The organism is bacterium, assembly GCA_035380285.1.
GTDB lineage: Bacteria > Auribacterota > Erginobacteria > Erginobacterales > DAOSXE01 > DAOSXE01.
On sequence record DAOSXE010000010.1, the window covers coordinates 1 to 57,671 of the forward strand.

Annotated in this window: 49 protein-coding genes (1 of these 49 running past the window's edge); 29 read left to right on the forward strand and 20 right to left on the reverse strand. The window is 66.0% G+C overall.

The annotated features are described in order from the left end of the window. Nucleotides 1–333: 333 nt before the first annotated feature. Nucleotides 334–1,353 carry a right-handed parallel beta-helix repeat-containing protein gene (locus tag PLZ73_05040; protein ID HOO77236.1) on the reverse strand — a complete coding sequence of 340 codons (1,020 nt, stop codon included), beginning with the start codon at nt 1,351–1,353 and terminating at the stop codon, nt 334–336. Nucleotides 1,354–1,656: 303 nt separating this feature from the next. On the opposite strand from PLZ73_05040, the gene PLZ73_05045 reads away from it, so the two are divergent. Further along, nucleotides 1,657–2,331 (forward strand): ankyrin repeat domain-containing protein, encoded by a 675-nt coding sequence (locus tag PLZ73_05045; protein ID HOO77237.1) that lies wholly within the window; start codon nt 1,657–1,659, stop codon nt 2,329–2,331. Nucleotides 2,332–2,387: 56 nt separating this feature from the next. Here the strand turns inward: PLZ73_05045 and PLZ73_05050 are convergent, their stop codons facing one another. Next, complete coding sequence (locus PLZ73_05050) at nt 2,388–2,693, reverse strand: hypothetical protein (GenBank protein HOO77238.1); 306 nt, start codon at nt 2,691–2,693, stop codon at nt 2,388–2,390. A gap of 196 nt (nt 2,694–2,889) precedes the next feature. Between PLZ73_05050 and PLZ73_05055 the strand changes: the two genes are divergently transcribed. The 7 genes from PLZ73_05055 (at nt 2,890) to PLZ73_05085 (ending at nt 10,683) form a co-directional block, all read left to right on the forward strand. Continuing rightward, nucleotides 2,890–4,893, forward strand: coding sequence for a sulfatase-like hydrolase/transferase (locus PLZ73_05055; protein ID HOO77239.1), 2,004 nt, complete (start codon nt 2,890–2,892; stop codon nt 4,891–4,893). Beyond that, nucleotides 4,890–5,264, forward strand: a complete 375-nt coding sequence (locus tag PLZ73_05060) for a ferredoxin (GenBank protein HOO77240.1) — start codon at nt 4,890–4,892, stop codon at nt 5,262–5,264. The genes PLZ73_05055 and PLZ73_05060 overlap by 4 nt, the downstream gene beginning before the upstream one ends. Nucleotides 5,265–5,649: 385 nt before the next feature. Beyond that, nucleotides 5,650–6,261 carry an ankyrin repeat domain-containing protein gene (locus PLZ73_05065; GenBank protein HOO77241.1) on the forward strand — a complete coding sequence of 204 codons (612 nt, stop codon included), beginning with the start codon at nt 5,650–5,652 and terminating at the stop codon, nt 6,259–6,261. A gap of 87 nt (nt 6,262–6,348) precedes the next feature. Continuing rightward, a complete protein-coding gene (locus PLZ73_05070) occupies nt 6,349–6,687 on the forward strand; it encodes a hypothetical protein (GenBank protein HOO77242.1) in 339 nt (112 codons plus the stop codon). Between the two features lie 114 nt (nt 6,688–6,801). Beyond that, nucleotides 6,802–8,670 carry a cation:proton antiporter gene (locus PLZ73_05075; protein ID HOO77243.1) on the forward strand — a complete coding sequence of 623 codons (1,869 nt, stop codon included), beginning with the start codon at nt 6,802–6,804 and terminating at the stop codon, nt 8,668–8,670. A gap of 134 nt (nt 8,671–8,804) precedes the next feature. Further along, nucleotides 8,805–9,341 (forward strand): DUF302 domain-containing protein, encoded by a 537-nt coding sequence (locus tag PLZ73_05080; GenBank protein ID HOO77244.1) that lies wholly within the window; start codon nt 8,805–8,807, stop codon nt 9,339–9,341. Between the two features lie 13 nt (nt 9,342–9,354). Next, the gene (locus tag PLZ73_05085; GenBank protein HOO77245.1) at nt 9,355–10,683 is read left to right on the forward strand and encodes an FAD-dependent oxidoreductase; all 1,329 of its coding nucleotides are present in this window, start codon (nt 9,355–9,357) and stop codon (nt 10,681–10,683) included. A gap of 19 nt (nt 10,684–10,702) precedes the next feature. Here PLZ73_05085 and PLZ73_05090 read toward each other — a convergent pair whose 3' ends face one another. From PLZ73_05090 to PLZ73_05100, 3 genes are read right to left on the reverse strand one after another with little or no spacing between them, the layout of a single operon-like run. Next, nucleotides 10,703–11,368: a class I SAM-dependent methyltransferase gene (locus PLZ73_05090; GenBank protein ID HOO77246.1), complete on the reverse strand. Its 666-nt coding sequence runs from the start codon at nt 11,366–11,368 to the stop codon at nt 10,703–10,705. Then, nucleotides 11,365–11,721, reverse strand: a complete 357-nt coding sequence (locus PLZ73_05095) for a J domain-containing protein (protein ID HOO77247.1) — start codon at nt 11,719–11,721, stop codon at nt 11,365–11,367. Before PLZ73_05095 ends, PLZ73_05090 begins: the two co-directional genes overlap by 4 nt. Beyond that, on the reverse strand, nt 11,718–12,014 hold the full coding sequence (locus PLZ73_05100) for a metalloregulator ArsR/SmtB family transcription factor (GenBank protein HOO77248.1): 297 nt from the start codon (nt 12,012–12,014) through the stop codon (nt 11,718–11,720). Before PLZ73_05100 ends, PLZ73_05095 begins: the two co-directional genes overlap by 4 nt. Before the next feature lie 234 nt (nt 12,015–12,248). On the opposite strand from PLZ73_05100, the gene PLZ73_05105 reads away from it, so the two are divergent. Further along, nucleotides 12,249–15,500, forward strand: coding sequence for a PAS domain S-box protein (locus PLZ73_05105; GenBank protein HOO77249.1), 3,252 nt, complete (start codon nt 12,249–12,251; stop codon nt 15,498–15,500). Nucleotides 15,501–15,504: 4 nt separating this feature from the next. Here PLZ73_05105 and PLZ73_05110 read toward each other — a convergent pair whose 3' ends face one another. The 4 genes from PLZ73_05110 to PLZ73_05125 all read right to left on the reverse strand — a co-directional run bounded on the left by PLZ73_05110 (nt 15,505) and on the right by PLZ73_05125 (nt 19,383). Next, nucleotides 15,505–16,716 carry an aromatic amino acid transport family protein gene (locus tag PLZ73_05110; GenBank protein ID HOO77250.1) on the reverse strand — a complete coding sequence of 404 codons (1,212 nt, stop codon included), beginning with the start codon at nt 16,714–16,716 and terminating at the stop codon, nt 15,505–15,507. A gap of 34 nt (nt 16,717–16,750) precedes the next feature. Then, on the reverse strand, nt 16,751–17,062 hold the full coding sequence (locus tag PLZ73_05115) for an STAS domain-containing protein (GenBank protein ID HOO77251.1): 312 nt from the start codon (nt 17,060–17,062) through the stop codon (nt 16,751–16,753). After that, nucleotides 17,055–18,500: an aldehyde dehydrogenase family protein gene (locus PLZ73_05120; protein ID HOO77252.1), complete on the reverse strand. Its 1,446-nt coding sequence runs from the start codon at nt 18,498–18,500 to the stop codon at nt 17,055–17,057. The genes PLZ73_05115 and PLZ73_05120 overlap by 8 nt, the downstream gene beginning before the upstream one ends. Nucleotides 18,501–18,603: 103 nt before the next feature. Then, nucleotides 18,604–19,383: a transporter substrate-binding domain-containing protein gene (locus PLZ73_05125; GenBank protein HOO77253.1), complete on the reverse strand. Its 780-nt coding sequence runs from the start codon at nt 19,381–19,383 to the stop codon at nt 18,604–18,606. 346 nt (nt 19,384–19,729) lie between these two features. On the opposite strand from PLZ73_05125, the gene PLZ73_05130 reads away from it, so the two are divergent. The 9 genes from PLZ73_05130 (at nt 19,730) to PLZ73_05170 (ending at nt 31,948) form a co-directional block, all read left to right on the forward strand. Then, nucleotides 19,730–23,023 carry a right-handed parallel beta-helix repeat-containing protein gene (locus PLZ73_05130; GenBank protein HOO77254.1) on the forward strand — a complete coding sequence of 1,098 codons (3,294 nt, stop codon included), beginning with the start codon at nt 19,730–19,732 and terminating at the stop codon, nt 23,021–23,023. Nucleotides 23,024–23,113: 90 nt separating this feature from the next. Next, nucleotides 23,114–24,049: a prenyltransferase gene (locus PLZ73_05135; GenBank protein HOO77255.1), complete on the forward strand. Its 936-nt coding sequence runs from the start codon at nt 23,114–23,116 to the stop codon at nt 24,047–24,049. Continuing rightward, nucleotides 24,046–25,002: a polyprenyl synthetase family protein gene (locus tag PLZ73_05140; GenBank protein ID HOO77256.1), complete on the forward strand. Its 957-nt coding sequence runs from the start codon at nt 24,046–24,048 to the stop codon at nt 25,000–25,002. Before PLZ73_05135 ends, PLZ73_05140 begins: the two co-directional genes overlap by 4 nt. Beyond that, on the forward strand, nt 24,999–26,210 hold the full coding sequence (locus PLZ73_05145) for an FAD-dependent oxidoreductase (protein ID HOO77257.1): 1,212 nt from the start codon (nt 24,999–25,001) through the stop codon (nt 26,208–26,210). The genes PLZ73_05140 and PLZ73_05145 overlap by 4 nt, the downstream gene beginning before the upstream one ends. Before the next feature lie 40 nt (nt 26,211–26,250). Continuing rightward, the gene (corA, locus tag PLZ73_05150) at nt 26,251–27,234 is read left to right on the forward strand and encodes a magnesium/cobalt transporter CorA (GenBank protein ID HOO77258.1); all 984 of its coding nucleotides are present in this window, start codon (nt 26,251–26,253) and stop codon (nt 27,232–27,234) included. 104 nt (nt 27,235–27,338) lie between these two features. Next, nucleotides 27,339–28,298 carry a cache domain-containing protein gene (locus PLZ73_05155; protein ID HOO77259.1) on the forward strand — a complete coding sequence of 320 codons (960 nt, stop codon included), beginning with the start codon at nt 27,339–27,341 and terminating at the stop codon, nt 28,296–28,298. A 31-nt stretch (nt 28,299–28,329) separates the two neighbouring features. Continuing rightward, nucleotides 28,330–29,676: a solute carrier family 23 protein gene (locus tag PLZ73_05160; GenBank protein ID HOO77260.1), complete on the forward strand. Its 1,347-nt coding sequence runs from the start codon at nt 28,330–28,332 to the stop codon at nt 29,674–29,676. Beyond that, nucleotides 29,673–30,500: an A/G-specific adenine glycosylase gene (locus PLZ73_05165; protein ID HOO77261.1), complete on the forward strand. Its 828-nt coding sequence runs from the start codon at nt 29,673–29,675 to the stop codon at nt 30,498–30,500. Before PLZ73_05160 ends, PLZ73_05165 begins: the two co-directional genes overlap by 4 nt. 62 nt (nt 30,501–30,562) lie before the next feature. Continuing rightward, complete coding sequence (locus PLZ73_05170; GenBank protein ID HOO77262.1) at nt 30,563–31,948, forward strand: mechanosensitive ion channel; 1,386 nt, start codon at nt 30,563–30,565, stop codon at nt 31,946–31,948. A gap of 6 nt (nt 31,949–31,954) precedes the next feature. Here the strand turns inward: PLZ73_05170 and PLZ73_05175 are convergent, their stop codons facing one another. Beyond that, on the reverse strand, nt 31,955–32,356 hold the full coding sequence (locus PLZ73_05175) for a DoxX family protein (GenBank protein HOO77263.1): 402 nt from the start codon (nt 32,354–32,356) through the stop codon (nt 31,955–31,957). A 153-nt stretch (nt 32,357–32,509) separates the two neighbouring features. Here PLZ73_05175 and PLZ73_05180 point away from each other — a divergent pair, with 153 nt between their 5' ends. The 3 genes from PLZ73_05180 (at nt 32,510) to PLZ73_05190 (ending at nt 39,673) form a co-directional block, all read left to right on the forward strand. Further along, complete coding sequence (locus tag PLZ73_05180; GenBank protein HOO77264.1) at nt 32,510–34,903, forward strand: M28 family peptidase; 2,394 nt, start codon at nt 32,510–32,512, stop codon at nt 34,901–34,903. A 512-nt stretch (nt 34,904–35,415) separates the two neighbouring features. Then, nucleotides 35,416–39,117 carry a PAS domain S-box protein gene (locus tag PLZ73_05185; protein ID HOO77265.1) on the forward strand — a complete coding sequence of 1,234 codons (3,702 nt, stop codon included), beginning with the start codon at nt 35,416–35,418 and terminating at the stop codon, nt 39,115–39,117. A 31-nt stretch (nt 39,118–39,148) separates the two neighbouring features. Beyond that, complete coding sequence (locus tag PLZ73_05190) at nt 39,149–39,673, forward strand: hypothetical protein (protein HOO77266.1); 525 nt, start codon at nt 39,149–39,151, stop codon at nt 39,671–39,673. A 119-nt stretch (nt 39,674–39,792) separates the two neighbouring features. Here the strand turns inward: PLZ73_05190 and PLZ73_05195 are convergent, their stop codons facing one another. The 7 genes from PLZ73_05195 to PLZ73_05225 form a co-directional block, all read right to left on the reverse strand. Beyond that, complete coding sequence (locus PLZ73_05195; protein ID HOO77267.1) at nt 39,793–40,698, reverse strand: class I SAM-dependent methyltransferase; 906 nt, start codon at nt 40,696–40,698, stop codon at nt 39,793–39,795. Between the two features lie 24 nt (nt 40,699–40,722). Next, complete coding sequence (locus PLZ73_05200) at nt 40,723–41,523, reverse strand: outer membrane protein OmpK (GenBank protein ID HOO77268.1); 801 nt, start codon at nt 41,521–41,523, stop codon at nt 40,723–40,725. A gap of 100 nt (nt 41,524–41,623) precedes the next feature. Continuing rightward, nucleotides 41,624–42,061: a hypothetical protein gene (locus PLZ73_05205; GenBank protein HOO77269.1), complete on the reverse strand. Its 438-nt coding sequence runs from the start codon at nt 42,059–42,061 to the stop codon at nt 41,624–41,626. A gap of 41 nt (nt 42,062–42,102) precedes the next feature. After that, nucleotides 42,103–42,654 carry a hypothetical protein gene (locus PLZ73_05210; GenBank protein HOO77270.1) on the reverse strand — a complete coding sequence of 184 codons (552 nt, stop codon included), beginning with the start codon at nt 42,652–42,654 and terminating at the stop codon, nt 42,103–42,105. After that, a complete protein-coding gene (gene gloB / locus PLZ73_05215; GenBank protein HOO77271.1) occupies nt 42,654–43,442 on the reverse strand; it encodes a hydroxyacylglutathione hydrolase in 789 nt (262 codons plus the stop codon). Before gloB ends, PLZ73_05210 begins: the two co-directional genes overlap by 1 nt. 6 nt (nt 43,443–43,448) lie before the next feature. After that, entirely contained in the window at nt 43,449–44,246 is a 798-nt protein-coding gene (locus tag PLZ73_05220; protein ID HOO77272.1) for a DNA polymerase ligase N-terminal domain-containing protein, read from the reverse strand. A 245-nt stretch (nt 44,247–44,491) separates the two neighbouring features. Further along, a complete protein-coding gene (locus PLZ73_05225) occupies nt 44,492–45,526 on the reverse strand; it encodes a permease (protein ID HOO77273.1) in 1,035 nt (344 codons plus the stop codon). A gap of 122 nt (nt 45,527–45,648) precedes the next feature. Between PLZ73_05225 and PLZ73_05230 the strand changes: the two genes are divergently transcribed. The 8 genes from PLZ73_05230 (at nt 45,649) to gltA (ending at nt 53,991) form a co-directional block, all read left to right on the forward strand. Beyond that, nucleotides 45,649–46,389 carry a Sir2 family NAD-dependent protein deacetylase gene (locus PLZ73_05230; protein HOO77274.1) on the forward strand — a complete coding sequence of 247 codons (741 nt, stop codon included), beginning with the start codon at nt 45,649–45,651 and terminating at the stop codon, nt 46,387–46,389. A 10-nt stretch (nt 46,390–46,399) separates the two neighbouring features. Then, nucleotides 46,400–48,730, forward strand: coding sequence for a ComEC/Rec2 family competence protein (locus PLZ73_05235; GenBank protein HOO77275.1), 2,331 nt, complete (start codon nt 46,400–46,402; stop codon nt 48,728–48,730). Next, nucleotides 48,727–49,734 (forward strand): phospholipase D-like domain-containing protein, encoded by a 1,008-nt coding sequence (locus PLZ73_05240; protein HOO77276.1) that lies wholly within the window; start codon nt 48,727–48,729, stop codon nt 49,732–49,734. The genes PLZ73_05235 and PLZ73_05240 overlap by 4 nt, the downstream gene beginning before the upstream one ends. Before the next feature lie 67 nt (nt 49,735–49,801). Then, nucleotides 49,802–50,674 (forward strand): hypothetical protein, encoded by an 873-nt coding sequence (locus tag PLZ73_05245; GenBank protein ID HOO77277.1) that lies wholly within the window; start codon nt 49,802–49,804, stop codon nt 50,672–50,674. An 86-nt stretch (nt 50,675–50,760) separates the two neighbouring features. Then, nucleotides 50,761–51,360: a MotA/TolQ/ExbB proton channel family protein gene (locus PLZ73_05250; GenBank protein ID HOO77278.1), complete on the forward strand. Its 600-nt coding sequence runs from the start codon at nt 50,761–50,763 to the stop codon at nt 51,358–51,360. Further along, a complete protein-coding gene (locus PLZ73_05255; protein HOO77279.1) occupies nt 51,357–51,776 on the forward strand; it encodes a biopolymer transporter ExbD in 420 nt (139 codons plus the stop codon). The genes PLZ73_05250 and PLZ73_05255 overlap by 4 nt, the downstream gene beginning before the upstream one ends. Continuing rightward, nucleotides 51,773–52,603 (forward strand): sulfide/dihydroorotate dehydrogenase-like FAD/NAD-binding protein, encoded by an 831-nt coding sequence (locus PLZ73_05260; GenBank protein HOO77280.1) that lies wholly within the window; start codon nt 51,773–51,775, stop codon nt 52,601–52,603. Before PLZ73_05255 ends, PLZ73_05260 begins: the two co-directional genes overlap by 4 nt. Before the next feature lie 23 nt (nt 52,604–52,626). Continuing rightward, nucleotides 52,627–53,991, forward strand: a complete 1,365-nt coding sequence (gene gltA / locus PLZ73_05265) for an NADPH-dependent glutamate synthase (protein HOO77281.1) — start codon at nt 52,627–52,629, stop codon at nt 53,989–53,991. A 27-nt stretch (nt 53,992–54,018) separates the two neighbouring features. Here the strand turns inward: gltA and PLZ73_05270 are convergent, their stop codons facing one another. The 3 genes from PLZ73_05270 to gyrA form a co-directional block, all read right to left on the reverse strand. After that, on the reverse strand, nt 54,019–54,447 hold the full coding sequence (locus PLZ73_05270; protein ID HOO77282.1) for a YbjQ family protein: 429 nt from the start codon (nt 54,445–54,447) through the stop codon (nt 54,019–54,021). 107 nt (nt 54,448–54,554) lie between these two features. Continuing rightward, complete coding sequence (gene serS, locus PLZ73_05275) at nt 54,555–55,826, reverse strand: serine--tRNA ligase (GenBank protein HOO77283.1); 1,272 nt, start codon at nt 55,824–55,826, stop codon at nt 54,555–54,557. Nucleotides 55,827–55,828: 2 nt separating this feature from the next. Beyond that, nucleotides 55,829–57,671 carry the 3' portion of a DNA gyrase subunit A gene (gene gyrA, locus PLZ73_05280; GenBank protein ID HOO77284.1) on the reverse strand. The gene runs 725 nt beyond the window's last position, so 1,843 of the gene's 2,568 nt are visible here — the last part of the coding sequence; the start codon falls outside the window, past its right edge; it ends in the stop codon at nt 55,829–55,831.

Here is a 57,671-nt window from a genome sequence, read left to right on the forward strand (position 1 = left end):
CCCCTACTACGGCGCCTCCACCGACCTGCCCGTCACCAACCCCTGAGGGGGAGGGGGGCAGAGAGCAGAGTGCAGAGAGCATGGAGAGAAGCCCCTCCGCCACGGACCCTTTAGGGTTCAGGGTTCAGGGGGGGAGGCATGGAGCATAGAGACAGAATTCAGAATACAGAATTCAGTATTCAGTAGCCCTTCCCCCCTTCATGAACTTCATGTCCTTCATGGTAAGGAAAGCATAGGGCATAGAGCATGGAGCAGAGGGACGCTCAGCTCCTGAACCCTCTCATTCCCCCTCCGTGACCTCTGTGGTTCAACTCCCCTTCTGGCCCTTTTCCCTCAGGGGTTGTTGCAGGAATCGGGGTCGATCTTCGACCCGCCGTCCCAGGCAAAGGTGCAGCCGGTGACCAGGGTGGAGGAGACGTAGTAACAGCCCTGCACCCCGTAGTCCCCGGTGCTTTCGCCGTCCACGTAGCAGGCGCTCATCCGCCAGCAGTCGTAAAATCCGCTGACAGCGCAGGCGATCGCGGCACAGGAAGCGAGGTTGCAGCACCCCCGGAACCCGGCGCTGCCGCAGTCCCGGGCCTTGCAGCCGGTCAGGCTCGAAGTGCCCACGGAGGCATCGCCGTAGAACCCGGAGCCGGCCGCGTTCCGAGCCACGCAGCCGCTGAACACGACACTGTCGGCGGAAGCGGAATAGCGGAACCCGTGTCCGGTGCTTTCGACCGAGCGGCAGTCCCGGACGGTGACGTAGGCGGCGTTGACGGAAAAGTTGCCCTCGCCCGCCGGGGCCCCGTAACGGACCCGCAGACCTTCCACGGTGCAGTTGGGCGAATTGATTTCGAGTTTGTAGCTCCCGCTGAAGTCGATCGAGGTGAAATCGGCTTCGGCGCTGACGCGCCGGACGTTGTCGACGTCGATGTTCTGACCAACGGAATAGGTTCCGGCGGGTACGAAGACGCTGGCATAGACATCGCTTTCCAGGGCCGCGACCAGGTCGTTACCGTCGCCGGGCCGAACGACGTAGTCATAGAGCTTTTGCCCCCCGCCGGCGCCCCGGAGAGGGCTATCGCCCGCCTGCCCGAAGTATATCCGGGTGAAGCCCCGAACCGCCCAGAGGTTGGCGGAAGCACGGAAGACGGCGAAATCGGCGATCCCGTCGCCGGTATAGTCCCCGGGACTGGGTTCGTCGGCCGAAGCCCCGAAATAGATCTTGGTGTATCCCCGTACGGCCCACAGCCCCGAAGACGGCCGAAAGACGGCGACATCGTCGCGCGAGTCACCGTCGAAATCCGCCGCCGCCGCGGATGCCGGAATCGAAATCAATAACGCTGCCGAAACCGTCGCCAACCATCGCATCGTTCCCTCCCTTTGCTGCCGTTCGTTTCGCTCCGGCCGGATCGACCGCCGGAGAATACCCTGACATTACCCGTCTCAGCCGCGGCAACCGACCCGCCGGAAGCCGCCGAACCGATAATACCCGAACTCGATCCTTTGCGACAGTCCGGTCATGGAATTTCCGGGCGGCAACCCGACATCGATACAAAACCGGCGGGGACGATTTTTCGCTGACACCGCCGTCCGGTTATATTTTCCTTGCACTTCACCGCATCGTTTCTGAAACTCTGGAAATTCCGCGGACACGGGTCGCGGAACCTCGAAATGGGAATCGAAGCGATGGGCTTGAACATCCATGAAGCCGCCAAAATGGGCCGCGCGGACCTGGTCGCCCGGTTCCTGGACGCGGGAGTGAACGTGGAAGCGTTCGACGGGTTCGGGGAGGCCCCTCTGCACGCCGCCTGCCGCCGGGGACAGAGGGCGGCGGCGGCCCTGCTCCTGGACCGGGGGGCCGAAATCAACGCCCGGGACGAGATCGGCTCCAGCCCTCTGCGCGCCGCCAGCCGGATGGGCCACCGGGGGGTGGTCGAACTCCTGCTCGGCCGGGGAGCCCAGGTGGACATCCGCACCCGGGAAGGAGACACGCCCCTTCACGCCGCCGTCTGGTGGAACCATCGGGAAGCCGCCGAACTGCTGCTGGGCGCGGGAGCGGACGTCAACGCCCGCTGCCGGGACGGGATGACGCCCCTGCATCTGGCCGTCCTGGGAGGGCATACGGCGATGGCCGAACTTTTACTCGCTCACGGCGCTCAATTGAAAGCCAAGGGCAAGGAGGGGATGACCGCCCTCGAAATCGCCCGGTCTAAAAATCTCACCGAGATGATCGCGCTGTTGGAAAATCCGGCCGGGTCCCGAAAAGATCAGGAACCGCGCAAAGGCTTTCTGCGCCGGTTCCGACTCTCCCGCTTACTTTCGCCCGGAAGCCCGCAACCGCGGTGAAATTCCCCGAAAGTCGCAGCCGGAACCGCCGGAAACCGGCGTCTTCCCCTTCTCTTTTATTCCCGCCCGTCGCCGGACCCGCGGAACTCCCTCTGTTTCCGGTTCCAATAGGGGATAAGAAAGGGCACAGCGAACCAGACGGGGACGAACGCGAGCACCTTGAACGGGGCCGGGATCACCCACGCCGCCGCCCCCAGAACGGCCATGGCCGCCCAAAACCCGGCGGCGAGTCTCACCATCAACGCCCGTTCCCGCTTCCCGGCGGTGTTGCGGATACTGCACCAGGTGCCGACGATCCCGCCGATCAGGCCGAGCACCGCTCCGGCGATGCCGCCGACCAGTCCCCAGTCGGATGGACTCATGGCTTCATCTCCTCCCCGGGCGCCCCGGACGTTTTCGGTGACCGACGATCTCCGTTCCCCTCCCGGAGCGCCGGTTGCTTTCTTATTAGCACATCCGCGCCCGCGAACGCGAATTCTTTCCCGCGGACGGAGCCGGACCGGGTTCGGGTTTATCGGAGCAGGTGACCGGGGCACGCAAACGCGCTACCCTGACATCATGGCCACGACGCCGACTCCGCCACGGAAAACCCGTTTCGGGAAACAACGCCTCGCGGCCGGGGGAAGCCTCCTGGTCCTGGCGCTGCTCGCGCTTATCCTCCGCACCGCCGTCACGAACCCGCCGGGAGATTCGCTTAACGTCCTTTTGATCACCCTCGACACCACCCGGGCCGACCGCCTGGGCTGCTACGGCTGCCGTTGGGCCCATACCCCGGCCCTGGACGGCCTGGCCCGAGCCGGCTGGAAGTTCGAAAACGCCTTCACCCAGGTCCCCTTCACCCTTCCGGCCCACGCCACCATCCTGACCGGCCGCTACCCCGCCGGACACGGACTGCGGGACAATGAAAGCGGCGGTCTGCCCGGCGGCATCGGCACCCTTCCCGAAATCTTCCGGGAACACGGGTACGCCACCGCCGCCTTCGTCGCCAGCTTCACCCTGGATAAGCGCTTCGGCCTGGGACGCGGGTTCGACCTCTACGACGACCGCCCCGACGAATCCTCCCGGGGCCGGGAACTGCCCGCGAACACCGTAGCCGGTCGGGCGCTGGCCTGGATGGAGAAAAACGCCGGGCGTCCGTTTTTCTGCTGGATTCACTTCTTCGACCCGCATTTCCCCTACGACCCTCCGTCCGCATATCTCGGAGCGGGGATCGATCCCTACGACGGGGAAATCGCCTTCATGGACGCCCAGATCGGGCGCATCCTCGATTTCCTGGACCGGCGCGGTTTGAGCGGGAGAACCCTGGTCGTCGCCGCCGGAGACCACGGCGAAGCCCTGGGCGAACACGGCGAGAACGAACACGGCCTGCTGGTCTACGAAGGTTCGATGCGCGTCCCCCTGATCCTGCGGATCCCGGGCCGGACCGGGGGCATCGACGTCGGCCGGGCCGCCGGCCTGGTCGACCTGGCCCCCTCGGTTCTCGACGCCCTGGGGTGGCCCCTCCCCGCGGGCATGGCCGGGCAAAGCCTGCTGGACGACGGGAGCGGCCCCGGCGAGTGTTACGGGGAATCGCTCTTCGGCTTCTACAGCCACCGCTGGGCGCCGCTCTACAGCCTGACCACTTCCCGGTGGCGCTACATCCAGGGCTCCGAAGCCGAACTTTACGACCGCCGGAGCGATCACGCCGAGCGGATCAACCTGGTTTCCCGGCGGCCGGAGACGGCGGCGGCGATGGCGCGGCGTTTACACGAAATCAGAGGCGCGGCGGCCCCCCCGGCCCCGGCCGAGCCCGGCGGGGAGATCGAAACGGTCCGGCGGCTGCGGGCGCTGGGCTACCTGGGCGCGGGAACGCGGGCGCCGGACGCGCCGGCGGCGGACCGGCCGGCGCCCGCACCGCGGGAGATGGTGGCCGTGCACAACGACTGCCGGCGCGCGCGCCGGCTTCTCGATCTCGGCCGCTCCCGGGAAGCCGTCGATCTCCTGGCCCCCCGGTCGAAGCTCGATCCCGCTTCGCCGACGGTCCTGGAACTGCTGGCCGAAGGCTGCCTGGCCCTGGGCGATATCGACCGGGCCCGTAACTACTTCGAAGGCGCCCTGACGGGCGGCGCCGGAGACCGGGCGATCCTGGCCGACCTGGGAACGGTGGCCCTCTACGCGGGAAGGTTCTCCGAAGCGGCGGAGATTCTCGGGAAGGCCCTGGATCTTCCCGGCGACGACCGCGAACCCCGGACGCCCTCCGGCGTCTCCCGCGTCGAAATCAAGATACGGGTAAACCTGAGCGCCGCCCTGATCGAGACGGGGCAGCTGGACGAAGCGGAGTTTCACTGCCTGCGGGCGCTGGGGGACGCTCCCGAGCTCCCCCAGGCCGGCAACTGCCTGGCGCGCATCCGGGCGCTGCGAAAGGAAGCCGGCCCAAAGCCGCCGGCTACGGCTGGACCCGCCCCCGGCCGAGAAGCTCCCCGTCCTCTTGGCGGGAAAAGAAAAAACGGGCAAGCTGGAATCCAGCCGCCGGAAAACTCAAAACCCCGGGTCGGAACGCGGCCGGGAGGAGGCGAACAATGAAACGCACGATCGTGAAGATAGACCGGGAACTCTGCAACGGGTGCGGGAAGTGCGTCACTCCCTGCGCCGAGGGGGCCATCGCCCTGGTCGACGGAAAAGCGCGGGTGGTGAAGGAAGCACTGTGCGACGGGGCCGGCTTCTGCCTGGGGATCTGCCCCACCGGGGCCCTGACCCTGGAGGAACGGGAAGCTCCCGCCTTCGACCCCGGACTGGCGCGGAGGGAGGAAGAGCGCCGAGGCAAGCGGGTGTTGGCCGAAACCTGCCATCTCTGCGGGAACAACGAGGAGGAGACCCCGCTCCTCCCCCTGCGCAGCGGCGGCCGTAGCCTCTGGGTCTGCGTCCGCTGCCTCCCTTCCCTCATCCACGGCTGAAAAGGAAGCGGAAACGGTCTTGACGACTCCGGGAGGGGCGCCTGCTTTTTCGGAACGCGGTTCCGTGCCCCTTGCCCAGCTCCTCGCTAAACTTAATTTCGGTTATTTAAGATCGTTAAATATTAATTATTGCACAATACTTATGGATTTTATTATATTGAGGCATAAGAACGTTTCGCTGCCGGCCCGGCATGCAAGGGAAAACTATCGAAGCCCGGAGATATTGATCTTTCATATTTTCGATAGTATATTTTAATTGTCGGACGCGACTACAACACATCGACGATATTTGTGAGTCGATTGTTTGTATCTGGCAACGACGGCGAGGGGGGCGAGGCTGGGGCCAACTCCGCTCCGGACGGCAGGGGCGGAAAGGAGGCGGACCATGACGCTGCACGAAGCGGTCAAAGCCGGACTGACGCCCACGGTCAAAAAACTCATCGAGCAGGGCGCGGACGTCAACTCCCGCGACTGGAACAAGGAGACCCCGCTCCACGCCGGGTGCCGGGTGGGCCACAAGGAAGTGGTGGAGGTTCTGCTGGACAGCGGGGCCGATATCAACCACCGCGACGAGATCGGATCCTCGGCGCTGCGAGCCGCGGCCCGCAACGGGCACGTGGACCTGGTGCGCCTCCTCCTGGGCCGGGGGGCCAAGGTCGACATCCGGACCGAGGACGGGGCCACTCCGCTCCACGTCGCCTGCTGGCTGGGTTGGAAACAGGTGGCGGAGGCGCTGATCGAGGCGGGGGCGGATCTCGACGCCCGTTGCGACGACGGCGCCAGGCCCCTGCATCTCACGGTCCTGGGGAACCGGAAGGAAGTGGCCGAACTCCTTGTCCGCCGGGGGGCGGCGGTGAACGCCAAGGGCCTGGACAATTCCACCCCCCTGGAAGTCGCGGAAAACCGCGGCATAAAGGACATGGCGGAATTCCTGAAGGAGATCGTGGGACCGCCCCGGAAACGTCCCTTTTTCCGCCGCATCCTGGCCCGGGCCTGAAAGATTCGCTCCCCGGGCGAGCCGGTTTTTGAATAAAATCAACCCGGCCCCGTCAAAAAGGGTGAACGCGATACCAAGGAGTGGTCCATGAAGCACCTGGGAGCGATCGCGGCGGCCGCCTTCCTGCTGGCGGCGGGGACGGGACGGGCCGACCCGCCTCCTCCCCCCGGCGGAGGGGGAGGCTACCACTGCGGGCATTACGGACAATGCGGCCCGGTGCCGCCGCCGCCCTGTCCGCCCGTCTGGGGACCGAACCCCGGTTGGAACCGGCATTGGTACCAACGCTATCCGGTCCCCTGCCCCGTCTACGTCTACCCGGGCCCGCAGCCGCCCGGGCCCCGGCCGTGGCCGGCCGCCTGGAACTGGGGCCCCTACCCCTGGGTTTGCGTCGGGACCGGGCCGGCCGGGGCCTGCTGGGGCCGGTAAACGGGCCGACCGCGACGCGCGGGGCCGAGAATTCATTTCCCGAAAGCCGCATTCCCGGCTAGAATCCGGGCGGTGAACGTTTCCTCAAGTTCAGCCGACGGAGTTCGACCGTTTATGCCCGGGATCCCCGATTCGCCCGCCGGTATCCTCATCGGCCAGGGGGCGGCGGTTCAGATGATGGCCCTCGGCCTCCTGGTGCTGGCCGCCCACCTCGGCGGCAAGCTCTTCAACCGCCTGCGGTTGTCGGAAGTGACCGGCCAGCTGATCGGGGGCGCCCTGGTCGGGCCCTACGCCCTCCACCTGGCCGGGGTCCTCCCCGGAGCTTCCGGCGGCCTCTACGACGACGCCCTGCACGCCTTTCACTTTTTCATCTTCGTTTTTCTAAGCGTGGTCGCCTTCGGGATCGGCGAGGAACTCCACGTCACGCGTATCCGCAAGGTCGGCCGGGCAGCGCTGGTCATCTGCCTGATCCAGGCGGCCCTGACCTGGTTCGCGATCAGCGCCGCCTTTTTCCTCCTGGCCGGCTTCGATATGGTGGACGCCCTTCTGATCGGATCGATCGGCATCGCCACCGCCCCGGCGGTGACCTTCGTGCTCATGAATCAACTGAGGATCGAAGGACGCCTCCGCCACGTCCTGGGGAGCATGGTCGTTCTCGACGACTTGATCGAGGTGGTGATTTTTTCCCTGTTGCTGCAGATTTCCCTGCGCCGGCTCCACCCCGAAGCCGGGACCGGCCTGAGCGCCCTGTTTCCGGTGGCGCGGGAAGTGGCCCTGGCCGCTCTGGTGGGATTCGCCATCTACCTGGTTCTCCGGCTGCTGGTCCGGCGGCGGGCCATCATTCTCGAAACCGAATCCGACCATCGCCCCCGCGACGAGGGCTTTCTCCAGCGCATCCTGGCCGAACACCCCTCGCCGTCGGCGGAAATCTTCCTGGTGGTCATGGGGGTCGTAGCCCTGGGGGCGGGCTGGGTCTACTATCAGCATTGGCCGTTTCTGATCACCGCCACCTTCGCCGGGTTCCTGGTCGCCAATTTCCACTCCCACGCCATCTTCGATTCTCTCAAAATCGACCACATCACCCCCGTCCTCAACCTCGGCTTCTTCGCGCTGATCGGATCCGGAATCGACCTTTCCTCTCTCGGGGGGGGCCTGGCCTGGATGGCGGGGATGTACGTCCTCACCCGGATGACCGGAAAAATCGCCGGAACCTGGATCGGATGCCGGATCATGGGGGAGGAACGCAAGATAACCGCCTGCCTGCCCAGCTTGATGCTCCCCCAGGCGGGCGTGGCGGCAGTGGAAGCGGTCTACGCCGGCGCCGTGCTCGGCCGGCCCGAGTTCGCCGCCATCATCCTCCCGGCGATCGTCTTCTTCGAGGTGGTCGGGGTTTTCCTGGTCGATCGGGGGCTGCGAAGGTGGCGGAGCTGGGTAACGGGGGAAGAAGAGGAGATGCGCCGTCTGTCTCCCCGGGTGGGGCTGGCCGAATCCGCCCGACGGCTCCTCGACCTCCTGCCCGAGGAGTTCGTGCGGCTCGATCTCGGGGGAGAAACCAAGCAGGACGTGATCAAGGAACTGGTCCACCACGCCCGCTCAGTCTCCGACCAGCATATCGACCTGGCTCAGGCCCTGCAGGTGCTGGGAGAACGGGAGCGCCTCAACACCACCGGCATGGGCCACGGCATCGCCATCCCCCATTGCCGCCTGATGGGGCTGGACCGTCCGGTGCTGGTCTTCGGCCGTCGCAGTCCGGGCGTGGACTTCGGCGCTCCGGACTACCTGCCCTGCGACCTCTTTCTGCTGGTCCTTACCTGCGCCCGGGACCCGGCCGCCCACCTGCAGATCCTCTCCATCGCCGCCCATATCCTGGGCAATGCCCACGTCCGCGAAGAGCTGCGGGCGGCCCCCCAACCCCGCGATTTCATCGCGGTGCTGCGCGACCTGGCCGACCAGACCGAGCGCGCCGGCTTTCCGGAACCGTAATCCCGCCGTCATGACCGCCTTGAGGCGAAAAAAACACTTGATTTCCCCAATTATCGTAATATATAGATATTTGGATGATAGAACAACCGGGGCCGGACGTCCCGGACAACCGTCAACCGGAAGGGAGGAACGATATGTACGCTTTACCCGCTTTCGCGGCCGGCGCCGTCGCGGCCGCCGCCGTCTTCGTCTACGTTATGCGCAACTTCATGATCAAGACGGTCAGGATCGAGGCGACCTTCGAGGACGTCTGCCGCCGGCTGGGGGATGCCGTCACCTCGGTACCGGGCTGGGGCCTTCCCCTGCCCGACTGGGATTTCTACTCGGTGGTCTCCAGCAAACACGCTTTCTCCAACGTGGTCAAGAAACGGCTCTTTTTCGTCTGCAAGTCCCTTTACGCCAACCGCATCGTCGATAGACACCCGTGGATGGGAGCGATGATGCCCTGCACCTGGGCGGTCTACGAAACCGGGAACGGCGACGTCTTCATCTCCAAAATGAACATCGGGCTGATGAGCAAAATGTTCATGGGCTCCATCATCGGCTCCACCATGACCAAGGTGGCCGAGGAAGAACACCGGATCCTGACCGCCCTGAACCGCCTGCTGGAGGCTCCCGCGGAAGAAGCGGTTAAACCGAAAACCGAAGAACGGCCCGGCGCCGCCGCTTGATCCGGAGGAGTTCATGAAAACCAGGGACGTCGTCATCATCGGAGGAGGCCCGGCGGGGCGGATCGCCTGCCGGAAGCTGCGCGCCGCGGACCGGAACCTCTCGGTAACCCTGATCAAGGACGAGGAGATCAACGTCAACCGCTGCGCGCTCCCCTACGGTCTGACCGCGGAAAAACCGATCGCGGCTTTCCAGATCCCCAACACCCTGATCACCGAGGTCGGCGCCGAACTCCTGGTGGATACGGTGGTTTCGCTCGATCCCGCCGCCGGGCGCGTGACGACCGCCTGCGGCGAAACCGTCGCCTACGGGTCGCTGCTCCTGGCCGCCGGCTCCCGGCCGCTGATCCCATCGATCCCGGGGGCGGGAGCGGACAACGTCACCGGAGTCCGGACGCTCCGCGATCTGACCGCCCTGCGCGAATTGACGGCGGCGGGGACCCGCGCCGCGGTCGTCGGCGGCGGGTACATAGGAATCGAACTGGCCGCGGCCCTGCGCGCGGCCGGGTTGGAGGTTACCCTGATCGAACGGGAAGATCGGTTGCTCCCGGCGACGTCGGAACCGGAACTGGCGGCCGTGGTCGAGGAAGTCCTGGTCGGAAAGGGCGTGCGCGTGAAGACCGGGGGCGCGGTCACCGGGTTCCCGGAAACCGCCGGGCGGGCGGCGGGGGCGGACACCTCCGACGGCGAAACGGTCGAAGCCGATTTCGTGGTGCTGGCCCTGGGGGTCGTCCCCAATTCCGAACTGGCGGCCGCGGCCGGGATTCCGGTATCGGCCGCGGGCATCGTCGTGGACGAACGCCTGCGGACCGGCGCCGAGAACGTGTACGCGGCCGGAGACTGCGCGACCAAACGCTCCCTGGCGGGCAATTTCCCGGTCAGGGGAGAATTCGGAACCAACGCCGTCTTCATGGGCCAAGCGGCCGCGGAGAACATCCTGGGCCGAACGACCGTCTTTCCCGGCGTTACCAACGCCAGCGCCTCGGCGGTCTTCGGCTGGTCGATCGGGTCGGCCGGACTGACCGAATCCCAGGCACGGGAAGCGGGGATGGACGTCGTTACCGGCTACTCCGAAGTCCCCGACCGGTATCCGATGATGGCGGGCGGAGCCCCGGTGCGCACCAAGCTGGTCTTCGATCGCCGAACCCTGGCCCTGGCGGGGGGAAGCGTTCTCCGGAGCGGTCCGAGGGCGGCGGACGATGCGGATTTCCTCTCCTTCGCCATCCAGACGAGAGCGACCCTGCACGACCTGGAGCGCTTCCAATACGCCACTCATCCCGAACTGGCGGCCAAGCCTTCCGACAATTCCATCGTCTTCGCCTGCCGGAACGCGCTGAGGAAGTGATCGGGCGCGACGGACCGGCTCAGCCTCCGGGGGCGAAAGCAGCCGCGACGAAGCCGGCGCCATCGTCCATGCCGGGGCGCAGCGAACGGTCGGTCACCTTCCCTCCCGGTGGATCGAAGAGACAGCTGACCGATTCGGCGGGGACAAACCCGGCGGCGGCGGCCAGGCCGCGGACCGCCGCGGCGCCGTACAGCCGGGCCGAGGAATAGAACCGGTGTCCGGCGCGGGCCTTGCTCTCGTAGAGACGGCCCCAGGGGCCGGCGGCGGGGACGAAGCCCAGGACCAATTTCCCTTCCTTTTTTACGACCCGCCGGCATTCCCGAAGGGACCGGGCCGGGTCGTCGAGAAAGCAGATGGTGACCACCATCAGAACTCCGTCGAAAGCGCCGGCCGCGAACGGGAGTTCCTCGCCGCCCCCCCGGACCGCGCGGATTCCCCGGGCCGCAGCCCGGACCAACATGGAAGCGGCGGGGTCGAGGCCATCGGCCACGGAAAGCGCGGAGGCGAAACGGCCCGTTCCCACCCCCACTTCCAGCCAGCGCCCCTCCCGGGCCCCCATGACCCTGTGCAGCGCCGCCACCTCGAGGTCGAATATGGCCCGGCCCCGGGCGGAATCGAACCAACGGTCGTATTCCCGGAAAAAACGCTGGAACGGGCCCGCGGGCGCAGAGGGCGACGCACTCACTTCTTTTCCCCCCTTCCCAGAAAATCATCCATATACGCTTCCCGCCAATGGCAGAAATACCCCCATTCGTTGTCGGCGTATTTCCCCACTCGCGGCTGTTCCTCTCCATCTTTCCCCGGCGGCAGCGGCGCTTTCCCCTTCAGGCATTCGTAGGCTCGCAGGACGTTGCGGAAGGCGCGCAGAGCCTCTTCGTCGCCCGGATTTTTGTCGGGATGGAAGCGCAGGGCCTGCGTCCAGAACGCCCTCTTGACTTCGGCCGGCCCCGCCCCGGGGCCGACCCCCAGGATCCGGCGGGCGCGTCGTTCGTTCTCCCGGATCCGGCCGAGCTCTTCGCGGAAGGAAGGTTCGTTCACGGAGCTCCCTCCTTCCGCAACCGGGCTCCGGAAATAAAACCCAGCAAGTCGCGAACCAGGGCGGGGCGCGTCAAGCAATAGCAGCGCTGCTTGCCCTTCTCCTCGAAATCGACCAGTCCCTCCTTCCTCAAGACCGACAGGTGCTGCGAGAGGTTGGGTTGGGAAACCTCGAGCAGGTCGCGGATGGCGCCGACGCAGCTCGGCCCCTCGGCCAGCCGGGCCAGGATCTCCAGTCGGGTCGGGTGCGCCAAGGCCCGGAGCAACTGAGCGTGGCGGCGGCGGTCCGTCTTCATGGTCGCAGTGCTTCGCTTAATATCATCATATTAGAATATTAGCATGTATCGCCGCCGTCTCCACGGATTTTTCGCGACAATCGCAGCGGACCCGGAAACCGAAAAGCGATGGAACCGCTGAGACCAGGGCTTTCTTCAAGATATCGCGGGTGGAATTTGTCATTTAATACCTTGCCGGAGTCTCCCGGAGCGTTTAAACTTTAAAAAGGCGGGCTTAAACGGCCGATGCCGCCCATGCGCAGGAAACCCGACAACAAAGACCGGAGCCGCCCGGCGGCGGCGGAACTAGGGGACGGTCTCGACGTCCCGGCGGCGCTCGCGCTCGCCGGGGTGGGGGCGTGGGAAGCCGACCCCGCGACCGGGATGCTGGGCTGCTCGCCGGAAACCGCCGCCCTCTTCGGCGGTTTCTCCTCCGCCGCGGCGGTTCCCCTCGCTCAGGTCCTGGCCCGCGTCCACCCCGACGAACGCGGACGCGCCGAAAAATTCTTCGCCGAGACCGGGTCCGGGAAGCGGGAACTCGAGTGCCGCCTGATGCTCCCGGACGGCTTGACGCGATGGGTCAAGATCATCGGGTCAGGGCGCGCTCCCGGGCGGGGGGGCGCAAACCGCTCCGCCGGGGTGGCCTTCGACATCAGCGAACGAAAAGCGGAGGAGGCCGGACGCGGCCGGCTCAACGCCACCCTTCAGGTCATCCGCGAGCTCGAACAACTGATCACCCGGGAAGAGAGCCGGGAGGAACTGGCCCGGCAGGCCTGCCGGATCCTGGTCGGCCGCCTGGAAATCGCCACGGTCTGGATCGCTCTCCGGGACCAGGACGGCCGCGCCGACTTCGTCGCCGACGCCGGATTCGGAGAGGATTTCGACCCCGTGCGCCGGGAACTGAAAGCGGGGGAGTGGCCCCGCTGCGCCCGGCGCGCGTTCGCCACCGGGGAAATCGTGGTCGAAACCGACCCCGCCGCGAACTGCCGCGGTTGTCGCCTCTGCGGACCCAACCGGGAACTGGCCCGGGTCTGCCTGCGCCTGCCCCACGGGGATCAGATCTACGGGGTGCTGGTCGCCTCTCTTCCCGCCGGCTATGCCGGGGACCGGGAGATTCGGGAACTTTTCCTGGAACTGGGGAACGATATCGGTTTCGCCCTCTTTCAGAACCTGCGGCGACAGCGGCTCGATCTCCAGGGAGAGATCCTGGCCGGAATCGACGACATGGTCACGATCACCGACCTGGAAGGAAATATCGTTTACGTCAACAAGGCCGAATGCCGCCAGCTGAGGAAGTCCGAAAACGACCTGGTCGGCAGTTCCATCGAGAGTTTCGGAGACGATCCCCGCCGGGGAGCGACCCAGCGGGAGATCCTGGAGACGACCCTGCGCGAGGGCAAGTGGTCGGGGGAGGTGATCAACACCACCCGGGACGGCGCGGAGATCGTGGTCGACTGCCGCACGTCGGTACTGAGGGACGAAAGCGGGCGGCCGCGCTACCTCTGCGGAATCGGCCGCAACATCACCGAGCGCAAGCGGATGGAGGAATCCCTGAGGAAGGAAGTGGCCTTCACCCGCGCCGTCTTCAACAGCGCCGCCGAGGGTCTCTGCCTCTACCGGGAAATTCCGGAGCACCCCTTCATGAAGTTCGGCACCTGGAACCGCCGCATGGTCGAGATCACCGGCTACACCATGGAGGAGATCAACCGCCTGGGATGGTACCGAGCCCTCTTCCCCGGCGCCGGCGAGGGCGACGCGGCCTGGAGATGGCTGAAGGCGGTCCGGGAAGACGAGTCCGCTTCCGGGCGCGAGTGGAGCATCACCCGCAAGGACGGCCGGAAACGGATCGTGACCGTCTCCGTCTCGGTGGTGGACCCGCAGGCCGACCCCGTTTACATGCTGGCTCTGATCAACGACGTCACCGAGCGCGCCCGGGCCGACGCCGCCCTCAAGGAGGGAGAGGAGCGCCTGCGGGCGGTTCTCGAAAACCTGGGGGACGGAGTCTTCGTCCACACCCTGGACGGCCGGATGGCGCTGGTCAACAAGGCCGCCTGCCGGGCCACGGGCTATTCGCGCGAAGAGCTGCTGAAACTCACGGTCTCCGACATCGACGCCGGCAGCCGGGACCGCAACGATCAGAACCTGATCTGGAAGCGCCTGGAGAAAGGCGATACCGCTTTCCTGGAAGTCGTCCACCGGCGCAAAGACGGCTCCACCTACCCCGCCGAAGTGCACCTGACCCTGATCACGCTGGCCGGCCTGCCCACCATCCTGGGCGTGGCCCGGGACGTCTCCGAGCGCAAACATATAGAGGAAACCCGGAGGCAGATGGAGGCGCAGATCCAGCAGACGCAGAAGTTGGAGAGCCTGGGGGTGCTGGCCGGAGGGATCGCCCACGACTTCAACAATATCCTGGTCGCCATTCTCGGGAACGCCGACATCGCCCTGCACGAACTGCCCCCGGAGAACCGGGCCCGGCACAACCTCCAGGCGGTGGTCAAGGCCTCCCGGCGCGCGGCCGACCTCTGCCGGCAGATGCTGGCCTACTCGGGACGGGGCAGTTTCGTCATCGAAAGCGTCGACCTGGGGGAGCTGATCGAAGAAATGGTGGAACTGCTCAAAGCCTCGATCTCCAAAAAAATTTTCCTCCGGCTCGAGCTGGCCGATTCGATCCCCCCTCTCCTGGCGGACGCGACCCAGATCCGCCAGGTGGTCATGAACATGGTGGTCAACGCCGCCGAGGCCATCGGGGACGAAAACGGCACCATCACCATCGCGGCGGGCGAAGCGGCCGAGCTTCCCGAACACCGCTACCCCTTCTCCGGCCCGGAGACGCCGGCGGATACATACGCCTTCCTGGAAATCGCCGACACCGGCGCGGGGATGGACGACGAGATCCGTTCCCATATCTTCGAACCGTTTTTCTCCACCAAATTCACGGGTCGGGGGCTGGGGCTGGCGGCGGTGCTGGGCATCGTCAGGGGCCACGGGGGAGCGATCGCCATCGCCAGCAAACCGGGGCAAGGGACGCGCTTCACCGTGTTTTTCCCCGCGGAAGAGAGCGGGACGGCGCCCGGCGCCGACGCGGTCGATGCCGGCGGTGGGGAAACGGGCTGGCGCGGGAGCGGCAAGGTGCTTCTGGTCGACGACGAAGCCATCGTCCGCGAAGTCTCGGGGAATATCCTGGCCAACCTCGGATTCGAAGTGATCACCGCCGCCACCGGAACCGAGGCGCTCGAGATCTTCCGCCGCCACCGGGCCGAGTTCGCCTTCGTACTCGTGGATCTGACCATGCCCGCCATGGACGGCGTGGAAACGCTCAAGGAACTCCGGGAGATCGACCCGAAGGTCAGAGCGATCATCTCCAGCGGCTATACCGAGGCCGACCTCAGGCACCGGTTCGAGGATGCCCCGGCGCCCGGGTTTATTCAGAAGCCCTACTCCCTGGACGAACTCGGCGCCGCCATCCGCCGACTCCTCGGCCCCGCCGACGAAGAAACGTCCTAGGGTCTCAGGCGCCGGGGAAGGATGCCAGATCGACCAGGCCCGCCTTCTCCGCCAGAACGTAGATCGTGGTCAGACCTCCCACCGCCACCATCACCAGCCCTGCGGCGAAGAGCGCCCGGGAGCGGCCTCGGGAGAAATGGAGGAGAATGATCCCGGGCAGCAGCACGAAGAGGGTCGATTCCCCCACCCCTCCGACGATATCCAGGGCGCCCAGAAATATATCGGGGCACAGCAGCGCGATAACCAGCGGAGGCACAAACGCCAGCGCCGCGATCAGCCAGGCATTGTCGGACCGGAGGTAGGTGTTGGAGAGATCGCGGACGAACCCGTGGAGACCGGTGCCGTTGGCCATGTAGGAAGCGGTTACGGAAAGAATGGCGAAGACGAAGCCGGAGACGAGAAAAAGGCGGGAGTGGAGCAGAAAGGACATGGGGACGTTGGCCGGGACCTGGTGCAGGAAACCGGCTTCGATCGTGGCTTCGGCCGTCCCCAGGCGCGGCAGAGACCCGAGTACGATGGTGACCCAGACCAGGTTGATGATCAGCCCCAGGAATATCCCGATGAAAATGGCCTTTCGGGTGGCGGCCCGATCGTGGCCGAGACTGCGCGAGACGGTGGGGATGAGGTTGTGAAAGTGGAAGGCGGAGATGGCGATGGGAAGCCCGATCGGAAAACAGTTCCAATCGGCCGCCCGGAGAAGCCCGGGGTCGAAGCGCCGGGACCCTGATCCGACCAGGAGGGCGAAACAGATCCAGACGGAAACGATCACCAGCACGTTTCCCTTGCGGTAGATGCCCCCCCCGAAGAGAACCAGAGCGGTGGTGACCGCGAAGTACAGAACCGTAACCGCGGGTTTGCTTACGGGCAGGCGGAAGAGGTGGTCGACCATCGTCGCCATTCCGCTCAGGTAGGCGGTCAACACGCCGTAGAGGAGCACCAGATTGCAGGCGATGGCCAGCCACTTTCCCGCCGGCCCCAGTTCCCTGCCGTAGAACCAGGGGATGTCGAAGGTATCGTTGCGGGCCTCCCCGATCTTCTGGGCGATGATGAAGGCCGACGCCAGCATCACCGCCCAGGCCAGAACGATTCCCGCCAGGGCGGGGACAAAACCGGCGAGACCGTATTTGACCGGGAGAGCCAGCACCCCCACCCCCAGGCAATTCCCCAGGACCAGGAACGATACCGAAATAATCGGGAGTTGGGCGTTTCGACGCATGTCTTCGGGCGGACCGGGAATGCCGACGGGCCCGTCAGGAAATATCGAGCACCCGATCGAAACCGGCCACGGTAAAAACTTTCTTGGTGAAGGGGCTGGTGTTGACGATGGCGAACCCCGCGGCAGCCGAAGAACCGGTCAGCAGGCAGAAGCGAAGGAAGGCGGAAGCGATGTATACGACCTCCCCCAGGTCGAAGACGACCCGGGCCGGGGATGCCAGCGCTTCGATCCGGGCGGCAACCGCCGCCGCCGCCGCCTCGCTGGCGGGAGCGTCGAGACGACCCCGGAAGAAACAGGTGAGTACCCCGGCCTCGGCGTCGAACTCGCATCTGACGATATTATCCATCGGCTTCCCCCCCTTCTCCGTTGCCGGACCCCATGATCTCATCGGCGCCGACCGCCCCGTTCAGGTACTTTTCGGCCGGGGTTTCCACCCACTCCCGGTTTTCGCGTCGGCGGCAGACCCGCTTGATGTTGATCAGGTTCCGGGCGGTGATGTTTTCGGTGGTGATGTTCTTGCCCCCGGCTCCGCAACCGAGGGTGAACGAAACCGGGAGCCGGTTGAACATCCCCCCTACCGCTCCCTGGGACGAGGGGGTGTTGACCACGATCCGGCCGGCGTTCATCAACTCCGCGAACTCGCGGATCCGGGATTCGTTTTCGGAGTAGATACTGGCGGTGTGGCCCACCCCGCCCCGGTAATTCAGGTCGATACAGAGTTTAAGCGCGGCGGAGAAATCGGGACGGACGTAGAAAGCCAGGAGAGGCGCCAGGATTTCCCCGGAGAGCGGATACTCCTCACCGGCCTCCTCCTGCGGGGCCAACAGCAGGACGGTGCCGGCGGGAACGTCGATGCCGGCCATCTCGGCTATCCTGGCGGCCGATTGTCCGACGATCGCGGGGTTCATCAGGCCGGTATCGGCCCGAACGGCCGCGGCCGCCACCCGGACGGTCTGTTCCGGATCGAGAAAATACCCTCCCCGCCGTTCGAATTCGGACCGGACCCGCGCGGCGGTCTCTTCCTCGACCACGACGGCCTGTTCGCTGGCGCAGATGGTTCCGTTGTCGAAGGTTTTGGAGAGGATTATGTTCTCCACCGCGAAAGCGATATCGGCGCTCTTCTCCACGAAAACCGGAACGTTGCCCGATCCCACTCCGATAGCGGGAGTCCCCGAACTGTAGGCGGCCCGGACCAGGCCGGGACCGCCCGTGGCCAGCACCAGGGCCAGGCGGGGGTGGGACATGAGGGCATGGGTCAATTCCCGCGAACTTTCGGTGATCCACTGGATGCAGCCTTCCGGGGCGCCGGCCGCGAGGGCGGCGGCAGAGCAGACGCGGGCGGCGGCGGCGCAACACTCGACGGCGGCGCGGTGGGGGCTGATGATGATGGGGTTGCGGGCCTTCAGCGAGATCAAGATCTTGAAGATCACCGTCGAGGTGGGGTTGGTGACGGGGATAATCCCCAGAATCGGGCCCAGGGGTTGGGCGATTTCAATGATGCCGGTTTCGGCGTCCTCGGAGATGACGCCCGCGGTTTTCTCGTGGCGGATATCCCGGTAGACCAGCAGGGCCGCGACCACGTTCTTGAGAACCTTGTGCTGCCACACTCCCTTGCCCGTTTCTTCCCAAGCCAACCGGGCCAGGGTTATCCGGTTTTCCAGGGCCGCCCGGGCGACCGCTTCGACGATGCGATCGACCGCGGCCTGGTCGAGCTGATTGAATTCGGCGGCGGCCAGAGAGGCCCGGGCCAGCAGTTCCTCGGCCATAACTTCGGCATCCGACATCCAACACCTCCGGCGGCTTTATCCCTATGCCGGATTGTACGGCGGGCGGCGGCGGCCGCGCAAGATCATTGTCGCCCGGCCCCGGCGCCGGACGAACCGGGAGTCAATCTCCGGTATGCGCCGGGGGGCCGAACCAGGCTCCGTAGATCCGGGCGTAGTCTCCCGAAGCTTCCAGCCGATCCAAGGCCCGCCCGAGTTCGTCCGCCAATTCCCGGTTTCCCTTGCGGACGGCGATCCCGTAATCCTCGCGGCCGATCTCCCTTTCCACGATCCGCACCGACGGATCGGGACCGGCCGACGCCGCGGCCAGAATATGCTGATCGATCAAAACGGCGTCGGAAAGATTCCCTTCCGGGTTCAGCCCCCGCAGAAGGCTCTCGATCGAGTCGTAGGTCTTGATTTCGCCGTCCAGGTTGCGGCGCGCCCACCGTTCCCCGGTCGTTCCCCGCATCACTCCCATGACGCCGCCCCGGAACCCCCGGGCGAACTCGCGCGAGTCCCAGGCGAACCCGGGCCGGACGGCGACCGCCAGCCGGGTGGTGAAGTAAGGCCGGGTGAAATCCACGAAATAGGAGCGGCGTTCGGTTATGGACATCGCCGCCAGAACGGCGTCGGCCCGGCCCTCCGCCAGCATTTTCGCGTACACCGCGACGTCGAAGGGCTCCGGCAGCCACCGGACCTCCGCCCCCAGGGCGACGCCCAGGGCGTTGCCCAGGTCGATATCGAATCCGCCGAGACGGCCGTCACGAAGGAAGGCGAAGGGAGGAGAGTTCGGATCCACCAAAAACCGTATGACCTTGCCCTCCGCGGGGGAAGGCGCCGGCGGCGAACCGGCCGGAGCTAAACCCAGAAACAGGGCGGCAACCATCGCGAACGTTTTCACGGCATCCTCCTCATGATCCGGTTTATCGCTCGAATAAAGTATAACGCAACCCGGGCGCGGCGGAAACGATTCCCGGAGCGGGGCGGACAAACGGCCTTCTCTTTCTCCCGGAAGCACGTGCTCCGCACGCTACACTCGGTTGTTCGAATACTGTACGGAGGCGGGACCGAAGTGTTCAACATTGAAACATCCCCGGCCGGAGCAGCGTCAAAGAACCGGGCAGGTTCCGCCTTTCCCCGGCCGCCGCGAACGTTATTTTTGCCGATCCGCGCAACAATACCGCTGCTTTCACCGGCGCCGCCGGTTCCCGGCACAATTCTTGCTTTAGACTAAGCGGGGGTAGCTTATGTTTTCCCGGGCGGTCAAATCGGCGACGGCGCTTCGCGCCGGGCTGGCGTTGCTGATGATGGCGGCGGGGACGGTTGCGTCCGGGCCCGGGGAAGCGGCGGGAGGGTTGATCCGGCCGGCCGATCTCGTCTACCGGGGAGCCTTCCGCCTGCCGGGGCCTGAGGGAGAAACGGGATGGGCCTGGGGGGGAAACGCCCTGACCTACTGTCCCGCCGGCGATCCCGGCGGCCCCGCCGACGGGTACCCCGGCTCCCTCTTCGGAACCGGGCACGACTGGTATCAGAAGGTCTCCGAGATCGGCATCCCCATACCGGTGATCTCCCCCGACAAGAACCCGGAAGATTTGAACACCGCGACCACCCTCCAGCCTTTCACCGATATCCGCGGTCTGCTGTTCGGAGAGTTCGAAATCCCCTACGCCGGGCTGGAATATCTCCCGGCCGGCGGCGGCCGCGACCGGGGACGGCTGTATGTTTCCTGGCATCAACATCTGCAGATCTCGCCCCACTATCCCACCCACGGACAATGCGAACTCGATCTCTCCGCCCCGGCGGCGGCGGGGCCGTGGTATATCGGAGACTACGACACCTACAGCACCACCGATTACCTTTTCTCGGTTCCTCAGGCCTGGGCCGACGCCCACCTCGGGGGCCGGTGCCTGGCCACGGGGAGGATGAGAGACGGAGGCCAGGGGGGACAGGGGCCCTGCATCTTCGTCTGCGCCCCCTGGCAGGAAGGAGATCCCCCCGCCCCCGGCGCGTCCCTCGCGGCCGTTCCCCTGCTGCTGTACTCGACCAGTTACTGGGACGACCCCCACGGGGGCGCCTATACGATGGACCGGTATCACCACTCCGACATGTGGCCCGGGGCGGCCTGGATGACGGCGGGCGGGAACGCTGCGGTGGTTTTCGCCGGGACCAAGGGCCGGGGCGATTGCTGGTACGGCAACGAGAACGGGCCCTGCCTCGACTGCGATAACCGAGGCTGGTGGAGCACGTATTTCGACGGAGAAATCGTATTTTTCGATCCCGGCGACCTGGCGGCGGTGGCGGCGGGGGAGATGGAACCGTACGAACCGCAACCCTACGCGGTCTTAAACATCGACGACGTTCTCTACCACGTCGATTCCCCGCAGATGTACGACCACGTCAAGGCCGTCGCCTGCGACCGGGAGCGCGGCCTCCTCTACGTTTTCGAACCCCTGGCGGACGGAGACAAGCCGATCGTTCACGTCTGGGAGGCGATCCCCGGCGAAGGAGCGCCCTCGCCGATTCCGTCGGCGACCCCCGCCCCGACGGGGGCGACCACCCCGGTGCCGCCGGCGACGCCGAGCGACCAAGACTGCGGTTGCGGCCCCCTTCCCCCCCCCGGCGGCGGCGAGGCGGTAGCGACGGCAGCGAACGCCGAGGAACTCCAGGAAGCGATCGATGCCGCCGCGGGCCCAACTACCATCTACCTGCGCAGCGGAACCTACGACGTCTCCGGGTACGGGATCGTGGTCGACCGCCCCGACATCACCATCAGGTCCCTGACCGGCAACCGGGACGACGTCGTCATCCGGGGGGAAGGAATGGAGTCGCCGGGAGAAGGGTTCGGGATCGTGATCGCGGCCAGCCGGGTGACCGTGGCCGACCTCACCATCCGGGACGTTCCCAACCACGGGATATTCATCCAGCCCGAAGGGGCCCCGGCCGGCTTCCTTTTTCACAACATCCGGATCGTCGACTGCGGCGAGCAGCTGTTCAAGGCCTCGGGCTACCGTTACCAGGAGACCAAAAGCGACGGCGTCATCGAATGCTCGGTCTTCGAATACTCATCGACCCTCGATCAGGGCTCCTACACCAACGGCATCGACCTGACCCGGTCGATCGACTGGACCATCCGCGACAACCTCGTGCGCAACATCAAGGCCGCGCCCGGAGCGGGGCTCGCCGGACCCGCCATCCTGGTCTGGCTGGACTCCTCGGGAACCGTAATCGAACGAAACCGCGTCATCGACTGCGACATGGGCATCTCCCTGGGAAATAACTCCGATGCGGCTCCCAGCCACACCGGGGGCGTGGTCAGGAACAACTTCATCAAAGGATATTCCGGCAGCGATTTCGGGATCTGCGTCTCCAAATCCCCGGGGGCGGCAATTCTCCACAACACCGTTTATTCCCCGGGGTCCTGGCCCTACTCCATCGAGGTCCAGTACGCTTCGTCCTCGGGCTGTTCGATCATGAACAACCTCGTCGACGAACCCATCTACATCAACCGGTACGAGGAGAACAATCCTCTCCTGGCGGCCAACCTGACCTCGGCCGGAGACGGTTATTTCGTCGACGCCGGCTCCGGCGACCTTCACCTCCTCGACGCCCAGGTTCCGGCGGTCGACGCCGGAATACCGGTTTCGGCCCGAACGACCGATATCGATTGCCAGGCCATGAACGGAGCGCCCGATATCGGAGCCGACGAGTACGGGGGAGTTCCCATCGCCCCCACCCCCGGACCCGAGCCGACCGCGGCGGCGATCACCCCGACCCCGATCCCGCTTCCCGAAGCCGGAAGCTCCGTGCTCCAGTCCGGCGATTACGACGGGGACGGGGTGGCCGACATCGCCGTCTTCCGGCCGGCGACCGCTCTCTGGGCGGTCAGAAACCTCGGTCAGGGGTATTACGGGCGCCCGGGCGACATCCCCGTCAGCGGCGACTACGATGGAGACGGCACCGTCGAAGCCGCCGTCTTCCGGCCGGCGGCGGGAAGATGGGCGGCGCGGGGGGTGACGGTATTTTATTTCGGCGGCGCCGGGGATCTTCCCGTCCCGGGCGATTACGACGGCGACGGGACCGACGAAGCCGCCGTCTTTCGGAACGCCGGCGCGGCTTGGATCATCCGGGGCCTGAGCCGGGTGGCCTTCGGCCGCCCGGGCGACCGCCCGGTGCCGGGGAGATACCGGGGCGGACCGTTCCGGGACATCGCCGTCTTCAGACCGGGGTCAGGACTTTGGGCGGTGCGCGGATTCAGCCGCGTCTTCTTCGGCCGCCCGGGCGATCTTCCGGTCCCGGGGGACTACGCCGGAAACGGCGCCTGGGAAACGGCGATATACCGGAGCGGGACCGGCCTGTGGGCGGTTCGGGGAGAAACCCGTCTCCACTTCGGGGGGCTCGGCGACGTCCCCGTACCCGCCGACTACGACGGAGACTTCCGGGACGACCCCGCCGTATTCCGGGACGCCGGGGGCCTCTGGGCGCTCCGGGGGAACACCCGGATCCGCTTCGGAAGGGAGGGGGACATCCCGGTGACCCGATAACCGGACCCGCCGCGACGGCGTTCTCCCCGACAACTCGTTCCTTGCCCCCACCCGGGATCTCGACTATCCTCGCTTCGGGAGGGGTCCTCAATGTCGGCGAAACGCCGCATTATAACCGGTTGGAGAGTCTGGTGCCGCACCGGACGCGTCAATTTTCTTCCCGCCGGCATCCTCCCCTATCTCCTGGGCTGGGCATATTCGTTTCCGAACCCCGGAAACGGGCACTGCCGGCGTCCCTGGTTTTTCGCGGCGGGCCTGGCGGGCACGGTTCTGGCCCACCTCTCGGCCAACCTGTTCAACGAATACTGGGATTACCGCCTGGGAGCGGACCGGGCGGGGAACGGCCACCTCCCCCACTCCGGGGGCTCCGGGACGCTCCCGGCCGGGCTGGTCCGGCCCCGGGCGGTGCTGCGGGCGGCCTCCGGCTGCCTGGCCGCGGCGGGAATGCTGGGGCTGGGGCTGACCGCCGCCGGAGCCCCCCCTCTCATCCTTCTCCTGGGGGGAGCCGGCGGTTTCATCGCCTGGGCTTACACCGCTCCGCCTTTCTCCCTGGCCTACCGGGGTTGGGGGGAGATCTCCCTGGCCGTGGCCTTCGGCCCTCTCCTGGTGGGGGGGGGATACGCCCTGCAAACCGGAGACCTGGCCGGACGAATCTGGTTCGTCTCGCTCATACCGGCGTTGCTGATCTCGGCGGTTCTGATCGTCAACGAGATCGCCGATCGGGAAAACGACCGAGCCGCCGGCAAATACAACCTGGCGGCCAGGATGGGGCGCACGGCGGCGGCCCGCGCCGGCGCCGCTCTCCTGGGGGGGGCATACCTGGGGACGGCGGTCGGCTGGGCGGCGGGAGTCTTCCCGCCCGCGTCTCTGGCGGCGCTCGCCACCGCGCCCTGGGCGGCGGGGGCCGGGCGGCGGGTATGGAGCATCGCCCGGGGGGGCGGAAATTACCGGGATGCCAGCGCGGGAACGATCAAAACCTACTGCCTCTTCCTGGCGGTACTCGCCGCCTCCCTGGTCGTCTCATGATGCGGGAAGACATCCTCTCCCCCCTTTCCGAGGCCGTCGAGAGCGTCCTGGGAACGCTCCCCGCGGCCCTCTCCCCCCTGAAAGCGGAAACGCTCGAACACGCGGGAGGAAACCGCCGGGCGCTGCTCGTCGCCCTCCTCGGCCGCTTTTTTGCCGTGGACCGCGAAGAGACGATGAAGACGGCGGCGGCGGTGGAGACCGTCCACCTCGCCACCCTGGTCCACGACGATATCATCGACGGCGCCCGCTCCCGCCGCGGGGGCCCGGCCCTGGCCCGGTCCCGGGGGCTCGGCTGCGCCCTGCTCCTGGGAGACCTGCTTTTTATCAAGGGCATTGCCGCCGTAAACTCCCTGCGGCGACGGACGCTGACCGCCCGGATCCTGGAGACCGGAGCCGCCATCTGCGCCGGAGAACTGCTGGAGGACGAATCCCGCCCGGAGTTCCCCCCGGGCGCGCACCGTTGTCTGCGCATCGCCCGCCTGAAGACCGCCTCCCTCTTCGTCTTCGCGGCGGCGGCGCCGGGGATTCTGGGCGGCCGGGACCGGCGCACCATCGCCGCCCTGGAATGTCTCGGGCTCAACCTGGGACTGGCCTACCAGATCGCCGACGATTGCCTCGACCTCGCCCCCCCCGGCTTTCACCTGGGGAAGGACCGCCTGGCCGATCTGCGCAACGGGACTTCCAACCTGGCATTGGCCCTGGCCGCCGGCGAGCCCCGGCTCCGGAAAAGAATCGCCGAAGCGAGGGGCGGAGCCCGGGCGCGGCTCGAAAAGATCGGAGAAGCGGTTCGATCCGGCGGCGCCGTCAGCCGGGCCGCGGACTGGGGGCTGCGTTTCATCGCCCGGGCCGGGACAGCCGCCGACCGGATCGGGCTCCGGCGACGCCGTTCCGGCTTCGAGGAATACCTGGAGGATTCGGCCCGGCGCCTCCGGACCTGCGGGAGCTGGTCATGACGCGGAGGCCGACCGTCATCGTCGCCGGGGGAGGGTTCGCCGGGGTGAGACTGGTGCGTTCGCTGACTTCACCTTCCCGCCGGTTTCGGGTGATTTTAATCGACCGGCGCGACACCTCGGTTTTCCGCCCCCTGCTCCCCGACGTGTTGGCGGGGACGATCTCCGCTCGGCGCCTGCTTTTTCCCCTGGCTCCTTTCTGCGCGCGCCGCGGCGCCGTTTTCGTCCGGGGAGCCGCCGCCGCCCGGGAAGGGGGAACCCTGGTCGTGGAAGACGGGCGGACCTTCGATTTCGACTTCCTGGTCCTGGCCTGCGGCACGGAACCCGACTTTCACGGGACGTCGGCCGAGGGTGCGGCCTTCCCTTTGGATACGCCGGAAAACGCCCTGGCCGCCGGCCGGCGGATCGACCGGGCGGCCGCCGGGGAAACGGCCCACACCGTACTGGTGGCGGGGGGCGGCTACACCGGAGTGGAAGCCGCGGCGGCGGCGGTCCGGCGGCTGCGCCGGCTCGGGCCGGAGGCGGCCGAGCGGGTCCGGGTGCGGATCGTGGAACCGGGGCCGGCCATCCTCGGAGGCATCCCCGACGAGGTGGCGCAGCCGATCCGAACCGAGCTCGAACGGCTGAAGATCGGGGTCTCGACCGCGGCCCGATGGGGAGAGATCGGCCCCACGGCGGTGGAAGTCGACGGCGAACGGATTACCGATTTCACCCTGATCTGGTGCGCCGGCGCCAAAACCGGCGCGTTCATCCGCGGGCTGCCCTTCGAGCAAAACCGCCAGGGCCGATTGAAAACCGGCCCCGCGCTCCTCCTCCCCGGAGGCGAAAACATCTATGCCCTGGGGGATTGCGCCGACTTCGCCTTCCGGGGTAGCAGCCTGCGCATGTCGGTTCAATTTTCCCTGGCCGAAGCGGAGAGGGCGGCCGGCAACCTACGCCGCCAGATCGCCGGAAAAACCCCCGCAGCCTTCCACCCCCGGGATCCGGGGTTCATCGTGCCCCTGGCCACCGGCCGGGGCTGGGGAAGGGTCCTGGGCGTCAAAGCGGGGGGCCGGACGGGATCGCTGCTGCACTATCTCCTCTGCGTCCTGCGCACGCCCGCCGCGGGCAACCGTTTCAAGCTCCTGGCGGAAGTGGCGCGGGCCCTGATCTCGAACCCGGGAACCGGCCGGGAGCAAATGAACTTGCCCCGGGGAAAAAACGGGGAGTAAAATCTGCACGCGGGCGGAAGCCGCGGGAGGCAGGGAAGATATGATCACGACCTTCCTCTATGACCGCGCTACCGGGAATCTGGAACGGGGGCTCGGGCCGGAACGGTTCGGAGAGGTTCTGGCCGACCCCGGGAAACTTCTCTGGGTGGACCTGGAGAACCCCGATGAAACCGAGTACGCGATCCTCAAGGACCGGTTCGACTTCCATCCCCTCCTGATCCGGGACTGCATCGACCCCCAGAATTTTCCCAAATGCGACGACATGAACTCGTACATCTTCCTGGTGCTGCATTCGCTTTATTACTACCTCGACAAACGCGAAGAAGAAGCTTTGAGCATCCGGGAGATCGATATCTTCGCCGGAAGCAACTACCTGATCACCGTCCACGCCGGACATATCAAGGCGGTCACCGCCAACCGCAAACGTCTCGAGCATTCCGACAAGATCATGAGGCAGGGGACCGGGCGGCTGCTCTACCATCTTGTCGACAGCATCGTGGACAATTACATGGCCATCATCCATACCCTGACCGAGAAGGCCGACGTCCTCGAAGACAACGTCCTGGCCGGCTGCAAGCCGGATCAGAGCAACCGGATCCTTTCCCTGCGCCGGAACACGATGACCATGCGCAAGACTCTTCTGCCCCAGACCGAACTGATCTATAACTTCTCCCACGGGAAAATCAACTTCGTCAAGCCCGAGGAACTGATCTACTTCCGGGATATCTACGATCACATGACCAGGATCGCCGATCTGGTCGACCACCTGCGGGAGATGAGCCACTCCCTGCTGGAAGCCTATCATTCTTCCCTCTCCTTCAAGCTCAACGACGTCATGCGGATACTCACCGTCATCGCCACCATCATGATGCCGATGACGCTCATCTCCGGAATCGGGGGTATGAACGTCCTCTTCCCCCTCCACCTGCGGGAGACCATGCTCGGATTCTGGATCTTCATCTTCCTGATGGCGCTCTCGGTCTCGGTTCTGCTCTACTGGTTCAAAAAAATCAAGCTGCTCTGAGCGGATAAACCGCCGGCGACCGGGGCCGGGGAAACGCCGGCAGGGCGATTTTGCAGAAGAAACCCGGGCCCCGTCGGCATACAATAACTCCCCGGAAGGAACCGATGCCCGACATTCCCGTAAGAAAACGTCTCCGGACCCTGACCACGGCCCTGGCCGCGGCCGCCGCCGTCGTCGCCGCCGTCGCCGCCTGGCGGGCGCGGCCGCAAGGCACCGCCCCCAACCTCGACGTCTACGATTACCGGGACACCCGGAAGCTGGTGGCTTTGACCGCCCGGGCGGCGGCGGCGATCGAAGCGGAGGGCGAAGACGCCTTCGAGCGGTTCCGCCGCCGGCCCGAGGCCTGGTCCCTGGGAGAAAATTCCTACCTCTACGTCTACGACTTCGACAACGTCAACCTCTACCACGGGGGGTATCCCGAATTCCGGGGCAGGAACCTGACGTCCATGACCGATCTGTTGGGCAAACACCCGGGGCCCCTGATCGTCGATCAGATCGAGAACCACCACGACCTCAACCCCCACGGCTGGGTCCACTATCTCTGGGTCCCCCCGGGGGCCCTCAACGGGGTCTGGAAAGCTTCCTGCAATTTCCCCGTCACCTTTCCCGACGGGCGCCGGGGCTACGTCGGGTGCGGATTCGACTACCCGCACCAGGAACGGGAATTCTACCGGATCGTCGTCGACGAAGCCGCCGAACTCATCTCCCGGGAAGGGAACGCGGCCCTTGACCTGATCAAGAGCCCGGCCGGTCCGTTCGTCATCCACGATTCCCGGGTCTTCGTCATCCTCGGCGACGGGACCACGATCATTGACCCCGGGCTGGACCTGAAGGAGTCCCGGAACCTCCTGTCGTACCGCGACGAAAGCGGCAACCGGCCCCTGGCCATGCTCGCCGGGCGGCTGGAAGAAGAAGACCGGGCCTGGGTGGTGATGCGGTCGCGGGACAGCAGGGGGGAACGGGCGGAAAAAAAGGGGATTTACGGACGGAAAGCGGTGCTGAACGGACGGGAAGTCATCGTGGGCGCCATCTGCCCGCTGCCTCGGCCCGCGTGGATGGGTTAGCGACCATGATCGGGAACAACGAGGAGAGACCATGAGCGAACCGACCCGGGGCCTGGTCTATAAGCTCGACGATCGGCCTCCGCTCAAACCCCTGCTGTTGCTGAGCCTGCAGCAGATGCTGCTCATGTTCGTGGCCGCCACCCTTCCGGCGATGCTGGTGCGGGAGGTGGGGGGAAGCCTGGAAGAAGCCAGCTCCATGGTCGCCCTGACCATGATCGCCGCCGGGGTGGGAACGGTGATCCAGGCCAGCCGCTCCCGGTGGATCGGGAGCGGCTATCTCTGCCCCAACGTCTGCGGGCCTTCCTACCTGGCGGTTTCGCTGCAGGCGGCATGGCTGGGGGGTCTGCCCCTGATGCGGGGGATGATCATCTTTGCCGGGGGGGTGGAGATGCTCCTGGCCCGGATGGTGAAACGCCTGAGGTTTCTGTTCCCTCCCATCGTCACCGGCCTCACGGTGGCGATGGTGGGGGTGAGCGTAATCCCGGTGTCCATCACCAATTTTTTCGGGGTGCGGTTCGCCGGGGATTCGTTCGGGTGGGGAGACCTCGCCGTGGGCGGGTGCGCCCTGGCGGTAATGACCGCCTTCAGCATCTGGGGCAAGAAATCGTGGCGGATGTACTGCCTCCTGATCGGGGTCGGGGCGGGATGGGCACTGGCCCTCTTCCTGGAACCGGAAGCCTGGACGAATCTGGCCAGGATCGGGCGCGAACCCTGGTTCCGTTTCCCGGTCAGCGACCTCTCGCAGGTCAGCCTGAAATTCTCCCCCCAGCTCCTGATCCCTTTTCTCATCATCTCCATCACCGGCTCGCTTAAATCCTTCGGCAACCTCATCGCCGCCCAGAAAATATCCCAACCCGAACTGCAGGAACTGGACATGGGGCCGCTGAGCCGGGGGCTGCTGGCCGACGGATTTACCACCGCCATGGCCGGGGCCATGGGAGGGATGGCGGTCGATACCTCCTCCAGCAATATCGGATTGGCGGCGGCGACCGGAGCGGTCAGCCGTAGAATCGCTTTCTGCTCCGGGGCGCTTTTCGCCGCCCTGGGCTTTTCTCCCAAACTCTCCACCGCCATTTCCCTGATCCCCTCCCCGGTGGTGGGGGCCTCCATGATTTTTGCCGCCTCCTTCATGATCTGCACCGGCCTCCAGGAGATGCTGGAACAGAACTTCGACCAGCGCAAAATTTTCGCGGTGGGCATTGCGCTCATCTTCGGCCTGGGAACGGGGCTGGTTCCCGATATCTTCAACCGGATGCCGACCTGGCTGAAAAATTTCTTCGCCCAGCCTCTCTCCACCACCACCATCCTGGTCGTGATCCTGTACCAGGTCTTCCACCTGGACCTGCTGGCGGACGCCTGGAGAAACCGGAAGCGGTGACCGTCTCCAAGGTCAGCGCCTCCCGGGTGGCGGCCTTCAGAACCGCGGTCTACGGACATTTCCGTCTCTACGGCCGGGACCTTCCCTGGCGCCGGACCGCCGACCCCTACCGGATTCTGGTCTCGGAGGTGATGCTTCAGCAGACCCAGGCCGGCCGGGTGGCGGCGAAATACGACGGTTTCGTCGCGGCTTTCCCCGATCTCCAGACCCTGGCGGAGGCGCCGCTTCGGGCCGTACTCGAAGCCTGGCAGGGCCTGGGGTATAACCGCCGCGCCCAGCGGCTGCAACTGGCGGCGCGAATGGCGCTAACCGAATGGGGAGGGAGGATCCCGGCGGAGCCCGGCGAACTGGCCCGGCTGCCGGGAATCGGCCGGGCCACCGCCGCCGCCGTCGCCGTCTTCGCCTTCGATATCCCCGTCGTTTTCATCGAAACCAATATCAGGGCCGCTTTATTGCACGTTTTTTTCCCGACCGGGGAGAACGTCCCCGACTCCGCCATCCTCCCTTACGCCGAACGGGTCCTCGACCGGGGCCGGCCCCGGTATTGGTACAACGCGCTCATGGACTACGGGGCCATGCTGAAGCGGGAACGGGGCAACGCCTGCGTCCGCAGCGCGCACTACAGCCGCCAAACGCCTTTCTCCGGAAGCGGGCGTCAGGTGCGGGGACGGGTCATCGCCGCCCTCACCCGCCGGGCCCGGCTTTCCCTACCGGAACTGACCGAAGCCGCGGAGACCGAACCCGAACGCGTCCGCGCCGCCGTGGAAGACATGATCGCGGAAGGGCTCCTGCGCCGGACGGGGGGCCGCATCGCCATCGCCTGATGCCGGGCGCCGGGCCGGCACCAACTCCCGGCGTTCTCTTGTTTCCGGCGGAAAAAACCGTTATGCTTTCCCCGAAACCGCGTCGCGACGACGGAAGGAAGAAAACCGTGTTCGGCTCCGGCCTTTACATCGCCGTTCTGTTCCTGGCCTGCGCTCTCGCTTCCGGCCCCGCCCGGGGGGCCGCGGCGGGCGACCCCGCAGCCCCCCCCGCCCCCGCCGCCGCGGCGACGGAGACCGGAGCGGAAGCGCGGAGCGCGGACGGGTTCGAAGACGCCAGAAACCAGGCCCAAGCCGCCCGAGAAGAAGTAGCTTTCCGGAAAAAGGAAGTCGAACTGGAGCGGCGCGAAGCCGAAATCAAACGCCAGGAAGCCGACCTGGCCCGCCGCGCGGCCGAGACCGCCGCCTCCGCCGCCGCGGGCGAAGAGGCGGTCAAGGCGGCGACGCTCAAGGCCCAGGAGAAGGAACAGGAGGCCGTTCTGGCCCAGCAGGAGACCGCGGTCGCCGAAGAAAGGATGTCCGCGGCCCAGGGCCGCGCCCGGCAGGCGGAAACCGCGCTGGAAGCGGCCCGGGCCAGGGCCGCGCGGTCGGAGTCCGAATCCCGGCAGCGGCAGCGGGAACTTTACCGCAAACTGCTGCAGACGCTGCTTATCCTCGCCGGGGGTTACGTTCTCATCTATTTCCTGATCAAGCTCATCAACCACCGGGTGGCCGACATCCGCACCCGTCACCTGGCGCGCAAACACATCATCTACTCCTTGAACCTGCTCATCATCGTCTCCATCGTCTTTCTCTGGTTCCATCACATCGGTTCCCTGACCATCTTCCTGAGCGCGGTTGCCGCCGGAATCGCCCTGGCCCTTCAGGAAGTCATCCTCAGCGTGGCCGGATGGTTCGTCATCCTCATCCGCCGGCCTTTCGAGGTCGGAGACCGGGTGGAATTCGGCGGAGTCAAGGGCGACATCATCGACATCCAGATCCTGCAGACCTCGATGCTGGAGATCGGCAACTGGGTCGCCGCCGACCAGAGTACCGGGAGAATCGTCCACGTTCCCAACAGCGCGGTCTTCAAAAAAGAAAACTACAACTACAGCCGCGGCTTCGAATACATCTGGAACGAGCTGGCGGTGCTGATCACGTTCGAAAGCGATTGGAGGCGGGCGGAGGAGATCATGCTCGGCCACGCCGGCAAACAAGCCGAGGGCATGGAGGAGATCGTCACCAGAAAAATCAAAAAGATGTCGCGGCGCTACATGATCCACTACGGGAAGTTAAGCCCGATCGTCTACGTCGCCATCAAGGACAGCGGGGTGGAACTGACGCTGCGCTATCTGACCGACGCCCGCAAGCGGCGGATCACCCAGGATTTTTTCTCGCGGGCGATCCTGGACGATTTCCGCCGGGAAGAAGGGATCGAACTCGCGTATCCGACGTATCGGATCGTCAAATAATCCAGCCTAATCCTTGAGCGCCGCCCGGCCGCCCCCGGTCATGAGCAGAGAGACACATGCTCCCAGGAGAACCAGGGGGAACTCGAAACCGAAAAAACCCTGGCGGAAGTGGACGCCGAAAATCGCCACCAGCATCACCACCGACAGGAGAAGGGCCCAAAGACGGGTAAGGACGCCCAGGACCAGGCAGGCCCCCCCGAAAAACTCCACCACCGCCACCAGGATCGCCCATGCCAGCGCCGGTTTCAAGCCCAGGCCGGCCAGGAAAGAGGCGAACCCCGTAAGCCCGGGCCCGTCGAACGCTCCGAAAAGCTTCTGGGCGCCGTGCCCGATGAAGACGCTCCCCGCCGCCAGCCGCAGAACCAGGGGCGCCCAGGCTCCGCTCCTTCCGAATATTCTTCCCCACATAGCCGCCTCCTTACGCCGTCGAACGGCTTTTCGGGGCCGGGCGGCCCCGGTACTTCTCCCTCTTTGTACCACATCCCCGCCTCTCGGGCCAGAACCGGGGGGAAAGAGATGCCGGAAGGGTGCGGAAATGATATTTTTAGATAAGGTGCCACCATGAGGAAACGGATAACGACAGGATTGTTTCTCGGAAGCGGGCCTCGGGGGCGGGGCGCGAGCTGGCTGCTGGTGGCGCTGCTGGCGGCGGCGGGGGGGGCGGCACAGGCCCAAGAGAAGGCCCTCTTCCTGATCGAGCGGGACGCGGACGCGCCCGAACCGAGCCTTCCCGGCGTGGTCGTCTGGGCCGGCTTCGAAAGCGGTTCCCGGAAACTGCAGGTGGTTGCCCTCCCCGCCGGCATCGAAATCGAGGCCGACGCCGGGCGTTGCGCCGCCCCTCTGCCGAGCCTCCGCCCCGAGTCGGAACTGTTCCTGATCACCTCCCCGCGGGGCACCGATACCGACCTCCTGGCCCGGACGGGGCGGGTGCTCTGGAGCGACGGGCACCTGGCCCTCCTGGCCGCGGACCAGGCCTCGGCCGAGAGACTGGCGACGGCGGGAATGGAGATCGCGGCCGTGCTTCCCCCTCCTCCCGTCCCGGCGCCGGAGCTTCCCGGCCGCGGGAAAACGGCCGGCGCCGCCGACTCCGTCGGGGAGATCGTCGCCGCCATCACCGCCAGCGACGTCTCCGAACTCATCGGCGACCTCAGCGGAGAAAACCAGGTGCTGATCGGGGGCGAACCCTACACCATCCTGACCCGGAACTCCTACCGGGAGGCTTCTCTCGAAAAAGCCCAGGAGTACTGCCGGGAATATTTCCAGGACCAGGGGCTGGCGGCGTCATTCCACGAATACACCTGGAACACCTACCACTGGCGCAACGTCTTCGCGGTCCAGACCGGCAGCCTCAGCCCCGAGCGAATCCACGTCATCTGCGCCCACCTCGACGACATGCCCGCCGCCGAGATCGCTCCGGGAGCCGACGACAACGCCAGCGGGGCCGCCGCCGTCCTCCTGGCCGCCCGTGCCCTGAGCGGCTACCGCTTCCGGGACACCATCCGCTACGTCCTTTTCAGCGGAGAGGAACAGGGGTTGCGCGGAAGCTACTACTACGTTCAGGACTGCGCCGCCGCCGGCGACGTCATCCTGGGGGCCATCAACCTCGATATGATCGCTTACGACAGCGACGGGGTCCCCTGGGCGGAGCTTCATTGCGGGACCGGAGCGACCGGGGCCGCTTCCGAGGAACTGGCCGGCGACGTGGGCGAGATCATCGACACCTTCGGTCTTCCCCTGGACTGGGTGGCGTACACCGACGGATCGACCCGGGCCAGCGACCATGCCCGGTTCTGGGACGCGGGCTATCCGGCGGTGCTGGGGATCGAGGACACCTGGGTGGGGGAAACCGAGGAGTTCAACCCCTACTACCACACCGCCGCCGACACCCGGGCCAACTGCAACCTGGCCTACGCCACCGCCTTCGCCCGGGCCGCGGCGGGAGCCACCGCCCTCCGGGCGGTCCCGGTGCCTTCCCCTTCCCCGGCTCCGCCTTCGCCTTCGCCTTCCCCTTCCCCTTCCCCGGCTCCGCCTTCGCCGTCCCCGGCCCCTTCCCCGGCCCCCACCGCCGCCGCCACCGCCACCCCGGCAGCGACCCCCACGCCTACGCCGGCTCCCCGGACCCCGACACCGGCCGCCCCCTCGCCTTCCCCGGGGCGCACCCCTTCCGGATCGCCCCCCGCTCCCACCCCCTCTCCCCTCTCCCCTCCCCTCCCGGATTACTTCCCTGCGGATGGAGACTACGCGGGGAACGGAACCGCCGCCGTGGCGCTCTACCGCCCCGCCTCGGGGGAATGGCTGATCCGGGGCGTAACCCGTTTCGTTTTCGGATCCGCCGAGGACCGACCCTCCCCGCTCGACTTCGACGGCGACGGCACCACCGACGCCGCGCTCTTCCGGCCGGCCCGGGGGCTCTGGTCGATCCGGAGCCGGACCCGGATCTACTTCGGAACCGGCGCCGACCTGGCGGTCCCGGGCGATTTCGACGGCGACGGCACCGACGACCCGGCGGTCTTCCGACCGGAGACCGGCCTCTGGGCGGTCCGGGATAAGACCCGGATGTATTTCGGTTCGGCGGGAGACTATCCCCTGCCCGGTCGGTGGGGAGGAGGGGAGGCGGTCGCCGCGATCGTCCGGCCCGACCGGGGGTTGTGGGCGGCCCGGGGGACGACCCGATTTCATTTCGGGAAAGCGGGCGACATCCCGCTGCGGTTCGACCACGACGGCGACGGGGTGCCGGAAGCGGCCTGCTTCCGCCCGCATTCGGGGCTGTGGGCCGTCCGGTCCGCGACCCGGTATTTTTTCGGCGGCGGCGGCGATCGGCCGGTTGCCGCCGACTTCCGGGGAGACGGGCGCGATCTGCCCGCGATCTTCCGCGGCGCCGGGGGCCGGTGGTGGCTGCGGGAGCAGAGCCGGTTCTACTTCGGCGCCGAGGGCGACCTTCCCCTCAGCCGCTAGGGGAAGCATAGAGCATGGCGCATAGCGTAAGACCGTTCCTCCTGAAGCCTTATCGCACCTGATTTCTCTGATTGGGAGAGGCATACAAGGTTCAGGGTTCAGGGGAAGAATTCAGAATAAAGAATTCAGTATTCAGGAGCCCCCAGCCGCGGCCCCTGGAGAATTTTGTACCTGCGAAAAGCATAGGGCATAGAGCATGGAGGCCTCCACCTCGCACCCTTCATGTCCTTCATGGTCGAAAAAGCATGGAGCATAGCGTAAATCCTCTTATCTGTGAAATCCGTGGACTCATTGAAGGGACTAGGCGGGGGACCTGAACCCCGAACCCTGAACCCTCTCTCTCCCTCTTCATGTCCTTCATGGTAAAGAAAGCAACCAACATAGGTACAACGCTTAGAATATCCTGCCATACCGGCGGCCGATATTTGTTGCGGAATGCCGGACGTTATCTACAATTTTTAAGTGCGTTGCCCTAACCGCGGCGCCGAAGCGCGCCGCCAGGAGCGGTTCCGATGACCGCCGGCCTATTCGTCAGCTTGATCTACAACGCCGCGCTGCTTCTAGCCTTCGGCGCGCTCTACGACGTCGCCGCGGAAAAGCTGACCCCGAAGACGCGCTTCCGCGAAGTCGTGGCCGGAATCGTTATCGGCCTGATCGGGGCGGCGATCATGGCCAATCCGGTGCCGTTTCGAAACGGAATCGTCTTCGACACCCGCTCGATCCTCCTGGGCATATCGGGGTTGTTCTTCGGTCTCGTCCCCACCGCGGGAGCCGCCGCCGTCACCGCTTTGGTCCGAATTCAACGCGGCGGGGTGGGCGCGTTGACCGGGGTAAGCGTCATCGTCGCTACCGCCGGCGCCGGCCTGCTCTGGCGGTACTGGCGGCGGCGGCGGGCGGCGACGACCTGGTCCTGGAGCGAGCTGTACGCCTTCGGGGTGACCGTCCACCTGCTCATGCTCCTATGCATGTTCCTGCTGCCCCGGCGCGAAGCCTGGGCGGTGCTGGGCGGCATCGCCCTGCCGGTCATGGTGGTGTACCCTCTGGCCACCCTCCTGCTGGGGGAACTCATGGTCCACCAGTCCCGGCGACGGCAAAGCGAGACCGAAAAACAGCAGGCGCAGCGCAGGTTCCGCAAGCTGATCGAACGGGGAAACGACGTCGTCTGCCTGGCCGACGCCCGAACCAGGGCCGCCTATATCAGCAGCTCCTTTTCCCGGATCACCGGCCATTCCCCGCACGACTACTTGGGACGCCCCCTGATCGAACTCATCCACCCCGACGAACAGGAACGCGTCCGGGAGCGCTTGGGGTCCCTGTTGCAACAGCCGTTCCACACCGTGACCCACACCTACCGCATCCGGCGCGGAGACGGCTCCTGGATCCCCATGGAACTGACCGCCTACAACCTCCTCCCCGACCCGGACATCGGGGCGATCGTGATCAACGCCCGCGACGTCAGCGAACGGGCGGCGGGGGAGGAACGCCTCGCCCGCATCAACCAGTGCCTCTCCTCCCTGGACTCCGATCACGAAGCCAACCTCGGGCGGATCACCGCCCTCTGCGGGGAACTTCTGGGAGGGACCTGCGCCCTCTACAACCGCCTGGAGAAAGGGCTCCTCTGCTCGCTGGGGCAGTGGCGGACCCCGCCCGGCTACCAGAGCGTGGACAAGCCCCGGGGCCACATCTGCGCCGACGTCATCGCCCGCTCCGCCAACGAGGTTTTCTTCGTCGACAACCTCCAATCCTCCCCGTACGCCGAGAGCGATCCCAACGTTCGGGCCTATAACCTCCAGGCCTATATCGGGCATGCGGTCAGGTGCCGTCAGCAAGCGGTGGGTTCGCTCTGCGTGGTCTTCCAGCATCCGTACGCCCCCTCGACGAACGACCGCAAGATCATGGGCATCCTGGCCGCCGCCCTGGGAACGGAAGAAGACCGGTACCGGATCGAAAAGGACCTCCTCGTCAGCCGGGAGCGCCTGGAAACCGCGGTCGAGGCGACCGACCACGGCCTCTGGGATTGGAGCGATCTCGCCCACACCGGGATGTGGTGGTCGCCGAAGACCTTCGAGCTGATCGGGTACGAAGACGGCGCCTTCCCGCCCACCCTGGAGAAAGTGACCGAACTCCTTCACCCCGAAGACCGGTCGGCGCTCGAAGCAAAACTCAGGGAAGCCTCGGAAAGCGACCGGCCCGTTTCCTGGGAATGCCGCCTGAAGACGGCCTCCAACGGGTACCGCTGGTTCCTGATTCACGGACGCGCCTTTTTCGACGGACGGAACCGCCCGGTCCGGCTGGCCGGATCGATCCGGGACATCACTCAACGTAAAACCGTCGAAGCGGCGCTCCAGGAAAGCGAAAGCCGCTACCGTTCGTTCCTCGACTCGGCTTCGGACCTGGCCTTCATCAAGGACGACCGGTTCCGTTACCTGCTGGTCAACCGGGCCAACCGGGAGTTTTTCGGGATTCCCGAGGCCGAGATCCTGGGAAAGACCGACCGGGATCTGATGCCGCCGGGAGCGGCCGAGCACTGCCTGGACTCCGACCGCAGGGCCCTGGAGGGCGAGGGGGTGATCGTCGACGAAGAGCGGGTGGGCGAGCAGGTCTACGAAATCCGCAAATTTCCCCTGAGCCTGGGAGACGGGATCAAGGGCGTGGGCGGCCTGATCCGGGACGTCACCGAGAACAGAAGGACCCTGGAAGAATTGAAGCAGACCACCGAGGAACTGAACCGGTACTTCTCGACCGCCCTCGACCTTTTCTGCATCGCCGACGCCGAGGGCAGTTTCCGTCGCCTCAACCAGCGGTGGGAAGAAGTCCTGGGGCTGCCCTTGAAAGAAATCGGGGGCCGACGGCTGCTGGATTTCGTCCACCCCGAGGACCGTGAAAAAACCGTCGAAGCCCTCCGGCGGCTCCGGGAGGGGAAACCGCTCACCAATTTCCTCAACCGCTACCGCCACCGCGACGGAAGCTACCGGCACATCGAATGGCGGGCAATCCCGGAAGGCCCCTTGATCTACGCCGCCGCCCGCGACGTCAGCGACCGGGTCAGGGGCGAAGAAGAGCGCGCCGGTATCGAGGCCAGGTTGCGCCAGGCCCAGAAGATGGAGGCCATCGGGAACCTGGCCGGGGGGATCGCCCACGATTTCAACAACATGCTCAACGTCATCATCAACTACGCCGACCTGGCCCTCTCCGACCCCGGGCTTTCCCGCGAGATCAGGCAGGACCTGAAGGAGATCAAAAAAGCGGGGGAACACTCGGCCGACCTGACCCGGCAACTCCTGGCCTTTTCCCGGAAACAGATCATCAGCCCGCGGGCCGTCGACCTCAACGCGGCCGTCGCCGAGAACATGGACATGCTCCGCCGGCTCATCGGCGAAGATATCGAAATCACCTTCAAGCCCGGTGCCGGGATCGGGACGATCTGGATCGATCCGTCCCAGGTGGTTCAGATCCTCACCAACCTCGCGGCCAACGCCCGCGACGCCATCGCCGGCACCGGCATCATCTCCATCGAGACCGCCGCCGTCGCGTGGGAGCGGGGCCGGGAACCGGCCGGGAGCGGGAGAAACCTCGAGGAATACGTATCCCTGGTTTTCACCGATTCCGGAACCGGAATCGACCCCGACAAAACCGACCGCATCTTCGAACCATTTTTCACCACCAAGGAGGTGGGGAAGGGAACCGGCCTGGGCCTGGCCACGGTTTACGGAATCGTCGCCCAGAACGGCGGCAGCATCGAGGTCACGACCGCCGCGGGGAGAGGGGCGTCATTCATCATCTCCTTCCCCCGGTACCGCGGTGAAACCGGCGGCGGCGGCTGCGAAAAAACCCCGGCTGCGGAGGGAACGGGGGAGACGATACTCCTCGTCGAGGACGACCCCCGGGTCCTGAGCATCACCGAAAAGATGCTGCAACGCTGCGGGTACGAAGTCCTCAGCGCCGGGACGGCCGAGCGCGCCTGCGAGCTGGCCGGAGCGGAGCGGAAGATCGATCTTCTGCTCACCGACGTGGTCATGCCGACCACGAACGGCAAGCAGCTGCGGCGCCGCATCGAAACCCTGAAACCGGGGATTAAAACCGTCTTCATGTCGGGGTACACCGCCGACGTCATCGCCGAGCGGGGGGTCCTGAACCGGAGCGTGGCGTTCATCAGCAAGCCCTTCTCGGTCCGGGAACTGCGGGCGAAAATCCGCGAAGTTCTCGACTCATGAGCCGATCCGTTTTCGGCCCGGGAACCGACTCGTGACCGCTCCCGGCACGGTCGAGCGCCTCTTCGAAACCGCGGCCGCCATCGAAAAGCGGATGCTGGATTCCTACTGCCGCATGAGACAGGTCTTTTCCCGGGTGCCCGCGGCCGAAACGTTCTGGCTGGGATTGCGCAACGACGAGATCGATCATATCGTACAGTTGGACGCCATCCGCCGGTCGCTCGGACCGCGGGAACTGGGGCAACCCGCCGGGGCCATTCTGGAGAAAGCCGTCCGGATTCTGAGCGAACTCGATCCGGCCGATTGGGAAACGGTGGAAAACCTGGGCGAGGCTTACGACCTGGCCTGCCGCTGGGAGAATTCGGAAGCGAACCAGCTCTTCATCCTGCTCGCCTCCTCCTACGTTCCCGAGCGCGACCGCAAGGACCTGGCGGAAACGGTGATCGAGAAACACCTGGAGCGGCTGATGGGGTTTCCGGAGACGATGGGAGGGACGGAAACCATGAAAAGGTTCCGTGGAGAAGTCCCCGGAAAGGCCGAACGACGGAATCCGGTCTGAACCGGTCAGCGGCCGCGCCAAGAAAGAAACCGAACCAGAATGTCACCGGAATGGACCCGGCGGATGAAGCGAGGCCGGGCGCTCCGCCGGAGAAGCGGACGACCCCGGCGGCCGACGAATCAGAGCAGGTCCCTGCCGGCAAAACCCCGATAGACGGCCAGGTGATCCTGAACCTGGACGAGGGGCCGGCGGCGTTTCCAGAAACGGCGGTAGATGAATTCGGTTATCTCCTCCCTCTGTTCCGGGGTGTAGCGGTGCACCTCGGGGTAGAGAAGAATCATCCAGACCACCGCCATGAATTCGCCGAAGTCATCGACCCAGAACCGAACCCGGTCGGAGCGGCAGCGAACGGCGGCGCGGGCGAAGGCGGGAGAGGTCCGCAGCGTGTTTTCCCCGAATCGGATCAGGTTCTGATCGTTGCGGGCGCCGAAAAATTTTCCGGCGAAGCGGTTGTAGAGCCAGGTAGTGGTGTCCTGGTCGCCGCATGAGGAAGACATGAGCACGGCATGAACGGCGCCGCGGCGCCCCAGCAGTACCCGGTAGAGGTTTCCGAACAACGGTCCCCAGGCCGACTCCGGACAGTAATACAGCGAGTGGTGCAGGGTGATCAAATCCAAACGGGCCGAACCCAGGCGGGCCCGGAAGAAATCCCGGGCGCGGGTGGGTTCCAGTAGGAGGCCGGTGTAATCTCCCCGGATCAGGGTGACCGGGGCGATCCGCTGCCGAACGATCCTTTGTTTCACCACGTCGAGCGCGGCCCGATCGATATCGAGGAGGTAGAGGCCGCCGCGGAAAAAAGCCTCCAGTATCCGGAACTGCGGTTCGGAACCGGAGCCGATGGAGAGAGCCCTCAGTTTTTTCCCCGGGGAGAGCCCTCGGGCCAAGGCCCTGACGACCCGCGCCAGCCGCTCCCCGATGTCCACCTTATCTCCGCTCCAGCGCATCCAGATTTCATTCTCATCGTAGATGTCCTCGTCCCCCGCCCGCATCCCCCGCTCGATCTGTCGCCGGTCGTCCGCTTTCACGTCATGCTCTTTTCCCCGGTCCGCTCAAAGACGGTAGTGAAGCCCGAAAAACAGCGTGTTCTGGTTGGCGTTGTTGGTGTCGTAGTAGGTGAAATGATAATAAAACTTAAGGCTGCAGGAGAGCGAGAACCGGTCCTTGTTCAGGAAAAAACCGTTGAACATCTGGAATTCGTCGTAGGTCCCTCCGGGCCGGTTTTCGCCCCAGTGGTTGAGGAACCCGTAATCGAGCCAGCCCTGGTAGGTGAGCGTGCTTTCCCAGGGCAGTTCGAAGAGCAGCGTGTACCAGTTGAGGCTGAACTGAAGGCCGGTGTATTCGAAGTTCACCCCCTCGCCGGTGCGCAGGAACTGGGGCCAGAAACAAAGCCCGAGCACGTCCATTCCCGGGACGTCCAGATCGACCCCCACCCCGGCATAGTAGTATTCGCCCCCGTTGAAACCCTTGTATTGCGTAGCCAGGTACCATTCCCGGACCGGGCCGGCGGAGAGATCGCGGGCGAAGATACAGTCGAGGCTGAAACGGGGCTTGACCTTGGTGAAGAAATTGCCGGCTTCCGCGTGGAGGTCGCCCCACCCGAAAATCTCGTTGATGTCGAAAAAATAGTAAAGATCGAGAAAGCTCGAACGCCCTCCCCCCTCCAGTTCGAGGTACGAGAGTTTATAGGTGGGCCCGAAGGCGTTGGCCGCGTCGATCATGCTGTAAAAGTTGAGCTGCAGCCAGATATTGTCGTTCTTGTGCCGTTCCCCGACCTGGTATTCCGCCCCGGCGGCCGGACCGGACCCCAAGGGGCTCAACAAAAAAACACCGAGCAGAACCCATCTCTTCATCGTCAACCTCCCTCCTTGGTTGAGCCCCGTCCCTTCGGGGCCGGTCCGGCATCGGTTCCGATTCGAGTATATTTCAAAAAACCGGGAGAGACGAGGCTGATTATTCCGGGGCACCGGGACCCCCGCCGTCCCCGGTCAGCCGGCCGTGGCAGCCGTCCCAATCCGCGCCGGAACGGGTGTACCGGTTGATCCCCATCCCCGAGAAATGGGGCAGAAGTTCGACCATGATTTCGGGGAGCTTTTCCCAGGCCCCGGTGCGGATAACCGCTTCCAGGCGCAAGGCCGAACGGGACGCCCACTCCCACTCGGTTTGAAAGTCGGCGGCTTTCTTCCAGTAACCGCGCTTATCCCAGGCGTCGGCCGATTCCTCGACCGTCCCCGCGATTTCCCGCAGACGGAAGACGATGAACGAGGCCATATCCCGGACTTCGCCATCGACCGCTTCCTTGGCGGCCAAACGCTTGAGAACCTCGGCCACCGCCCGCAGGCAGCGGCCGCGGCGGCGCCCCGGGCCGTCGCTGTTGATGATCCTGGTCACGATTGCACCTTTCCTTTCGTTTTTCGCCGCCGCGGACGGCTTCACAGCCCCCGCGGCCATCCGGCCGCAAAACGGCGTTGGCGCTCGGACTCGGCGGAAACGGCGCCGGGGGCACCGGCCTCCACGCCCCTCAGGCGAGCTACCGCCTCCATGGCCGCGGCCCCGTTCGCGATGCCGTGGCGGGCCAGGAAACAGCCGACCGTCATGCCGGTTCTCCCCACTCCGCCCCAGCAATGAAGGTAGATTCCGTCGCCGATAGCCAGGGCCCGGTCGATCCTGTCCAGCAGCTTCCTCATCTTTCTCCGGGAAACCACGCCGCCGTCGCGGATGGGGAGTTCGACGATTTCGACCCTCGCCCCCCGACGGGAAGCAAGGTGAGCGAGCCGGTAGCGGTAGTCGACGTACTTGCGGGCATAGCCCCGTCCCTCCCCGCGTTCGAGAAGGTTGACGAAGCTGCGGATTCCCAAATCGAGGAGCCGATCGAGGCGCCGGCCCTCTATCCCCACCACGCCGTGCCCGGGATAAGGGCCGGCCAGAAAACGGCCCGGGCAGACCCAGTACGAACCGGGAAAGGGAAGCGGCGGGACCACCATCAGAACACGTCCTTGAGGCGGCGCAGGCGCAGAAAAACTTCGAAGGCGGAAGCGTCCTCCATTCCCAGGGGAACGCGGACGGCCGGCTCGTGCGCCCGGAGAAAAGGATTGGTTCTCTTCTCCGCTTCCAGCGTGCGGGGAACCGAAATCGCCTCCGGACGACGGTCGAGATCTTGAAGCAGATCCAGCGCCTCGCGACCCGCCACGCCGACCGCGGCGGCGAAGCGATAGTTTTCCCGGGTGTATTCGTGACCGCAGTAGAGGCCGATCTCCCCGGCCCCGGCGGCGAGAAGCCGGAGGGATTCCCACATCCGCTCCGGTTCGCATTCCCCCAGGCGCCCGCAGCCGCCGAGGAAGAGGGTGTCGCCGGTGAAGAGGGCTCCCGAGGCGGAGACGTTTCCCGGTTCGAGAAAATACGAGACCGAATCCCGGGTATGGCCCGGGGTGGGAATCGCCGTCATCCGTTCCCTGCCCCGGCGGATGATACCGCCCGCGGCTCGGCCGGTTCCGCCGGCCCGAAGCGGCCCGAAGACCGGACAAGCGAACCGCCGGCGCAGCTCCTCGACCCCGCCGACGTGGTCCCGATGGTGGTGCGTGCAGAAAACGGCCCCCAGACACCGGGAACCGAGCTTTTCCAGAACCGGCCCGGGGAGGCCCGGGTCGACCGCCCAGACTTCGGACCCGACATCGATCAGATAGGCGTAATTATCTTCCCCGCAGGGGACGACCTCGATTCCGGGCTTCCGGGACCCGCCGCGGCGGCGGACGGTTTCAAGCCGCGGGTTCATCGCCCCTCAATCGACCGCATCCCCCGCGGAAGCGTCGGCGGCTTCGCCGGATTCCGGTGTTTTCGGGCTCTCGCTCCGGCGCTCGCGCAGGCTCCGGCGGCGCGCCTTCTCGTTGGAAATATCGTAGTAGATGTTGATGAAGGGGGAAATCACCCGCAGAGGGATGGAAGTCACGAACCCCCCGAACCGCCACTTGAAGTCGTCGCTTCCCCGGGGCGCCCGCGGCTCCGGCGCTTCCGGGGGAGTCGCCGGGGCGGAAACGGCGGGAGGCCGAGGGCGGCGGGGACGGGGGGACGAGGAGGGGGCGGCGGCGGCCTTCGCCCGGGCGGGGCGCCGGGGACGCGAACGGCGCCGGGGAGAGCCTTCCCGGCCGTTGCTTCCCGGAGCGGGGGCGCCCGAGGGAGCGGGAGCCGCGGAAACCGCTTCCGTGTCGTCCAGCCTGGTCAGCATCCAATTCGGCTTCTCTTGACCGTTGGAGCGCACCAGGGAATATCTCCCGGACGCGCGCGTTCCCCGCAACGAAAATTGGATCCGGACTTCCTTGCATTTTTCCAGGTCGCATTCGCCCCGGTCCCAGATCGAAAGAAGCCCCTCCCCGAACTCCCGGGAGCTGATCTTCCCCTCGAACGAAGCCGATTGCGGAGAACCGTCGCGCAGGCGTTGCGCCGGCAGCTGCTCCCCCGGGCGCTCCGGAATTCCTTCCGGTATCGCCCAATTCATCAGGACCCCTTCGTGCTCCAACCTCAAGTAATAATTCTTCTTGCTACCCTGGAAGCAGTGGACCACAAACGTCGTCTTCCCCATGCCCTGTTTCTCCTCGTCTGACCGTTCCTATCCGCCCCCGGCGGCGCCGCCGGGGGCCCCGGTCGGAAACCGGTTCTTCCGGCGGGCGAAACCGAAACCTGCGCCCGGAGCTTAAGCGTTCCGCCGCCCGGAAACGCGGTTGCGGCCGTATAACCACGAAAAATACCGTCCTTCCGGCCGAAAAGACCGGAGGCTTTCGACTGGTAAGGTATGCGATTTAAGCCCTTCTGACAACCGACTTTTCCCTACCCCCGCTTCGCGGGCCGGAGCGAGCGGCGATCCAAGAACACGTTGGCGAGGATGCCGGCGAGCAGAACGGACGTGGAGCCCCATTCCAGCCAGGGAGGCAGCCCGGCGCCCGCCGCCGCGGGCGCGAACACCTGACGCGCGTTTCCCGCCAAATCCAGGAGCAGACCGCATCCGACCGCGCTCACCAGCACCGCGGCCAGGATAATCACGGCGGCGCTCCGTCCCAACGTGCGGACAATGACCATCAACCCGACGGTGTTGGTGACGGGACCGGCCATCAGAAATACCAGGGCCGCCCCCGGGGAAAGACCCTTCGCCATCAGGGAAGCGGCGATCGGTATACTCCCGGCGGAACATATATACATGGGTATTCCCACCAGGAACATCGCCAGCATCGAAAGCAGCGAGCCCCCCAAGAAACGATCGAGGGATCCGGGGGGGAGCAGGCGGGTTATCGCCCCGCCCAAGACAACGCCGAGCAGCAGCCAGCCGCCGGTATCGCGCAGGAGAACGCGAAAGGAAAAGCGCAGAGCTTCCCCGATCCGCGCTCCCGGGGCGGAGGGTTGCGCCCGAGGTTCGGTCGGCGGCGGGGGGGGGCGTCGAGCGCGGCGGGAATCGAACAGATCGGCGGCCCACCCGCCGATCAGCCCGGCCAGGAAGGCGCTCAGTACCCGAAAAACCGCAAAGAGGCCCCCCAGCATGCCGTAGGTAGCCAAAATGGAGTCGATTCCGGTGGCGGGAGTGGACAACAGAAACGCGACCACGCTGCCGCGGCCCGCGCCTTCTTCCCGGAGCGTCATGGCCGCGGGAAGCACCCCGCAGGAACACAAGGGAAGGGGTATCCCCACGATGGTGGCTTTGACCACCTGTCTCCAGCCGCCCCCGCCCAGATGGCGCGCGATGCTCCCCGGGCGTATCAACAGCCGTATCCCTCCCGCGACCAGAAACCCGAACAAAAGATAGGGAGACATCCGATTGAGCAGGTCCAGGGAAGCCGTCGCGACCTCGACCAGGTACGTCCCGGCGGTCATGGCCGCACGCCCAGGAAAAGCGGGAACGTGTTCGGGGATAAACCCTTTACAATTATGAAAAGTTTGTAGAGATAACCGCTCTTCATGCGATAATACTATAGCAGCAAATCCGGGGGCGGGCCATGCCCATAGCGGACAACCTCGAACTTTTCGCCAAATGGGTCGCGCAGGCAAGCCGGATCGTATTCCTGACCGGAGCCGGGATCTCCACCGAAAGCGGAATTCCCGACTTCCGTTCGGCGGACGGCCTCTACGCCGACCCGGGCAACAGAAACATCTTCGAGATAGACTCGTTCGCCGAGAACCCCGAGCCTTTTTTCCGTTTCGCCGCCCGGTTTTTCGAGCTGATGACCGCGGCCGCACCCAACCGGGCCCACCTCGCCATCGCCCGCCTCCAGGACCGGCGAACGGTCTCCGTGGTCACCCAAAACGTCGACAATCTGCACCAACGGGCCGGGAGCCGCGAGGTTCATCCCGTTCACGGGACGTTCGAGCATTCCGTCTGCCTCGGGTGCGGGGCCAGGACCAGAACCGAAGCCCTGTTGCACGATATCAGGGCGGGCAAGGTTCCCCGCCACGCCTGCGGCGGCCTCTTTAAACCCGAGATCACGTTTTTCGGAGAACCGCTGCCGACGGTACCCTGGGAAGGCGCCCGACGGGCGATAGCCGAGGCCGATATCCTCTGCGTGGTCGGGTCATCGCTGGTAGTCTACCCGGCCGCCGCCCTCCCCTCCTGCCGTCCCGCGGCCTGCCGGCTGGTGATCGTCAACCGGGATCCCACTCCCTGGGACGGAGAAGCGGACCTGGTCCTGAGCGGAAACGCGGGCGAGATCATGGAGAAGGCAGCTTGCCCCAACTGGTGAGGGGCCTAACATGGACAAACCCTTGGTCAGGGGCGCCGTTTTCCTGGCGACCGGTATTTTCCTGGGGAGACTCGGCCGGCTGCCGGAGTTGCCGGCCGGCATCGGGGCTCTGGCCGCGCTGGGACTGGGCCTGGCGCTGCCGCGGGGCCGGGGTCGGGGAGCGGCGTTGGCGGCGGCGGCGTTCCTGGCGGGGGCGTGGCGTCTGGCCGGAACCGGCCACGTCCCGGCCGACGACGTCTCCACGCTGACCGGACCCGGGACGGTCGCCGTCGTCGGGACCATCGTCGACGAGCCGGTCCGGGAGCGGCATTCGGTGCGGTTTCTTCTGGCCTGCGAAACCGCGGACGGCGGCGGGCGGCGTTCCCGAATCGGCGGACGGCTGGCCGTAACTTTTCATGGAGCGGTCGCGGACCTGGCTCCGGCGCTGCAATACGGAAATACCGTCGAAGTCAGATCGCGGATCCGGATTCCCCGCGAATCCGTCGACATCGACGGCTTCAGCCGGAAAACGTTTCTGGCGGCCCGGGGGATCTACGCCGAAAGCACCGTCTACCGAACGGATGCGGTCCGCCTGCTGAGGACCGGAGGAGGGTCCCGGGCGAAGGCGGCCGCCATCTCTCTGCGCCGACGGCTGGAGGCAGTCATCGACAGCTCTCTCCCCGATCGGGAAGGGCAGCCGGGAGGTATCGAAGCGGCGCTGCTCAAAGCCGTTCTTTTAGGGCGGCGCGATGCGCTCCCGGCCCGGATCAGGGAGAACTTCCGCGGCACCGGCATCATCCACGTTCTCGTGGTCTCGGGGCTGCATATCGGCTTCATCTGGCTGCTGGCGGATGCCGTGTTCACGTTCCTGCCTCTGCGTGCCCGGCACCTGATCCTGATCCCCCTGGTGGCCGGATACGTCTACCTGACCGGAGCCCGCCCCCCGGCGGTGCGAGCCGGACTGATGGCCGCCATCTATTCGGCGGGAATCGTTCTGAACCAGCCCGCCCAACCCTGGACGGCCCTGGCCGCGGCCGGTTCCGCGCTCCTGCTGTGGAACCCCCTGAACCTCTTCCTCCCCGGGTTTCAGTTTTCCTTCCTCCTGGTGGCCACCATTCTCCTGCTCTATCCACGGCTGCGAAAGGCCCTGGCTTTTCTGCCTGCCTGGGCGGCGGCCCCGGCGGCGGCGACGCTCGCGGCCCAGGCCGGCGCCGTCCCGCTTACCGCCCATTATTTCCGGCGGTTTTACCCCGCGGGCCTTATCGCCAACCTACTGATAGTTCCCCTGGTGGGCGCGATCGTCGCCCTCGGTTTCGCGGCCGCCTGGGCCGGACTGGCCTGGACGAAAGCCGCGGTCGTTCTCAACTACCCCAACCGCACCCTGATCTCGTGGCTCCTGCGACTGGCCGGGCTCGGCAGCCGCCTCCCCGGAGCCGATATCGCCGTCCCCTGTTTTCCCGGGTCGTGGGCGGCGGCCTGGTTTCTGCTCCTGCTGGCCTGGGCCGGGCCCGGACGGTGGAAGCTGCGGACCGCGGCGGTGATGCTCCTGGCCGCAGCGTGCGTCGCCGCGGGCCTCTTCCGCCCCCGGGAACGCTGCCGTTTGACGTTTTTCGACGGGGAGAGCGGGGAATTCGTTCTCGGAGAAGGCCCCCGGGGGGCGTTTCTGCTCGGGCCCGACGACGACGCCCACGATGAGATCGGAATGCTGGTGGAGCCGGAGCTCTTCCGACGGGGGATCGCCGAACTGGACTGGGTCGTGCTGGCGGGGGCCGGTCCCGATCATCTCGGCACCCTGACGCGGCTCCTGGAGCGGGTGGCGGTCAAAAGGGTTCTGGAACCTCCGGGTCTGGAAACGACGGCGGCATACCCCGCCTTCCTCCGCCTGCTGGAGCGGGAAGAGATCGAGCTGGTCCGGGCCGAGGCCGGGGAAAAATTTTACCCCGGGGGACTGGAGGCGACGATCTGCTGGCCCCCGCCGGGAACCCTCCCCGAAGACGGCGCCGAGACGCTGGCGGTCGCCGTCGGCGCCCGGCCCGGGATTTTCTTCCTTCCCGGCCGGATCGGTCCGCAAGCCCAGCGGGAGCTGATCCGGAGAAACCGCGGGTTTCGGGCGGACGTGCTCCTGCTTCCCCACCGGGGCAACAAGAACATGATCGCTTCGGATTTTCTCGATTCCCTGGCTCCGAAGACGGTAGTCGCCCTCCGGGGGCGCCCCGTGTTCGGGCGCTATCCGGCCCTGCCGCGGGAAGAGATGGAGGGGAGCGGAAGCCGCCTCCTCTCCAGCAGCGAAACCGGCACCGTCACCTTCATCGTCGGGGAGGAAGGCGTTCGGGTCGTCTCCGGCCGGGGAGAACCTCTGTGAAAACGGGGCCGCTGCTGGCCGCGGCGCTGCTGGCCGCGGCGGCGGCGGGGGGGGGCGGAGAGCCCGCCCCGCCGGCCGAACCCCCTCCCTGGATCCGGATTTTCTTCTCCCCCGAAGACGACGTCGCCGCGCTGCTGACGGGGCTGATCGATTCCTCCCGGTGTCGGGTCTGGGCCGCGTTCTACAGCCTCGATCTCCCCGGGGTCGCCGAGGCGCTGCTCTGGGCGCGGGAGCGCGGGGTCGACGTCCGGGTCGTCATGGACGACGCCGCCGGCGGCGGCGTCCGGTCGCGGTCTCATCAACTGCGCCGGGCCGGGATCCTGGTTACGGACGCCTCCCCCGGCGATTTCATGCACAACAAGTTCATGGTCGTCGACGGTTTCATCACCCTGACCGGCTCCTGCAACCCCACCGAAACCGGGGTGACCAGGGACAACAACAACGTCGTCGTCGTCGCCTGCAGCCGGCTGGCCTTCCACTACCAGAAGGAATTTCTGGAGATGTGGGAGGGAGCATTCGGGAACAATTCTCCCGCCAGCCCCGGCGGCCATAAATTCCGGGTCGAGGGGGTCGATATCGAAGTCTGGTTCGCCCCGGAAGAAGACTGCGCCGGGCGCCTGATCGAACTGATCGAGAGCGCCCGGGAAAGCGTGGTGTTTTCCTGTTTCGCCTTCACCCTCACGGAAGTGGCCGAAGCCCTGATCCGCAAACACGAAGAAGGCGTCGACGTCAGGGGGATTTTGGAACGGGGACAGGGCGGTCCCTATTGCGTCTACCGTCTTCTGGCCGACTGCGGAGTGGACGTCCGGTGGGATCAAAATCTTTATTACCTCCACCACAAGTTCTTCGTAATCGACGGAACCACGGTGGCCACGGGCTCCTTCAACCCCTCCCGCCACGCCCGGGACGACAACGACGAAAATCTCGTCATCATCGGACACCCGGCAGTGGCCGCCCGGTTTCTCCGGGAGTTCGAAAAGCTGGCCCGGCCGGTATGGGAATAAGAGCGGGTTGACCGGTTGGGAAAAGGAAGGAAGCGGCGTATAATCTCCGGCGCGAAGGCGCTGTTTCATGAGATCAACCACCTACAGGCGGGATCTGGGAGTGGCTCTCGGCCTCTCCCTGCTCATACACGCCACCCTGGCGGCGTTCTGGGGCCACGAGTTTCGACTTTCCCGGAGACCCGTCCGCCCGGCGCCCGCTCCCTCGGTCGAGGTGGAGTTCGTCGATTCTCCCGAGCGGGTCGCCCCGGTGCGGGACGACGACGAGCCCGGGCATCTGCTCTCCGACCGGGAATCCCGGGCGCAGGACACCATTCCCGACCGCCCCGAGGAAACCGACCAGCCCCGGATGGCCGGTACCGCCGAAATAAAAAGCATCCGCAAGGTGCCCCGGGGCGCCGCGCCCCCCCAGCCGGAGCGGAACGGGGGCGAACAAGGGCGCGACGAAGAAGTGGAGCCGGAAGAGGGAGTGTTGACCGCGCAAGCCGGTTCCCGGGAGACGGACCGTTCGACCGCGCCGTCCCTGGCCGAAGACGGGCTCCCCCTTCCCCTCGACGGCGCCGACGAGTTCCTCTCCCCGGAAGCCTACTCCCCGGAAGGCAAGGCGCTGATCCTGAAACAAGCCGCCTACAACACCCGCTCCGACGCGGTGGGGCGCTATCTGGCCAGGATCAAGCCCAGGATCGCCAACTTCTGGACCCTGGTGGTAATGAACAGCGCTTTCTATATCCGCACCCGCCACACCTCGATCCTTTTCAAAATCATGCCGGACGGATCCCTGGGCGAAATCATGGTCAACGAACACGACGGGCCGGCCTGGGAGGTCCGCTATGCCCTGCGGGCGGTGCAGGGGGCGGCCCCGTTCGAACCCTTGGACCGGGAGATCCTGGATTTTATCCGGGACGACGGCCTCTGGATTGAGTTCGGATTCACCTACCAGTAATATTACATGCGTCGCGGCTCCCTTTCCGGTAGTCTAGTCCGGCAGAAACGGCCGGGGGGGCCGAGTCGCCGGAGAGGGGAAAAAGCATGATTGAAAATATCGTCAACGGCGGTTACACCATGATCGCCCTCGCGGCCTGTTCCCTGCTGTCGGTAGCCGTCATCATCGAGCGCGGCATCCGCCTGCGCCGGCGAAGGATTCTCCCGATCCCGATGCTGGCCGCGGTGCGTTCCTTCCGCCCCGGAGATCCCGACCCCGGCGAAGCGGGAGAAGCGCCCCTGGGAAAAGTCTTGAGCGCGATCTATCGGAACCGGAACCTTTCCTGGGAACTCGACAACGAAGCCGCCCAAGTCGGCCTCAAGCAGGCGGAGGCCACCATGGAGCAGGGGCTGGTGATCCTGGAAATCGTCGCCGTGATCTCCCCCCTGTTGGGGCTGCTGGGAACGGTGCTGGGCATGGTCAAGGTTTTCGGGGTCATCTCGCAAGTCGGGATCGGCCAGGCGCAGGCCATGGCGGGGGGAATCTACGAGGCCCTGGTAACCACGATCGCCGGGCTGATCGTGGCCATCCCCGCGCTGGTAGCTCATGGGATCTACGTGAGCAAGGTCGACCGCCTGCTGGTGGAGATCGAGGAAGTGAGCGGGGCCCTGCAACGCAAGCTCTACGGGAGCGGAAGCGGGGAATGAACCGCCGGCGGCGCAGAAACCGGATCGTGATCAACATCACCTCGATGATCGACATCATCCTTCTGCTGCTCATCTTTTTCATGGTCACCGCCACCTTTACCGACGAGAACGGCCTGTCCATCGATCTGCCCACGGCCTCGGCCGCCCACGCGGAGCGGGAACGCACCCTGGAGCTTTCGATCTCTTCCGGGGGGGAGATGTTCCTCAACCGGGAACCGGTCGACCGGGCGTCGCTGCCCGGCCTGCTCGCCGGTTACGCCGCGACGCTCGAGTCCCCGGCCCTGGTCCTGAAGGCCGACCGCACGCTCCCCTACGGGTTGGTGGTGGAACTGATGGACCTCTCCCGTCAAGCGGGGCTGAAAAAGATCGTGGCCCTGACCAGGTCGGGAGGCGAAACCGCCGGGGGGGGGGAATGAACCGAATCGTCGGGAAACTGCCCTTGGCCGACGGCGTCACCCTCTTCCGGATCGAAGCGCCGGAGATCGCCCGCCGCCGGCGGGCGGGGCAGTTCGTGATCCTGCGCCTGGATGCGGAAGGCGAGCGCATCCCCCTCACCCTGGTCGACTCCGACCCGGAGGCGGGCTCCATAACCCTGGTCGTACAGGCGGTGGGAGCCACCACCAAGCGCCTGGCCGCCTTACGGGAGGGGGAGGAGATCAGGGACCTGGCCGGGCCCCTGGGACACCCCACGCCGGTGCGGGAACTGGGAACGGTGGCGGTGGTCGCCGGAGGAGTGGGAGCCGCCGAAGCGCTGCCGGTGATCAAGGCCTGGCGGGGCGCCGGCAACCGGGTCCCGGCCATCGTCGGGGCCCGGAGCGCCGACCTGCTGATTCTGACCGAAGAGCTCAGGACCGCTGCCGACGAGCTTCATCTCTGCACCGAAGACGGATCTCTGGGAAAGCGGGGCCTGGTCACGGACCTGCTCCGGACCATGATCAACGACGGCGCCGTTCCCGACCTGGCGTACGCCATCGGTCCGGTACCGATGATGAAGGCCGTGGCCGACCTGACCCGGCCTTACGGCATCCCCACCCTGGCTTCCCTGAACCCGATCATGGTGGACGGAACCGGAATGTGCGGCTGTTGCCGGGTAACGGTGGGCGGAACCGTCAAGTTCGCCTGCGTCGACGGACCCGATTTCGACGCGCACCAGGTGGATTTCGGCGAGCTCCGCCAGCGGCAAGGGGCTTATCGGGAAGAGGAGCGGGAAGCCGAGACCGCCGAACGGGAGGAAGACCGGTGACCGCGCCGGGGACCCGGGAACGGATGGCGGAACTGCCCGCCGCCGAGCGGAAAAAACATTTCCGCGAGGTTCCCCTCGGATATTCTCCGGAAGAAGCCGGGCGGGAGGCGGCCCGCTGCCTGCAGTGCCCGAAAGCTCCCTGCCGCCAGGGCTGCCCGGTGGAGATCGACATCCCCGGCTTTATCCGCCGGATCAGGGAAGGCGACGACGCGGGCGGCATCGCCTTGATCCGGGAAACCAACTCGCTCCCCGCGGTCTGCGGCCGGGTCTGCCCCCAAGAAGAGCAGTGCGAGAAGTTCTGCGTGCTGGGGAAAAAGGGCGAACCGGTGGCGGTCGGAGCCCTGGAACGCTATCTGGCCGACCGCGAGGAGGCGCCCCGGCGAACAGCGGACGGGGGCAGCTTCTCCTCCTCTTTCCGGGTGGCCGTGGTCGGTTCGGGGCCGGCCGGCCTGACCGCGGCCGGCGACCTGGCCCGGCTCGGCTACGGTGTCACCGTTTTCGAGGCCTTGCACGCCCCCGGGGGAGTGATGGGCTACGGGATCCCCGCGTTCAGGCTCCCCCGGGAGATTCTCGACCGGGAGATCGAGCGCCTGAAAAACCGCGGGGTGCGCCTGGAACTCAACACCGTCATCGGAGCCGGCTCGAGCCTGGACGATCTCTTCCGCGCCGGGTTTTCGGCGGTTTTCATCGGCAGCGGCGCCGGCCTCCCCCGGTTCATGAACATTCCCGGCGAAAACCTCAACGGCGTTTATTCCGCCAACGAATATCTGACCCGGGTGAACCTGATGGGAGCGGCTCGGTTTCCGGAAACCGGCACTCCGGTCCTGCGCGGTCACGACGTGGGCGTGGTCGGAGGAGGAAACGTGGCCATGGACTCGGCCCGCACCGCCCTGCGCCTGGGCGCGGAGCGGGTTTCCGTCATCTACCGGCGCAGCCGGGAAGAACTCCCGGCCCGGCGGGACGAGATCGGGCATGCCGAGGAAGAGGGCGTCCGCTTCCTTTTTCTCACCCTGCCCACCCGTTACCTCGGCGACGAACGGGGACGGGTCCGGGAAGTGGAATGCCTGCGCATGGAACTGGGCGAACCGGACTCGTCCGGGCGGCGGCGGCCGATCCCGATTCCGGGCTCGGAGTTCGTCCTCCCCTGCGACCTGGCGGTCGTGGCCGTGGGAAACGACCCCAACCCCCTGGTTCCCCGCCTGACCCCGGGATTGGAGACCGGCCCCCGGGGAACGATAACCATCGATCCGGAGACCGGGAAAACCTCGCTCCCCGGGGTCTTCGCGGGGGGCGACATCGCCAGCGGCGCGGCGACCGTCATCGAGGCGATGGGCGCGGGGAAGCGGGCGGCGCGGGCCATCGACGATTTCTTGCGCGCGCGCCGCTGAAACCGGACGCGGCCCTTCGAACCGATCTCAGCCGAGCTTGACCGCCGTGCCGTAGACGCACACTTCGAAAGCATGCATCATGATCACGGTCACGTCGAAATGGATGTTGATCACCGCGTCGGCGCCGAGGTTGGAAGCGTTGACCCGTAAGCGCTTGAGGGCCCGTTCCCGCAGTTCGAAAAGCAGGTCGCTGTAGGTATCCAGTTCCCCTTCGAACTCGTAGGGCTTGGGCGGCGTCTCGGGCGCCGCCGGTTCCGCGGGCGGCTCGACGGGAACTCCGACATCCTCCCCGGTCACGATCTTCGGCCCCCAGGAAAGCGCCGAAGCCAACGCTTTCTTGATGCCGGAAATCAGCGATTCCGAAATATGGGCGGCCCCGACCACGTTGCCGCGGACGATCCCGATCACCTCGGTTATCTCCCGGCCCGGGACGTTATCGGTGTTGGTGAATATCATTTCGTCCTACCTCCTTGCGCGATGCCCGCGCTCAAAGGATTATCGCATCCGCCGGGACCCGGTTCAACTCAAACTATGCCCGGGCGGAGGACTCGTCCTCCCCCCGTTCACGCCTCCAACCGGCGTATCCCTCCGAGGTAGGGCCGGAGGGCTTCGGGGACCGTCACCGAACCGTCGGCTTCCTGGAAGTTTTCGAGAACGGCCACGATGGTGCGGGGGAGAGCCACACCGGAACCGTTCAGGGTGTGGGGATGCCCGACGGCGCCGGCGGCGTCGCGGTAGCGGATCCGGGCGCGGCGGGCTTGAAAATCCTCGAAATTGGAGACCGACGAGCATTCCAGCCACTCGCCCTGCCCCGGCGCCCAGATTTCGATATCGTAGCAGCGGGCCGCCGCGAAACTGAGATCGCCGGTCGGCAGCTCCAGAATCCGGTAAGGAAGCTCCAGCCGGCGGACGACTTCTTCGCAGCACCCCAACAGACGAGCGTGCTCGTCGCCCGACGCCCCCGGTTCGACCACGGCCACCAGTTCGACTTTATCGAACTGGTGCAGCCGGATCAGGCCCCGGGTTTCCTTGCCGTAAGAACCGGCTTCCCGGCGAAAACAGGGCGAATAGGCGACGTAGCGAACGGGAAGGGACTCGCCCGGAAGGATCTCCTCGCGGTGAATGTTGGTCACCGGGACTTCGGCGGTGGGGATGAGAAAGAGATCGTCCGCTTCCAGCCGGTACATGTCGTCTTCCATCTTGGGAAGCTGGCCGGTTCCGGTCATGGCGGAGCGGTTGACCACGAAGGGGGGGCAGATCTCGGTGAAACCGTGCTCGGCCACGTGCAGGTCGATCATGAAGTTGATCAGGCCGCGGACCAAGCGGGCGCCGGAACCGGTGAAGAGGGGGAAATTGGATCCCGCCAGCCGGGCCGCGCGGGAAAAATCGAAAAGCCCCAAACGCTCTCCGACTTCCAGATGGTTGGCCGGTCGAAATCCGAACTCCCGTTTTCGGCCTTCCTCCCGGATCAGAACCGCGGCCCGGGCGTCGGGTCCGACCGGGACCCCTTCCTGGGGGATATTGGGCACCTGCAGGAGCAAGCCATGGTACTCTTCGTCCAGGGAGCGGGCCAGTTCGTCCATCAGGTGGATCTTGCGGGCGACCGATTTCATTTCGGCGATGACGTCGGCCGCTTCTTCTCCCGAGGCCTTGCGCCTTCCGATCTCCCGGGAAACCTCGTTGCGGCGGCGCTTGAGCGCCTCGGCCTCGGTGATCATGTCCCGGCGCTCCCGATCCAGGGCCAGCAGCCGGTCCAGATCGAGGTCGACCAGACGCTGGATCAATGCTTTTCCTACCAGGTCGGGGTTCTCCCGGATAAACCTGGGATCGAGCATGTTCAGTCTCCGTCTTCCCCGGGCTCGGGCTCCTCGGCTTCGTCCCCGGGTTCGGAGAGACCGGAGACCAGTTCCTCCTCGGTCGGTTCGACGTCCGGAGTTTCCTCGTCCCCCTCCCCTTCTCCTTCACCGGCTTCGTCCCCGGTGTCGCGTTCGGCGATCTTGGCCAGCGAGACCAGGCGGTCCCCTTCGTCCAGCTTGAGCAGGCGGACTCCCTGGGTTATTCTCCCGATCGCCCGGATGGAGTCGACCGGGATCCTGATCATCTTGCCCTCGGCCGACATCAACATGAGTTCGTCCCCCTCGCGCACCGATGCCACCCCGACCAGGACCCCGACTTTGTCCGTGGTCCGCAAGGTCAGGACCCCCGATCCTCCCCGGGTCTGGGCCCGGTATTGGTCGAAGCCGGTCCGCTTGCCGTAGCCGTTTTCGGAAACCACCAGAAGGGTGTGGTCGGCGACGACTTTTTCCATGGCCACGACCCGATCGTCTTTCCCCAGGCGGATCCCCCGCACGCCCCGGGCGGTGCGGCCCATGGAGCGGACGTCGGTTTCGTGGAAGCGGATCGACTTCCCCGAACTGGTGACGAGCAGCATGTCGTCGTGCCCCGAGGTGAGAATGGCGGTGATGACGCGGTCCCCTTTTTCGACCCCGATGGCGATGATGCCGCCGGCCCGGGGGTGGCTGTAGGCGTCAAGGGGCGTCTTTTTGATCGTTCCCGCCTCGGTGGCCAGCATCACGAACCCGGGCTCCTCGAAATTCCTGACCCGGATCATGGCGGCGATCTTGTCCTCCACGGAAATCTCCAGCAGGTTGGCGATGGACCTGCCCTTGGCCGCCCTCCCCGCCGGCGGGATCTGATAAACCTTGATCCAGTGCACCTGTCCGGATTCCGTGAAAAAAAGAAGATAGTCGTGGGTGGAGGCGGTAAAGAGGTGCTCGACGAAGTCTTCGTCCCGAGTGGCCATCCCCGAAACCCCTTTCCCCCCGCGGCGCTGGGAACGGTAGGTGGCGACCGGAACCCGCTTGATGTAGCCTCGGTGGCTGATGGTGATGAGGGCGGCTTCGTCGGCGATCAAATCCTCGATCTTGATTTCGGAGTCTTCGGGGACAATCTCCGTGCGCCGGCCGTCCCCGAACTTTTCGACCAGGTCGTCCAGGTCTTCCTTGATCAGTTCCAGCACCTTCTTCTCGCTGTCGAGGACGGACTGCAGGTAAGCGATAAGTTTGATCAGTTCCCGGTACTCCTCGTCGATCTTCTTGGCCTCGAGACCGGTCAACCGGTAGAGGCGAAGGTCGAGGATGGCGTCCGCCTGGATCTCGCTCAGCTTGAACCGCTTGATCAGACCTCGCTTGGCGGCGTCCCGGTCGGCCGATTTCTTGATGATCTCGATGACTTCATCGATGTTTTTAAGAGCGACCTTGAAGCCTTCGAGAATGTGGGCGCGGCGCTCGGCCACGTCCAGGTCGAACCGGGTCCGGCGGAGAATGACTTCCTTGCGGTGCTCGACGAAGCAACGGATGGCCTCCTTCAAATTCATGACCCGGGGGCGGCCGCCGTCGAGGGCGAGGAGGATCACTCCGAAGGTGACCTGCAGCTGCGTCTGTTTATAGAGCTGGTTGATGATGACCCGGGCGACTTCGCCCCGTTTCAGCTCGATGACCACGCGCATCCCCTCGCGGTCGGATTCGTCCCTGAGGTCGGAGATGCCGTTGATCTTCTTGGCGTTGACCAGGGCGGCGATGTCTTCCAGGAGTTTGCTCTTGTTGACGCCATAGGGTATCTCGGTGACGATGATCGCCTCCTTGCCCCCCTTGAGCTGCTCCACCCCCACCCGCCCCCTG

Coding starts and splice junctions, on each gene's coding strand:
- PLZ73_05040 (HOO77236.1), bottom strand. CDS start 1,353: ATGCGATGGTTGGCGACGGTTTCGGCAGCGTTATTGATTTCGATTCCG.
- PLZ73_05045 (HOO77237.1), top strand. CDS start 1,657: ATGGGAATCGAAGCGATGGGCTTGAACATCCATGAAGCCGCCAAAATG.
- PLZ73_05050 (HOO77238.1), bottom strand. CDS start 2,693: ATGAGTCCATCCGACTGGGGACTGGTCGGCGGCATCGCCGGAGCGGTG.
- PLZ73_05055 (HOO77239.1), top strand. CDS start 2,890: ATGGCCACGACGCCGACTCCGCCACGGAAAACCCGTTTCGGGAAACAA.
- PLZ73_05060 (HOO77240.1), top strand. CDS start 4,890: ATGAAACGCACGATCGTGAAGATAGACCGGGAACTCTGCAACGGGTGC.
- PLZ73_05065 (HOO77241.1), top strand. CDS start 5,650: ATGACGCTGCACGAAGCGGTCAAAGCCGGACTGACGCCCACGGTCAAA.
- PLZ73_05070 (HOO77242.1), top strand. CDS start 6,349: ATGAAGCACCTGGGAGCGATCGCGGCGGCCGCCTTCCTGCTGGCGGCG.
- PLZ73_05075 (HOO77243.1), top strand. CDS start 6,802: ATGCCCGGGATCCCCGATTCGCCCGCCGGTATCCTCATCGGCCAGGGG.
- PLZ73_05080 (HOO77244.1), top strand. CDS start 8,805: ATGTACGCTTTACCCGCTTTCGCGGCCGGCGCCGTCGCGGCCGCCGCC.
- PLZ73_05085 (HOO77245.1), top strand. CDS start 9,355: ATGAAAACCAGGGACGTCGTCATCATCGGAGGAGGCCCGGCGGGGCGG.
- PLZ73_05100 (HOO77248.1), bottom strand. CDS start 12,014: ATGAAGACGGACCGCCGCCGCCACGCTCAGTTGCTCCGGGCCTTGGCG.
- PLZ73_05105 (HOO77249.1), top strand. CDS start 12,249: ATGCGCAGGAAACCCGACAACAAAGACCGGAGCCGCCCGGCGGCGGCG.
- PLZ73_05110 (HOO77250.1), bottom strand. CDS start 16,716: ATGCGTCGAAACGCCCAACTCCCGATTATTTCGGTATCGTTCCTGGTC.
- PLZ73_05115 (HOO77251.1), bottom strand. CDS start 17,062: ATGGATAATATCGTCAGATGCGAGTTCGACGCCGAGGCCGGGGTACTC.
- PLZ73_05120 (HOO77252.1), bottom strand. CDS start 18,500: ATGTCGGATGCCGAAGTTATGGCCGAGGAACTGCTGGCCCGGGCCTCT.
- PLZ73_05130 (HOO77254.1), top strand. CDS start 19,730: ATGTTTTCCCGGGCGGTCAAATCGGCGACGGCGCTTCGCGCCGGGCTG.
- PLZ73_05135 (HOO77255.1), top strand. CDS start 23,114: ATGTCGGCGAAACGCCGCATTATAACCGGTTGGAGAGTCTGGTGCCGC.
- PLZ73_05140 (HOO77256.1), top strand. CDS start 24,046: ATGATGCGGGAAGACATCCTCTCCCCCCTTTCCGAGGCCGTCGAGAGC.
- PLZ73_05145 (HOO77257.1), top strand. CDS start 24,999: ATGACGCGGAGGCCGACCGTCATCGTCGCCGGGGGAGGGTTCGCCGGG.
- corA (HOO77258.1), top strand. CDS start 26,251: ATGATCACGACCTTCCTCTATGACCGCGCTACCGGGAATCTGGAACGG.
- PLZ73_05155 (HOO77259.1), top strand. CDS start 27,339: ATGCCCGACATTCCCGTAAGAAAACGTCTCCGGACCCTGACCACGGCC.
- PLZ73_05160 (HOO77260.1), top strand. CDS start 28,330: ATGAGCGAACCGACCCGGGGCCTGGTCTATAAGCTCGACGATCGGCCT.
- PLZ73_05170 (HOO77262.1), top strand. CDS start 30,563: ATGCTTTCCCCGAAACCGCGTCGCGACGACGGAAGGAAGAAAACCGTG.
- PLZ73_05175 (HOO77263.1), bottom strand. CDS start 32,356: ATGTGGGGAAGAATATTCGGAAGGAGCGGAGCCTGGGCGCCCCTGGTT.
- PLZ73_05180 (HOO77264.1), top strand. CDS start 32,510: ATGAGGAAACGGATAACGACAGGATTGTTTCTCGGAAGCGGGCCTCGG.
- PLZ73_05185 (HOO77265.1), top strand. CDS start 35,416: ATGACCGCCGGCCTATTCGTCAGCTTGATCTACAACGCCGCGCTGCTT.
- PLZ73_05200 (HOO77268.1), bottom strand. CDS start 41,523: ATGAAGAGATGGGTTCTGCTCGGTGTTTTTTTGTTGAGCCCCTTGGGG.
- PLZ73_05210 (HOO77270.1), bottom strand. CDS start 42,654: ATGGTGGTCCCGCCGCTTCCCTTTCCCGGTTCGTACTGGGTCTGCCCG.
- gloB (HOO77271.1), bottom strand. CDS start 43,442: ATGAACCCGCGGCTTGAAACCGTCCGCCGCCGCGGCGGGTCCCGGAAG.
- PLZ73_05220 (HOO77272.1), bottom strand. CDS start 44,246: ATGGGGAAGACGACGTTTGTGGTCCACTGCTTCCAGGGTAGCAAGAAG.
- PLZ73_05225 (HOO77273.1), bottom strand. CDS start 45,526: ATGACCGCCGGGACGTACCTGGTCGAGGTCGCGACGGCTTCCCTGGAC.
- PLZ73_05230 (HOO77274.1), top strand. CDS start 45,649: ATGCCCATAGCGGACAACCTCGAACTTTTCGCCAAATGGGTCGCGCAG.
- PLZ73_05235 (HOO77275.1), top strand. CDS start 46,400: ATGGACAAACCCTTGGTCAGGGGCGCCGTTTTCCTGGCGACCGGTATT.
- PLZ73_05245 (HOO77277.1), top strand. CDS start 49,802: ATGAGATCAACCACCTACAGGCGGGATCTGGGAGTGGCTCTCGGCCTC.
- PLZ73_05250 (HOO77278.1), top strand. CDS start 50,761: ATGATTGAAAATATCGTCAACGGCGGTTACACCATGATCGCCCTCGCG.
- PLZ73_05255 (HOO77279.1), top strand. CDS start 51,357: ATGAACCGCCGGCGGCGCAGAAACCGGATCGTGATCAACATCACCTCG.
- PLZ73_05260 (HOO77280.1), top strand. CDS start 51,773: ATGAACCGAATCGTCGGGAAACTGCCCTTGGCCGACGGCGTCACCCTC.
- gltA (HOO77281.1), top strand. CDS start 52,627: ATGGCGGAACTGCCCGCCGCCGAGCGGAAAAAACATTTCCGCGAGGTT.
- PLZ73_05270 (HOO77282.1), bottom strand. CDS start 54,447: ATGATATTCACCAACACCGATAACGTCCCGGGCCGGGAGATAACCGAG.
- serS (HOO77283.1), bottom strand. CDS start 55,826: ATGCTCGATCCCAGGTTTATCCGGGAGAACCCCGACCTGGTAGGAAAA.